Here is a 57,671-nt window from a genome sequence, read left to right on the forward strand (position 1 = left end):
TGATCGGGCACTTCGGCGTGCGCCTCCCCGTGCAGGCCGGCAAGGGATACAGCCTGACGATCGACGGGGCCGGTGAGCGCCTGCAGCGCCCGGTCTACTTCGGCGAGACGAAGATCGCTGCCACGCCGTTTGACGGTGCGCTGCGTTTTGCGGGAACCATGGAGCTCTCGGGGGTGAACGAGCGCATTGACCCGCGACGGATGGCGGGGATCCGGAAGGGGATCGCGCGCTTCGTCCGCGACGAGCTCCCGCCAGGCGGCGCGGAGTGGGTCGGGATGCGTCCGCTTACACCGGACGGGCTCCCGTTGTTAGGGCACGTCCCCGGGTTTGGCAACCTCTGGGTTGCAACCGGTCACGCGATGCTGGGCATCACCCTGGCACCGGTGACGGGCGACGTCATGGGGGCGCTGATGACCGGGGAGCCAGCATCACGCGCGCTTTCGGCGTTCGAGCCGGGGCGGTTTCGGTGGTGAACGGTCGGGGCGGCCCTACTTGCGCCCAAACTTCGCTCGCCCCGTCTCGATCGCACCGAACGCGAGGGAGTCGCGCCGTTGCATGATGTGCACGGTCCAACCCTCGTTCATCCGCTGCTCCATCTCGGCGGGCGTGTTCGTCGGGAACCCGCACGGCTTCTTGAACTCCTTGCACGCGGCAAGAATCGTCGCGGCGGCTGCTTCACGCCCCGCCGGATCGCCCCGGTAGACACCACCTAACGTCCCGTACCCGGCAAAGACCTGCGCAACGCCGGGCTCGGCGACGATCTCGCGCGCCTTCGCAATCCCTTCCTTGCTCTCGATAATCACGCTGATGAACAACTCACCGTTCGTGTTCAGCGGCCAGATGTCCGCCTTGTCCTTGTACTGCGCGACACTCAGACCCCAATACGCGGCAGCCGCAGAAAGCCCGGTGTCCGGGCGCGTCCCTCCCTTCGACGCAAACCGCATCGCCTTGATCACGTCGCGCACTTCCTGGGCAGACTCCACCGCTTCCATCGAGACACTCACATGGCCAGCATTCAGCTGGCTGATGATGGCGTTGGTGACCTTCGCGGGGTCCGCATGCCAGATGCCGATCTTGGCGGTGAAGGGATGGGTGCGCATGGATCCACCGGCCTTCCGGATCTCCTCCAGGTACCGAAGGAAGGTCTCCGAGGTGCCCGCGGTGAACAGGTAGTCCGCGCGGCGGAACGCGACGGTCTCGGTCGCGGCGTCCGCGAGGTTGATCTCGGGCTGCGGTGCCGCTTGGGCCGGAGCGGCTGGCGGCGTCGCGCCGGGGGCGCCCGGGGGACCACCGCGAAACGCCCGCCGAACGATGGCCGGGTGCGAGATGCCAAAGATCGGGAGCCCCTGTTCCTGGGCGGCGATGATCGGGTTCATGCGGTCGCGGCCCTGCGCCAGGCCACATGCGGCGATCCCAGGAGAACAAGGGTGGTGACGCCACACAGGGCAATGTTGCGCATCGGGACGACCTCAATGAACGGGAAGGGGGACCATCGAAAGCCGGGCCTCGCGACCGGTCGCATATCATGCCCCGCGTCGCACCGTTGCACAATCGGCGGCTGGCAACCCTTGGCCGGGGCCTTGGCGTTCGCCACCTTCCACGTGGCGACGTGTGAGGTCCCGGGAACTCCCAACGTGGGCAAAGTCCAGCATGCGGACATGGCAAGAGCGATGGCACGGGCGGGTCGCGACGGCGGGCTGCCGCCGCCGCATGCTCGTTAGGCTTTGCCTACTCGCCTCCCTCGTCGCGTGTTCGGGCGGCTCGACCGATCCGGCGCGGACGTTCACCCTTCAGGCGTTGACGGACACGACCCAGGCGGGACTTCCCGGTGGGCTGGCGCCCGTCACGCCGCGGGTGCAGGTGCTGAGCGATCGCGTCCCGGTAGTCGGTTATCGGGTGAACTTCGCCGCGACTGGGGGTGGCAGTCCTACCACACCCTCCGTCTTCACCGATGGAACCGGTATCGCGTCTCCCGGAGCGTGGACGTTGGGTACGACACCCGGTGAACAAACGCTGACCGCGTCGATCCCGAGCGCCCGTGTGGTGTTCCGCGCGACGGCCCGTCCATAACCGGTGGCCTAACGCGCGATGATCGCCGCTGCCACCCGGGAGGCCAGGGCGTAGATCGTCTCCTGTGGATTGACCCCCGGCGCGGTGGGCAACAGCGACCCGTCCGCCACGTAGAGCCCGCGCACACCGTATCGCTCCCTCCGGTGATACCGCCGCCAACCGGGAATCACTCCCCATCCGGCAGGTCCCGTTGACATGCGCGGAGAACAGGCCGAGCTGATTGGGCCCGGTGGGCGCGTCCGCGATGCGCGCGAGGTCGGCCTCCCGCCGCAACGCCAGCGGCTGCGCGTGCAGCGTCATGGCCTGCTCCGCGCCGTTGGCCAGGTGCATGCGCGCGGCGGCGGTCATGGACGCCTTCACGTGCCGCGCATCCGCCGAGCCGAGCGCATAACGAACGCGCGGCTGGCCCGTGCGATCCACCGTCACCGAACCGTTGGAGGTCTGCAGGTCCGCGCCGTCGCGCGTCAGGCAGATGAACGGCGCGGTGCGATGCAGGGCCAACATCCGCTCGGCATGGGCCGCACCAAACCCCGGCATCGAGACGGCGGCCAGGCCGGGGCCTAACGCGGGACACTCGATCCAGAACCCGTATCCGTTGGCGTCCTCCCGCGCGAACTGGTCCATCATGGCAGTCAACGGCATGCCCGCCAATGGGTTGGTCTCCTCGGCGTACACCCCCATCACGGCGGTGGTGGGATGCAGTCGCAACCACCGGCCCACGGCGCCACCGCCCATGCCGGAACGCTGGAGCAGTGCGGGAGTCTCCACGGCGCCCGCCGCCACGACGACGATCGGCGCCTCGACCGTGATGGTGCCCACGGCTTGGCCGGTCTGGGGGTCGTACGCGACGGCCTCGACTTCCTTGCGCGGCGTCACCCCCGACCCCACGTCGCGATCGATGACTCTCACGTGCTCGGCGCGGGTGTCGGCCAGCAGGCGCGCCCCATGGGCAAAGGCCATCGGCAGGTAGACCTGGGCCGCGCCGCGTCGGGCGTCGTAGCGGCAGCCGGACGAACAGGTCCCCGCGCGCTGGCACCCACGGGCGTTGACGTGCGCTGGAGCGGCGTGCCACCCCAGCCGACGAGCCCCGTCGAGCAAGAGCCGATCGGAAGGTGAGGGGGCGTCGTCCGGAACCTGGCCGACAGACAACTCGGCCTCGATGCGGGCGAACTCGGGGGCGAGTGCGGCCGATGTGAGGTCGCTGAGACCAAAGCGTCGCTGCCACTCCTCGAGCACATGGTCAGGCGTGCGGAGCATGATCATCCAGTTGACGCTCGTCCCACCGCCGACGGTCGTGCCCTGGAAGAGCGGGATCGAAAGGTCCGTGGTTGCCCGCGTCGCCGACTCGGCCATGAGGCGGGGCAACATCGTCGCCTCCCGCTCGGTGCGCTCAGCAGGCTCGAACCAGGAACCGGCTTCCAGGACGAGGACCTCGCCGCCGGCGGCTGCCAACCGCGCCGCAACGACCGCCCCGCCCGCGCCGCTCCCGATCACCACGGCGTCCGCGCGAAAGCGGAAGTTCCCGCGGAGTTCCGTCCCCGGGGTGATGGACCCGTGCCGGATGCCGCTCGGCGGTGGGGCGGGCGGCGGCACCGTGCGGTCGCCACGTGCGACGACCCCGCCCACTGGCCCTGGCATGGGTCCCTCCCAGGCGACGGCAGGGCGACGTTGGTGCAGTGGCGGGAGGACCTTCAGGGCGGCCAATCCTGCATCACTACTGTAGTACGTGGAGAGCACCAGGCGACGAACCGCCTGATGCAGGACGCGGGCGACGGGAAGCCGCGACGCGCCGAGCCGTGCGAAAAGCGCCGCACGCCGGTCCAGCGGAAGGGTGGCCCAAGGCCGGAATACGCCACACAGCGCGAGGCGCACCAGGGGCTGCCCCAGTGCGCCCAGCGCCTGGCGCAGCTCCTTCCGCGTGCGGAGCGGGAGGGCGGCGAATCGGGCGTCCAGCGCGGCGCCGAGCGACGCAGCGTCGGGGCCGCCCCCGGCCGTTCCCGGGGCAATCACCTCCGCCAGCGCCAGCAGCGTCTCGCGCTCGGGTGCTGGGAGACGGTCGGTCATGATGACGCCCAAGTCGGGCCGTGCCCGCCATCCCGCAACCCGACAGGGACGGTGTGCAAGTTCGTGCGGGCGGTGACGTCTCCCAACGTGATCCCGACTGGAGACCTGATGCGTATTCGCCTGCTTGCCATGGTCGCGGCCTTCGCGCCGCTGCCCCTCGTTGCCCAGGGAAGACTCGTCCCTCGCGACTGTGCCCCGCCACCGTCCTGTCGTCCCGATGCAGAGTGTGCACGGCCGATGGTCCTTCCCTGTGCCAACCCACTTTCCCGGACCCAAAGCACGGTGAAGGTGGCCCTCGGTGATCGTGTGTTAAGGTGGGAGGTCACCGAGACGTTCGTGAACCGCGGCCCGCGGGTGGCGGAAGCCGACTACATCTTCCCCTTGCCCGCTGGCGCGGCGTTCGAGGACCTCAAGCTCTCGATCAATGGGGAATTGGTCGCCGGGGAGACGATGAGCGCCGAGAAGGCGCGTGGCATCTACGAAGAGATCGTCCGCCGGCAGCGCGACCCCGCCCTCGTGGAATGGATGGGGAGTGGGATGCTGCGCACCCGCATCTTCCCCATCGCGCCAGGTGAGGAGAAGAAGGTGGTCGTGCGCTACCAGAGTGTCGCGACCCGCGAGGGTGATGCGCTGCGCATCGACTACCGCCGCGGCACAGATCCCAATGCGGGCACTGCCCGGCCGGTGGAGCCCACGACGCGTGGTGGTGAACGCGAGGACTGGACCTCCTTCACCCTCGTGTACCAACGCGAAGGGCGCTACGGCGAGCCGTATTCGCCGACGCACACCCTGCGCACACGCGACGAGGGACGCACCCGCGCCGTGGAGGCTCGCGGCAGCGCGAGTGAGGTGGCCGTGTTGCTCCCGCTTCGCCACGCGGACGCCGCGAGCATCAACGTGCTGACTCACGCCCCGAGCGACGACGCCCGCGGCTTTGCGCTCTTTACGGTATCGCCCCCATCCACCCCGCGCCGCACGCTGCCGCGCGACGTGACCTTCGTGGTGGACGTGTCGGGGTCGATGCAGGGGAGCAAGATCCAGCAGGCGCGCGAGGCGGGACGTGCCTTGCTCGCGTCGCTACGTCCCGAGGATCGCTTTCGCATCGTCGACTTCTCCACCGATGTGCGCAGCTTCCGTGACGGGTTCACGTCGGCGACGGCGGCCAACCTCCGCGAGGGACGACGTTACCTGGATGGGCTCCGCGCTGAGGGATCGACGAACATCTCGGGGGCGCTGGAAAGCGCCCTCTCGGAGCGCACCGATGGTGAGCGGCTCCCGCTGGTGGTGTTCGTGACGGATGGCGAACCGACCGTGGGTGAACGCAATGCGGATCGGATCGCGGCGCTCGCCGGCCGGCTCCGCGGGCAGGCGCGGGTGTTTGCGATCGGGGTGAGCGCCCAGGTCAATGCCGGGCTCATCGAGCAGCTGGCCGTGGAGGGTCGCGGCACGGCACACTTTGTCCGCAATGAGGAATCGGTCGAGCGCACGGTCGCACTGCTGGCCTCGCGCCTCAACGCGCCGGTGCTCACTGATGTGCGCCTCACCGTGGATGGCGTGCGCCTCGCGCAGGTGCTGCCGAGCGGGACCATGGACCTCTTTGCCGGGCAGGACCTGGTCGTGCTCGCGCGGTACAGCGGATCGGGCTCGGCGCGTGTGCGCGTGACCGGAACGTCGGTGGATGGGCCAGTGACCTGGTCCACCACGGCCCGCTTTGTGGAGGATGACCGGCGCAACCCGTTCGTGGCGCGCCTGTGGGCGGCGCAGCGCATTGGATGGCTCGCAGCAGACAAGCGGCGAAATGGCGGTAGCCGAGAGCTGGACCGGGAGATTCGGTCGTTAGGCGAACGGTATGGCATTCCCACCGAGTTCTCGTCGTACCTGGTCGTGGAGCCCGGCATGCAGGTGGCGAGTCGGGACTCGGCCAGTCCGGCCAACGTCCAGCCGATGGTACTGCGCGACGCGATGGTAGGGGCCAGCGCGGGTGGCCGCGGGACCGTGCAGTCGGCGGCCGCACCCCCGATGGCGAGCAACGAAGTCCGCTTTGAGGCGGCCCGCGCGGCCGCGAAGCAGCGCGAACTCAAGTCGGCGGCCGACATCGACGAAAGCGAGCGTCGGGCAGATCGCCGTCAGGTCGGCGGCCGGCTCTTTACCCAGGCCAATGGGGTATGGACGGATGTGCGCTGGACCCCGAAACTCCGCCTCGTGACCGTGAAACCGTATTCGGCCGCCTACTTTGAACTCGTGCAACGCCTTGACCAACTTGCCGAGCCATTTGCGCTCGGGGATCGCGTGATCGTCGCGGGGCGCGCGGTGGCCATCGAGCTATCGCCGACCGGTGCCGAGCGCCTGACGGCGGACGCCCTGGCGACCATCGTGCGGGACTGGTAATCGCGACCATGCGCGACGACGAGCTGGAACGCCTCTTTCACCTCTACCACACCCCCCTCGTGCGGTACCTCACGCGGCGGCTGGGCGATCGTGACTGGGCGGAGGAGGTCGCGCAGGAGACGTTCCTGCGCGCCCTCCGGCAGGACCAGCTCACCAGCGAACGGTCGTGGCTCTTTGCGGTCGCGACCAACCTGGTGCGGGACGAGGCGCGGAAGGACGAACGCCGGCGCCGTCACCTGCAGTTGCTCGCGGACGAACAGCGTGATGCGGTGGTGGAGCCAGTGGTCGCCGACGCCGAGCGGGCGCATGAACAGGCGTTGGCCCGTCGCGCGGTAGACGCGCTGGCGGAGAAGGACCGGCTGGCGTTGCTAATGAAGGAAGAGGGGTTGAACTACACCGAAATTGCAGAGGCGCTTGGTCTGTCGGTGGGCTCGATCGGGACGACGTTGTCCCGGGCGCGCCGCCGACTGGCGGAGAGCTACGAAGCCATGCAGGCGGACGAACGCCGTGCCGCGGGAGGGAACGATGCACGCTGACGAGGGAACGATCCACGCCTGGCTGGACGGCGAGTTGCCGCCGGCGGAGGCTGCGGCGCTCGAGGCGCATGTCGCGAGCTGTACGACCTGCGCGGCCGCGGTGGCCGAGGCACGTGGCTTGGTGGCGGCCTCGAGCCGGATCCTGGGAGCCCTGGACGATGTGCCGGCCGGGGTGACGCCGGCGATCGTGAAGGCCGCGACCGCCGGGACGGCGCGAGCGCGCCAGCGCGTGTGGCGATACCCCCAGTTTGCCGCCGCGGCGGCGGCCGTGATCCTGCTGGTGGGGAGCGCGGTGGTCTACCGGCAGTCGGCGGTTGGGGTCCCGGCGGCGGCTGACGCGGTCACCATGCAGGAGGCCAGCGTCCCCGCCGTTGCCAACGCGCCTATGCCGGCGCCGACCGCCTCGAGCGCAGCTCCCTCCGTCGAGGCGGCCAGGCGCGAGGATGCGGCGCCTGTGTTGCCGATGCGGATGGCCGTTGCCGCCGGGCCTAACGACTCGCTCGCCAGGGAGGCCAAGGCGGTCGCGACCGCAGCGGCTGACGCGGCGCGCGCACCCGAGACGGATTCGACCAGCCGACGGGTCCTCGCGGATGCGGTGGTGACGAGTGAACGGGAGCGACTCGCTGGGGAACAGCGCGTCCAGCTCGCCGAGGCTCGGACTCCCGCGGCGGCTCCCCCGCCAGCGGCGGCGAAGCAGGCAGCCGGTGCGCGCAACGAGGTGGGCGGCGCTGCGGCGGGTCGCGCGTCGTTCAGTCGGGACGAGGCGGCGGTTCCCGGAATTGCTGCCCCCAGGTGTTTCGACCTGCAGCGGAGCGCGGCCGCGGTTACGGCCGGGGTGCCCCCTTGGTGCAGCTCACCGAGATGCCAGGGCCGACGGTCGGGGGGAAGGCAATGCGGGCCGTAGTGTCTTCGGCCGGCGCGGGGTGGTTCTGGTATCGTCTGATGGACGGCGGGTTGTTTCTGACACGCGTGGTGGATGGGGCTCTGGCGTATGAGGCGCGTTTTTCGGGCCTTGAGCGACGGATGTCGTCGGCACCGAGCGCGCCTGCGTGTCGCGTTGATCTGGCCTCCAGAGGCAATGCCCCTTGGTGGTCGCGTCTGACCCGGGTATTCCTTGGGGGTGACAAGACTCCGGCGCGGGATCCTCAGGCTGGCCGCACTCGTCGGCAGCACGGCCTGCTACAGCATTGGGCCGGGCTTCGACCCTGCTCGGCACCTCATCTATGTCGACGGGGACGGCGGGATGCGTCGCGCCCTGGACACTGCGGAAACACGAGGGACGTGGCGGGTGACCGGCGAGGTGCTGGACGACAGTAGCGCGCGCCAGGTGGTGGGCACGCTCATGGAGAACTTGCGCGCGAGCGCCCATGACACGATCACGGTCTACTTCCATGGCGGGCTCGTCACCAACCACTCGGCCCGCGTGGACGCCGCGGCTCTTGGCGCCCAGCTCGAGCGGGAAGGGCACTTTCCCCTGTTTGTCGGATGGGACTCCGGATGGCTTCCAACGCTTGGCGACCATGTCACGAGCGTGCGGCAGGGGCAGGTGTGGTCGCCGCTGGCCGGCTGGTTGTCGGCACCGTTTATCATTGCGGCTGACCTGGGGCGAGCGGTGACGCGTGCCCCGTTAGGCATGTTGCAGCAGGCGGCGGACTATTGTGCCACGTGGCGCGGGGCTCTTTCGGACAGCGTGCGGCGCGCGCGTGGCGACCATGCGTGCCCGACCTTCTCCGACGAGGTGCGCGCCCGTCGCGTCAACGTGCGTCGCGCGCTGGACCGTGAGGAACGCGGCGAGTCGCTGGATTCACTGCGCCTGACACTCGGGGACTATCACTCCACCTTTCCGCGGACCCTGGGGCGCACGGTATCGGCGTACGCGACCGCGATCCCGAAGGCGCTGGTGACCGGTCCGCTGGTGGATGGGTTTGGTGCGGGGACCTACGAGAACATGCTGCGACGCACGCAGACCATGTTTCGGCGCCGGGAGGACATGGCGCGGCGCTCGACCGTGACCGGGTATCGTCCTCCTACCGGAGCGACCGCGATCCTGATGGATTCGCTCGCGGCCCACATGGCGTCGCGGTGTGCGGTGCCGACGAACTGCCGGGCGCAGCTGAACCTTGTCGGGCACTCGATGGGAGCGATCATCGCCGCGCGCGTACTGCAGGAGTGGCCGCAGCTGCACGTACACAAGTTGTACTTCCTTGGGGCCGCTGCCACGGTGGCCGACCTCGAGCGCACGGTGATCCCGTACATGCGCCGTCACGAGGAGACACGGTTCTACAACGGGATGCTGCATCCGCGGATCGAGGTGGGAGAGGCGCAGTGGCTGGCGCTGGATCTGGTGCCGCGCGGGTCGCTGCTGGAGTGGATCGACGACCATCTCACCTCGCCGGAGACGCCGCTGCAACGGACGGCGGGGAAGTGGGAGAACATGGCGGCGATGGAATACGTCTTCCCGCCGGATGTGCGGGGGCGCGTGATCCTGAAGGGGTTCGGTTTCCGTGACCCGAGGGATCGCGACCAGCCCTTCCTGTTCAAAGGACTGCATGGGCACGGTGCGTTCGACGACCGGGAGTTCCGGTGGTGGCGTGACCGGACGTGGTGCATCTACACGGGGCCGGCCTGCGTGAACCCCTGACCTTGCGCACCACGTGGTGAGGCGCGACGATGAGCGCCATGCGGTTCCTTTCCGCTCTCCTCCTCGCGACGGCGTCCGCCCTGGGCGCTCAACCCCTCGCCCGCGACACGACCTCCGTCACCATCCTGGCGAACTTTGCGCTCGACGGCACCGGGGGCACTCTCCGGAACCTTCAGCTGCGCGTGAGCGGCGGGCGCATCACGGCCCGCGCGCATGGCCGCAACGCCGAGGAATTGCTGGGTCGGGTGGAGCACTGCGGCCAGACGCCGATGCAGGCGCTGGTGTCCGCGCACGCACTCGCGGCAGACGCGTTAGGCATGGGCGATCGCATCGGACGGATCGCGCCGGGGTACGAGGCGGACCTGGTGGCCGTAGCGGGCGATCCGTTGCGCGACCTCACCGCCGTGCGGCGCGTGGTCTTCGTGATGCGCGGCGGGGTCATCTACAAGTGGGATGGGGCCCGCGGCGCCGCGCGTCGCTGATCCCGCTTGGCCTACTGCTCGGCCAACCGCTTGATCCCGGCGAGTCCCTTCTCGAAGTCCTTGCCGATCATCGCGTCCATGTTCATGAAGAGGCCGAATACGCGCATCATCAACGGACTCGCGCCGTTCATCACCCATTGCACGCGCGTGCCGGCGGCGGTCGGGGAGAGGGTGAGGTCGACCGTGTTGTTCGCCGGGAATGGCTTGATGAACTGGAGCGCAATGTTCAGGTGCGCGACGGGCGTCGACTCGACGATTTCCATGCGCCCTTCGCCGACCTTCTTGTTCCCGACCCATGCGTAGTGCGCCCCGGGTCCGGCGGCCGGGCCGCCATAGGTGCGCTGCAAGTTGGGGTCGAGCTCTTCCCAGGGGGACCACCCGCGCCATTGGTGGAAGTCGTTGAGCAGCGGGAAGATGCGGTCCGGGGGAGCCGCGACGTCGATCACGCGTTCGATGCGCATCGTGTTGGGGCGCGACGCCGCGACGACGAGTGCCGCGGCGACGAGGACCAGCAGGACGAGAATCGCGGTCATACGAGTCAGGGATGGGGGACGGGAACGTACGCCCTCAGCGCGCAGACGTCGAGCGATGCACTCAGTGGGGATCCGCCCCCAGCTGGTTGCGGTTGCGCCGGAGGGCCTGCATCACCGTCCGTCCGGCCGCGATCGCACCAATGAGTATGTAGATGTAGAACGAGTACACCCGCCACCAGATGAGCGACGCCGCCATGAGCCGGGGGGACAGGACCCCGCCTAACGCGGCGTTGAAAGCGAATTCCACCACGCCACCCCCACCTGGTGCGGGCGCAATCGCCGCCCCGTAGAGCAGGGCCATCGGCCAGAGCACCAGCGAGGAGAACGGCGCCTCCTCGCCGTACGCTGCCGTGACCAGGGGAAGGATCGCCAGGCGCCCCATGACATGGAGGATCGAGAAGCCGAGGGCGGCGAACATCAACCCGCGATGCGCAGTGCGCAGCGAGCCGGCGGAGGCCCGGAGCTGGCGCAAGGAAAGCTGGATTCGTCGCCAGGCCCCCGAACCGATCCCCATCCAGCGTACGAGCGGCGGGCGCGGCCCGTTGGCGCGACGCTTCGCCAGGATCAATCCCAAGAGCCCCGTCCCCAGGACGCCTGTCGAATAAATCCCCACGGTCAGCAGGATGCCGCGCACGATCCCCGACTGGTCGTGCCACCAGATCCCGAAGGCGATGGCAAGGATGGCCAACGAGACCATCTCAAGGAACAACTCGAGAAACAGCACGAGCAGGACACTCGCCACGGGAACCCGGGCCTCGGTCAACACGAGGAAGCGGGCGGGTTCTGCTCCAGATCGTGACGGCGTGATGGACGCGGCGAAGTCGCCGCCCAGGATGGTGCGGGCGGCCACCCCAAACGGGGTGTGGACGCCGATCGCCCTGGCGCTGAGGATGATCTTGAGAACGCGACAGACGATCTCGAACCCCACCGCCGCGAGCAGGAGCAGGTGCGACCCCCAGGGGAGCCCGAGTGGGGCGCCGCCCTCAGGCCAGCTGGACGAGACCACGTAAACAGACACCCCGACCGACGCGGCAAACGACAGGGCGGTGAGGAACCAGCGAAGAGGGGTCAAGTCCGACGGGAGAAGGGCTCGGGCCTTCCTACGGTGGGGCCCGCCACAAATCTTCGCGTTCTGCCGTGTGGTGCCAGTGGCAGGCCTTGCGGGCTCCGGATCAAAGTCCGAGCATGACGCGCTAAGCACGTGGTCCTCCGGCGGCATCGAACCAGGACCATGACGGTGCCCGCCCTCACCCTCCACCCGCGCGTGACGGCCCCGAACCTCGACCCTGCGGACGATCGCGAACTCGCCCAGCGTGCCCAGGCGGGTGACATGCGGTCATTCGAGGCCCTGTTCGGGCGGCATGTGGGACGCACCTTCGCCCTCTGCCTGCGGATGACGGGCGAGCGTCAGCGTGCGCGCGAGCTCGCGCATGACGCCTTCGTGCGGGCGTGGGAGAGACTGGGCTCGTTCAAGGGGGAGGCCGCATTCGGTACCTGGCTGCATCGCCTGACGGTGAACGTGATCCTGGAGGCCGCCCGCTCCCAGCGACGGCGTGAGGCGCGCGTGGCCCTCGCCGACGACACGGACGACGACGTTCAGGCGGCGCCGGAACTCACCCCGGCCGACGTGGGGGACCGCATCGACCTCGAGCGGGCCATCGCCAAGCTGCCACCGAACGCGCGCCAGGTCTTCGTGCTCCACGACGTCGAGGGCTTTCGCCACGACGAGATCGCCGATCGCATGTCTATTGCCCCGGGCACGGTGCGCGCGCACCTGCACCGGGCACGCAAACTCCTCATTGCCTGGCTGGATCGATGACACATCCCGAGGTATCGCACCTTAACGACTACGTGGACGCGCGGCTCGCCGCCGAGCCGCAGCGCGAGGTCGAGCGGCACCTGGCGGACTGCGCGCCGTGCCGGGAGGAAGTCGCCGACCTGCGACGCCTGCTGGCCGCGACGGCGGCCCTTCCGGAGGCGCTGCCGGCGCCCGAGGGGCTATGGGCGGCGGTCCGCGAGTCGATCGACGAGCGCCGGGTGGTCGCCTTCCCGGGATCGCGTGTGCGGCCGCGTTCCTGGTCCACGCGGAGGCTGGTGGCCGCGGCGACGGTCCTCGTGGTGCTGTCCTCCGGGACCACGGCGCTGCTCCTGCGCGACCGCGCACCGGCCGCGCCTCCCGAGGGGGCGACCCTCCTTCCCGCGGCGTGGCTGTCCACCGAGAGTGGCTACATCGAGAGTGCAGCCTCGCTCCAGTCGCAACTCGACGCGCAACGCGCGGTGCTTGATCCATCCACGGTTGCTGCAGTGGAGCGCGCGCTGGCCACGGTGGACGCGGCGATTGCCGAGGCGCGGGACGCGCTGTTGCGTGACCCGGCGAATGCAGCACTGCTGGATCTGCTGGCATCCAACCATCGACAGAAAGTTGACCTCTTGCGGCGGGCCACCCAGCTCGCATCCAGCACATGAACCCGTTGCGTGTCCTGTCGGCCCTGGTCGCGTGTGGTGTGGCGACCGCTGTGGCGGCCCAGCAGAAGGTCGAGCGCCGCCATCACGTGACGCGCGACGTGTACGTCCGCGTGAATGGGTCCTTCGCGTCGTTGCGGGTCACGGCGTGGGATCGCGACTCGCTGCTGCTCAGCGGCGACGTTCCCAAGGGAACACGCGTCGACGGTGGCGTGAGTGAGGCGCCGTCCAAGGGGGTGAAGTACTACCTGGAAGGACCCGCCGGCGCGGCGGCCACAGGCAAGCTGGAGCTGTTTGTGCCGTCCGGGGCCACGGTGTGGGCGAAGGCCGCGAATGCCACGATGGAAGTCGCCGGGGTGACCGGCGGCCTGGACCTGAACATCGTCGGCGGGCGCATCACGGTCAGCGGCACGCCGCGAGAACTCAACGTGGAATCCATGGACGGGGCGGTCACCATCACGGGGACGCCCGGGTGGATGCGCGTCAAGACGGCCAGTGGCGCCATCGTCGTCAACGGCGGGTCGCCCGACGCGGGTTTCACCACCGTGAGCGGCACCATCACGGCGCGTGGGGGAGAGTACGAACGTGCGCGCATCGAGTCCGTCACAGGCAACGTCGTGTTTGGCGGCACGATGCGGCGTGCGGGCTCCCTGACCATTGATTCCCACAGCGGCACCATCGACCTGGCGCTGCCGGCGAAGGCCTCACTGGACATCGAGGCCACGACCATCGCTGGCAGCATCCTCAACAACGTCACCTCACGCCGCCCGACGCCCGGGCGGGAGGGCCGCGGCGAAGAGCTGAGCCTCGGCCTTGGCATTGGCGATGCCCGGGCGACGTTGCGTTCCTTCAAGGGGAACATCCGGCTCGTTCGGTCCGACGCAGCACCGGCCAAGCCGGGTTAACCGGCGGCGATTGCCGGATTGCCTCGCACGGGGCGTGGGTGATTCGCACTCACGCACCCACCGGTACAGACCTCATCACACATCGAGACCACCATGACCAGGCTCCTTCTCGGCGCCCTCGCCGCCGCTTTGTCCACGACCCCGGCCATTCCCACCGCCGCGACCAGCGGGCCCCCGTGGATCAGCATCGAGTACCCCGTGAATCCGTACGACAGCTCCACGAAGGATGCGTTCCTTGTGGTTCACGCCTTCCATCACGGGAATCCCATGAATTTCCCGGTGAGCGGCACCGCCGAGGGGATCGTCAACGGCCAGCGGCGCACCGTGCCCCTGGAGTTTGCGCGGACGTCGCGCACGGGCGTGTTTGCCCTGAGGAAGCAATGGGCGAGCGAAGGCGCGTGGACCCTGGTGATCGGCGTGGCGCAGGGGCCGGAGGATCGCGTGTCCGCGATCGTTGAGTTGGACCGCGCGGGGCAGGTGGCAAAGGTCACGGTCCCGACGCGTCGCCAGGAGGGGCACACGTTGCCTGCCCCGGTCGTGATGCAGGAGGTCGAGTACGCGCTGCGCGCACGTGCGGGTTGAGCGTCAAAACCAAGCGCCCCGGCCGTTGCGGCCGGGGCGCTCATCGTACGATGATCACCAGGCGGTCACGTTGTAGCCCGAGCTCTGCGGTTCGGGGGCCGGGGTCTTCGTACCCTTCGTCGTGCCGGTGGGGGTCGTCGTGGTGCCGGTCGTGCTGGTGGCGCCAGTGGAGGTCGGCGCCGCCGTGACGGCCGATGAAGCCGTCAGGTAGCCGGAGCGACGGGCGGCGGAAGGGCCGGTGGCGTCCGAGCAGGCCGTCGTCGTGACAAGGAGAAGGGCGGCGGCGGCGGCGAAGAAGCGGCGGGTCGTGGACATAGGAAGTGTTCTGAGTGGCAGGAGGAGTGTGCGGCGTGTCACGGGATTGACTCTGCATTAAGCACCACCCATGCCGGACTCGTGATGCAGCGCACAACGGCGCGCTCTGCCGGGTCCGCGCGCGCAACCGATGCCGCAGTCGGTCAGGGTGGCTGCCTTTCCATGCGTCGAGACGCGCGTTCGGTCGGTTCGTCCGACGTGCGGATTCGCCGGGCCCTCCAGCGAAATGCGGCCGATGCCGCGGGATGCAAGGCGCGGCGGAAGGTGTGGCCACGCGGATACATCCCGACACTCCTGTTCGTCAATACAGGCCAACTCCCCTTGTCGCGCCTCCCCACTCCCCTGCGCGGCGCTCATCCGCGTTTCTGCTTGCATGTCGGACGCAGGACCCACTTCTCCCACCGCCGCAATCGACGCACACGAAGACCTCTGGGAGGCGCGTTTGGTGCGCGCCCGGGAGTTTGAACGGCTGGGGCAATGGGGGGAGGCGCGCGCTGAATACCTCACCGCGTTGTCGGAAGCGACGGCGCGCGAGGGCACGCGCCTCCAGGTTGACCTGCTGCGCTGGGTGGCACGCACGTACCAGGAGGCCGCAGAGTTCACTGAGGCCCTGGCCTTCCTGGCGCGCGCCGAGGGGGTCGCCAGGCACTACGGCGAACGGTCCGGGCTTGGGCATTGCCTGAACTTGCGGGCCATCATCAGTTGGCAGCGCGGCGACCTCGACGAGGCCAGCCACTTCTATGCGCAGGCGCTGGACCTGGCGCGAGAGACCAACGACCTGCACCTCGCGGCCCTTGCCGCACAGAATCTCGGGGTGGTCGCCAGTGTACGCGGCGCACACGAAGAGGCCCGCCAGTACTATGAAGTGAGCCTGGCGGCCTGTCGCGCGCGCGGGGCCCTTCGCGAGATCTGTACGACTCAGAACAACTTGGGCCGCCTCCACACGGAGACGCGCGACTGGGACGCGGCGGAGACGGCGTTCGCCGAGGCAGAGGACCTGGCGCTCCAGGTGGCCGACCATTCGGTTCATGCCATCATTGTCCTGAACCACGCGGAGATGTGCGTGCGCAAGGGGGATGTCGCCGCAGCGGAGGCGGCCTGCGCGCGCGTCATGATGGATGGTGGGTCCGTGACTGGCGCGACCGCGCACGGCTACCGCGTCCAGGGCCTCATCGCCCTCGCCGCGGGCGATGCCGTCCAGGCGGAGCGCTCGTTCGCCGATGCGGAACGTTATGCGGTGCAGCGAGGGGACCAGCTGCTGCGTGCCCAGCTCGCCCGCGACCGTGCGGAGCTGTACCGCGGCCAGGGCAGGACGCGCGACCTGCTGCTGGCGCTGAACACGGCACGTCGGCTGTACTCGGAGATCCGCGTGCCGCAGGCGATCACCGAAGTGCTTGGCATGACGGAACGCCTCGAGCGCGAGGTGCTCGAGGTGGTGCGCCGCTGGAGCGAGTCGATCGAAGAGAAGGATCAGTACACGCGGGGGCACTGTGATCGCGTGGCGGAGCTGGCCTGCGCTATCGCGCGGCGTGTAGGTGTCGAGGCGGACCAGATGTTCTGGTTCCGCGTGGGGGCCCTCCTCCACGACGTGGGAAAGGTCGTGATCTCCTCGGACATCCTCAACAAACGCGACAAACTCACGGCAGATGAGTGGGCCGTGATGAAGCTGCACGCGCGTGCTGGGGCGGACATCCTCGCCGAGCTGGACTTCCCGTACGACGTGGTACCGTGCGTCCGCTCCCACCACGAGAACTGGGACGGATCAGGGTACCCGGACGGGCTCCGGGCGGAGGAAATTCCGCTCTGGGCGCGCATCGTGACGTTGGCGGACGTCTACGATGCGTTGACCACCGAGCGGAGCTACAAGCAGCCCCTGTCGAGTGAGGCGGCCCTCGAGGTGATGCGGCGTGATGTGGGCCGACAGTTCGATCCTGCACTCTTCGATGCCTGCATCGCGGCAGTGGGGGAGGTGGTGACGCACACCCTATCGGCCCCAGCCCAGCGTCGATCGGCGTTGAACGTCGGGGCAGTTGAACGTGACGACCTGACCGGCCTGCTGCTCCGCAAGGCGGTGTTGGTGCAAGCCCAGGAGTGCCTCGCAGAGGCTCGGACGCGCGGGGAGGCGCTGTCGCTCCTGGTGATCGACGTGGACCACTTCAAGTTGGTTAACGACACCTTCGGACACCTGCAGGGTGACGACGTGTTGCGCGCCGTCGCGGCGGAGATGCGGGACGCGGTTGGTGAGCGCGGGATCCTCGGCCGCTACGCCGGGGATGAGTTCGTGTTGCTCCTTCCCGGGACGGAGCACGAAGTTGCGCGCGCGATCGCGGCCGACCTCTGTGCCTCGGTGGCCACGGTGCGCCTCGCGATCCGCGAGCGCCGCGAAGGCACTGTCGGCGTCACGCTGTCGATTGGCGTCGCCACGAGCGATGCGTCGACCGGCGAGATGGAGTCGCTCTTCGCCGCGGCGGACCGCGCGCTCTACGTCGCCAAGCGGCGCGGGCGCAACCAGGCGGCAAGCGCCACCGAGGCCGATGAGGAACGCCAGGTCGCCGCCCTGCACTTCGACCGGTTTGTCGGCCGCACACGGGAGATGCGCCTGCTCCTGCAGGAGCTGGAATCCGCCTGCGGCGGCAGCCCGCGCCTGGCGTGCGTGGTGGGGGAAGCGGGCATCGGCAAGACTTCACTGGTGCGACAGCTCCAGCCAGAGGTGCGCCTCCGCGGGGGCCTGATGGTGAGCGGGCGATGCCTCGCGACGGACGTGAAGCCTCCATATGGCCCGTGGGCGGAGATCGTGCAGGCCATCCACGCGGCGCACCTCGTCCCACCGGACGCCCGATGGCCCGAGCTCGCACGGCTGGTCCCCGCACTCGGCGCCGGACAGGAACCATCGCTCTCGCCCGGATCGAAGTACGCGCTGCTGGCCGAGTTGTCGGCGTACCTGCGTCAGGCCTGTCACCGCGTGCCGCTGACCCTGGTGGTCGACGACGTCCAGTGGGCCGATGCATCCACCTGGGATGCCCTCGAGTACGTGCGCCACCACCTCGAGGCCGAACGCCTGTTGATCTGCATGACGCTACGCGCCGAGGACGCGTCGCGGGTCACCGAGCGGCGGCGGCACCTCTCACGTGACGAACGCTTCCGCGATGTCACGCTGCACCGGCTGGCCGAGGACGACCTGCGCACCTGGCTGGAGACGATCCTCCACCAGGGCGAGATCGAGCCCAGCTTCCTGCGGTTTGTCCACCGGTACACGGAAGGCAACCCGCTCCTGGTGGTGCATGTGCTGCGGTCGTTGCAGGAGGCGGGGGCGCTCTGGTACGCCGGACGGCGCTGGCAGTGGCGCGATCGGCCGGACCTCGAGTTGCCGACCGCCGTGACGGACCTCATCGATGCACGGATCGAGCGCCTGGGCGAACGGGCTCGTGCTCACCTCACGGTAGCGGCCGTGGTGGGGCGGTCGTTCGACCTCGAAACGGTGCTCGTGGCCGGTGGCATGGACGAGGACGAGTTGCTCGATGCGCTGACCGAAGGGACGGTGGCGCACGTCGTCGAGGAGGTTGGCGATCCCGCGGAGGAGCACTATGCGTTCTCCCACGGGCTCATCGCCGATGCGATCAAGGCGCGCGTGCCGCGGCGCCGCTTGGCGCGTATGCATGGACAGGTGGCGACCGCCCTCGAGCGGCTGCGGCCCGACGCCATCGCCGTGATCGCGGCGCACTATGACGCCGCCGGGACGCGCGACAAGGCGCACGCGTTCGCCGTCCGCGCGGCAGAGCGGGCCGTTTCGGTGTACGCCCATGACGAAGCGGCGGCCTCATACGCGCTCGCCGAACGGAACGCCCCCGATGTCCAGGCCCTCAAGGCGTGCCGCTTTCAACGCCTCCACTCGCTCGAGCTCGCCGGCGCCTACGAGGCGGCCGAGTCCCTGTGCGACCTGCTCCTCGCAGAGGCCGCGACCGCCGGTGATAGTGACCCGCTGTTCTCGGTGCGCCGGGCGCGCGAGCGGATTCGGGGGTTGCGAGGGCAATCGCTCGCCCAGACAGCGGAGGCGGTGCACGTGCTGTTGGCACAGGTCACGGCCGCCGGCGTCTGGCATGAACAAGTGGAACTGCTCGGGATGCTCTCGCGCATCCTCCTCCGGCGCGGTGAACAACAGGAAGCGCGACGGCTCGGCAATGAAAGCGTCGCGGTGGCCGAGGCGCACGGGAGCCGGGCACTGCTCGCGACCACGCTGATGCACCTCGGGTCCGCCGTGATCGAGGTGGATTCGACGGAGGCCCTGCAGTGCTACGAACGCGCGCTGGCCACGTTCACCGAGATGGGGGACCTGGTCGGCCAGGCACGCGCAAGCATCAATTTGGGGATCGCGTTGTCGCGTCGCGGTGACGACGCCCGGTCACAACAGGTGTACGAGTCCGGGCTGGCGCTGAGTCGGCGCATCCACTCGCCAGACCTGACCGGGCTCGCGGCGCTCAACCTCGGCGTGCTCCAAATGAAGCGTGGGGCCTTTGCCGAGGCCGATGCCTCGCTGGGCGAGGCGATGGAAGGGTTCGCGGTGCTGCACAACGAACCGCATCGCCTCGCGGCGCTGTACAACCAGGCGAACCTTGCCCTGGAGACCAACAATGCGGAGCGTGCGGCGCGCCTGTATGGCGACGCGGCTGTCGCCGCCGCCGCGATGAACCAGCTCGATGTGGAGGTCGGTGCCCGGGCCGGACAGGGGCTGGCGTGGCTCGCCCTGGGCCGTGCGGACGATGCTCGGGGATGCCTGCAGGCGTGCCACCTGCACCTGCGGGCCCAGTCCGACTGGTGGTTTCAGGGTCGCCAACTGCTGGAGGCGCTCGCCGTGCGGCTCGCGGTGCTCCAGGGGGATCGGCACGCGGCCGCCGTGCGATTCCAGGAGGGGCTGCAGCGCGCCGAACTTTCGGACGCGTATGGCCTCGCCTGGTTGGTCGCCGATGTCACCGGTCCGTTGGACGACCTGGGGGTGCCCGATGGCTGGCCCCATGTCGCGCGCCTCGCCGCGTGGGTTGAGGCGTCCGACTATGCGTCCCTGACGGCGAGGTATCGCCAACTCAACGCTCGCGCGGCCGCCGGCGCCGAGCCGTAGCGGTCGCCCCCCGGCGCGTGCTGGGGGGCGACGGGGGAGGGTGCCGCCTAACGCCGTTCGAGGCCCTGCAGGGCCTGACGTTCCTTGACCCAGTAGGGGGTGGGGAATGCCCGCGTCGACGGCCAGACCTCGTTGAGGGTATTCCCCTCGAGCAGCCGCCCGGCCTTCATCACGTAGCGGATCGCCATCGAGTTGCGGATGTTGTCCATCGGGTTGGCGTCGAGCACGAGGAGGTCGGCGGCCTTGCCCGGCTCAATCGAACCCAGGTCCTTGCCGTAGCCGATGGACTCGGCGCCGAGGATGGTGGCGATGCGCAGCGCCTCGTGGTTGGTCATCCCGCCGGACTGCAACATCCAGAGCTCCCAGTGCGCGGCCGGGCCATCCTGCTGGCCGTGTGACCCCAACCCGGCAATGCCGCCGGCACGGATCACGTCGCGGACCCCCTGGGCAATGAGCGGGAAGTTGTAGTCCTCTTCGACGATCAGCGGACGGCGCCGGGCCTGGCGGGAGAGCAGCTCCGCGGGGGTGAAGTACGACGCCTTGGGGTCGGCGTGCAGGTCGGTGCGGGCCCGGAAGTAGCCGTCACCGGCCGGCGCGCCGTACGCCACGACCAGCGTTGGGGTGTACGCGATCTTCGCATCGGCCAGCACCGTCACCACATCCTTGTAGAGCGGCACCTGCCCGATGCTGTGCTCGAAGGCCGTGTAGCCGTCCATGGCCAGCTGGATGTCGAGCTTGAAGTCCGCGGCTCCTTCGTTGGTGGAGTTGATCTGTTCGGCATGCGCGGCCTGCAGGATCCACTGCCGCTGGATGCGCCGTGGTTGCAGGTATTGCTTGAGCGAGTTGACACCTTGTTGCTTGTAGCGACGCACGACCTTCAGGGCGTCGTCGTATGAACGGACGGGTACCTGGTTGAAGGTGAGTGGAGGCCCCGTGGCGAAGACTCGCGAGCCGATCATCTCGCCCGTCTCGATCAATTCGCCCCAGGCGATATTCTGCCGTGAGCCGGACGGGTTGCGCGTGGTGGTCACGCCGTAGGCGAGGTTGGCGGCGATGCTCCACTCCTGCTCCGGCGCATTCTCCGCGCCCGTCTTGGGATGCGCGTGGGCATCGACGATGCCGGGCATGATCGTCTTGCCACTCACGTCGATCACGCGGGTGCCGGCGGGGGCGCGGACGCTCCGCCCGACCTGCGCGATCCGGCCATTCTCCACCAGCACGTCACCGCGGGGAATCACCTCATCGCCCTTCATGGTGATGATCCGGGCGCCACGCAGTAGCACACGACCAGTGGCCACGGCCCGCGGCGCCTGGTGGGTGATCACCGCATGCGTGGCATTCCATCGCGAGGACTCGGCATAACGCAGGACCGTGTCCCGGCTGGCGCGGTAGTAATGATTGGCGAACGACCAGGCGACGCTTCGGCCACCGTCAGCCCAGGTGGCGTAGTTGGCTCCCTCACTCGTCAGCCGACGCAGCGGGACCGATGGGGCGTTGAAGTTCACGGCGATCCCCTCGGCGCCCCCGTCCGTCAGCGGCAGGACGTAGGCGTCGTCGCGCTCCACCACGATCATGGCGCGCTGGTCCGGCGCGACCCGGATGAGGGGCAGCCCAAAGTTGGATTGCGTGGTGAGGCGTGCGTGCGTGCGCTTGTCGGTCCCGTCCATCCGGAGCGAGACCAGCGCGGTGGTCTGCGTCTGCTGAAAGCCGGGCGGTCCGGGCACGGCTTCGGCGAAGTACACACGGGCCGGCCCGGCCGAGGTGGCCGTGACCAGCGACACGTACGATCCCGAGCGCGTGATGACGACCGGATCGCCCCCGTTCGCACTGACCGCCCGCAGCTCGGACATGGACGCCACGGGGCCGCCGCCGAGCGCGGCGCGCACCGGCTGCGACGTGTACACGATGCGATCGCCTTCGGGTGCCCACATCGGGCCGCTGACCGCCGCGGGGGTGCTCGTGAGTCGTTGTGGCATGCCGCTGCCATCGGCGCGCGCCTTCCACAGGAAACCGCCCAGCGAATCACTCCAGCTGGCCCAGGTGACCCACTGCCCATCGGGCGAGTACGCCGGCGAGTGCTCGCGGCCGGACGCGGTGGTCAGTCGCCGCGGCGTGCCGGCGGTGGTGCCCTGCAGGTCAACAGTGTACACCTTGCCTAACGCCGAGTATGCCAGCTGTCGGCCGTCCGGCCGCTCGGCGATCCCCTGGAGCTGGGTGACGGCCACGGGGCCATCAGCGAGGGTCAGCGGGTGGAACAACCGTTTCCCCATCCCCACCTCGACGCTGGCGGTGAAAGGGATAACGCTCACCTGCTTCGTCGCGAGGTCCACGCGCTTGATCTTGCCGCCGCCGGGAAAGACCACGGCCCTGGAGTCCGGTGTGAAGGCAAACGAAGGCAGAACATCGTTGGGAGCGTACCCCTCCTGGTCGTCGCGCTGCATCTCCGGCGCGAGCCACTGGTCGTCGTCGGTCTGCAGGTTGCGAATGCGGAGCGCCGTCTTCGTGCGCGCCCGTGTGGCGTACACGAGCCAGCGGCCATCCGGCGAGACGATGGGGCGCAGGGCGCCTCCTGCTCCGGCGGTGATCGGCCGTTCCTGGCCGGTGGTGCGGTCGAGCGCGATCACCTGGTAGGCGCCGAGGTTCTCGCCGCCGTACCCGCCGGGATGCGAGCCGAAGTAGACCATGCGACCGTCAGGCGACACGCTGGCCCCGGTGTTCGTGCTTTTCGCGTTTGGCTTTGCCGGGTACAGCTCCACGCCGCTGCCACCATCCCGGTGGTAGATCCACAGGGGCACGTTCGTCAGGTAGTTCTCGGCCGTGGGATACGGGCCGAAGCGCCGGACGATGAGGTATTGGCCATCCGGGGTCCACGTCGGCGAGGAGAGCGCGTTGTCCACCTCGCGAGTCAGGCGGCGGGCACCCGTTCCGTCGGCGTTGATGAGCCAGAGGTTGTCGCCGCCATCGCGGTCGGAGATGAAGGCGATGCTGCGCCCGTCCGGGGACCACTTCGGCATCCCGTCCCACGCCATCCCGTTCGTCAGGCGGGTGGCGGTGCCTCCGGCCATGGGCAAGGCATACAGGTCGCCGAGCAGGTCGAAGACGATGGTGCGTCCATCCGGGGAGACGTCCAGCGACATCCACGTTCCCTCGTCGGTGGTGAACCGGAGGGTGCGCTCCGCGGTGATCGGGAGCGCGACGCTGGTGTCGGCGGCTGACGGTGTCTGGGCCGCGAGGACGGAGGGGAGGAACGCGAGCGAGAACGCGAAGCGACGCAGGGGGGGCATGGCGGCGGGAGGTGGGGACCGACGTCGAACCTGTGGGAGGGGGGAGACGCTGGCAAGTCGGTCACGAACCATCAAGCGCACTGGCCCGCGTCGACCGGCGACTCCGTGGCGCTTTCGCGATGCCGAGTGCGCCTGTGGAGGCAAGGCATCCGTCCCGCGTCCCTCCGCCTGCCCTCGTGTTCGAGACACTGCTGAATCACCCGCTCATGGGAGGACGCGCCAGTAGCTGGCTTGCCCTCCTCGCCCGTCACCGCTTCGAGATTGATCCCCGGTACATCCCTCGTGCCCTCACGGTGTCGGCGGTCACGGCGCTCCTGGCCCCGCTCCGCCTGTTGCACCGCGTGCGCTTCGGAGGCGGATCCGCGATCGTGCCCTCTCGACCGCTGTTCATCATCGGACACTATCGCAGCGGGACCACGCACCTCAACAACCTGCTCGGCTGTGATCCGCAGTTTGCTACCATGGCCACGACGCAGGCTATCCTGCCAGAGCTCTTCCGTTTTGCGGCGATTCCGCGCGTCTTCCGCGCCGTGTTACCAGCGACCAGGCCGATGGACAACATGGCGATGGCGCCCGAGTTGCCCGAGGAGCCGGAGCATGCCCTCGGCGCGATGTCCCAGTCTTGCCTGTATCATGGCTTCTGCTTTCCGCGGGCTTTCCACGAGAACTACCGAAGCTGGGTGTCCTTCGAGTCCGGGGATCAGGACGGGGAGCGCGTGGCGCGCTGGCGCGACCAGTATCGTGTCCTCCTCGCGATGGCGTCGGGCGTTGGTGGCGGCCGGCCGGTGCTGGCGAAGAATCCGGCGGACACGGGGCGCGTGCCGCACCTGCTCCAGGCGTTTCCGGACGCGCGCCTGATCTTCCTGGTGCGTGATCCGGTCGTCACGTATGCGAGCACGCTCAAGTTCTATCGCGCGATGCTGGACGACTACGCCCTCCAGTCGATCGACCGCGCCGCGCTCAGGGAGATCGTTCTGGCCACGGGTGAGGCCATGCTTGGCGCCTATCTCCAGGCGCGGGACGCCGTCCCTGCGGGAGCGCTGGTCGAAGTGCGCTTTGAGGATCTGGAATCCAACCCTGAGGGGACGCTCGCCCGCGTCTATTCCTCCCTGGACCTCGACGGGTTCGAGAATGCGCGCCCATCCTTTGCGCGATACCTCCGTTCGCAGGAGGGTTATCGAAAGAACGCCTTCGACGTTCCGACTGACGAGGTGGCGGAGGTGCGGCGACGCTGGGGGCCGCTCTTTCACTTCTGGGGGTACGGGTCGCCGCCAGCCCGGCTTCTCGAACGCGTGCTGGTCCAAGGGGACGAATCGACCGGTTCGTGATCCGAGCCACATTGGATGACGTGAATTCGAGGATGCTCGCGCCATGAGGGGAAATCGAGCCCCAATCACATGTCATCCGATCGTCGCCGCATCGCCATCACGGGAATGGGTGCCGTTACCCCCATCGGGTGCGGCGTGGAAGAGTTCTGGCGTGCCCTGCACGCCGGGAAGAGCGGGGTGCGCCACGTCCGCAATCCGGCGCTGTTGCCGTTCGGGGTCTGCATAGGCGGCGAGGTCGACCTCCCGGCTGGTGCAAGCGGACTTCCTCCCAAGATGGAGCGCCGACTAGGGCGTCATATCATCCTCGGCGTCTCGGCAGCGAACGAAGCCATCACCCACGCGGGGTTCACCCCAGCGGAAATCACACGGGGTGGGCATCGGATCGGGGCCATCTTCGGGACGGGAGACGCCGGAGACGGTCTGCACTACCAGATGTCGCGGCGCATCGCCGAGGGGACCCTGGATTCGGTCGGAGCGTTCTATGCCGTTGGCGCGATTCCCGGGACGCCACCGGCCCTCTTCGCCAAGCAACATGGCCTGCGCGGGCCCAACTTCGCCGTCAGCTCCGCGTGCGCGAGCAGCAATCACGCGTTTGGGGTGGCCGCCGCCCTGATTCGTACCGGTCAGGCCGACGTGATTTTCGCCGGCGGAACGGAAGGCGTGGTGGACGTGCCGGCCATGGCCGGCTTTGGCGTGATCGGTGCCCTGTCGCGTCGCACCGGGGATCCCGCGGCGGCGAGCCGTCCCTTCGACACGGAGCGGGACGGGTTCGTCTTGGCGGAAGGCGCAGGGGTGTTGTGCCTGGAGGCGTGGGAACATGCCCGCGCGCGTGGGGCCACGATCTACGCCGAGTTGCGCGGGACGGCGTTTACCTGCGATGCGCACGACATGGTGAGGCCGCACCCTGACGGGGAGGGCGCCCAGCGGGCGATGGACGAGGCCTTGCGCGACGCCGGGCTCGCGCCCGCCGACATTCACCTGATCAACGCGCACGGGACCTCCACGCTCCTCGGTGATCTCGCCGAATCGCGGGCGCTGCACTCCATCTTTGGTCAGGGGAGCGGCGGCATCCCGGTGCACAGCACCAAGTCGATGACCGGGCACCTGATCGGCGCCGCCGGCGCGGTGGAGGCGATCGCGTCGATCCTCGCCATCACGCGCGGGGTGGTGCATCCGTCGATCAACGTCGACACCCCGGACCCCGCGCTGGACCTCAACGTGGTCCGCGAGGCGATGCAGGCACCCATCGCGCACGTCCTGTCCAACAACTTTGCGTTCGGCGGCCAGAACGCCACCATCATCCTGAGTCATCCCGATGCCTGACCTCCGCCAGCCGGGACGTCGCGTGGTGGTGACCGGGATGGCCACCATCAACCCGCTGGGTGACCAGCTCGACGCCTACCTCGAGGCGTTGCTCGCGGGGCGTTCCGGGATCGGTCCCTGGCGTACGCTGGACGCCCGGCACCTGGAGTGCCGGGTGGGCGGTGATCTCGGAGATTACGACACGGCTGCCGCATTGGCGCGGCTCCGTCCCCAACTCCCGGTTGCCATGGGACGCACGGCGCACCGCCTGATGCGCGCAACCAACTTTTCGGCGCGCCTGACCATGCTGACGGCACTCGACGCCTGGTGTCATGCGGGGTTGTCCGGGGCAGACGTTGATCGGTGGCGGGTGAGCGTCCCGGTGGGAGGCCACAACGTGAACTCGCGCTACATCGCCGAGAACGCCACGCGATATCGTGACGACCCCGACGCCATGGATGCACTCGCCGGGATTCACGGCCTGGACACCAACGTGGCCGGGTGCGTGGCGGAGGCGCTGCAGGCGCGTGGGCCGACGATGACCCTGGGCGGGGCGTGCGCGAGCGGGAACCTCGCCTTGCGGGCCGGCTGGCGGGACATCACGACAGGCGAGGCCGACATCGCGGTGGTGTGTGGGGCGCCGTTCGACATGACCGAGATGGACGTGCATGCGTCGGCGGTACTGAGCGCCGTGGTCGTCGATCCGACACTGCAGGAGGATCCGACGCGGGCGTCGCGACCGTTCGATGTCCGTCGCGCCGGGTTCGTGCCGTCGCATGGGGCCGCGACGATCGTGTTGGAATCGCTGGACCACGCCCGCGCCCGACACGCATCGATCCACGCGGAGCTCCTCGGCGTGCGGGCCAACGGCAACGCGTCGCACCTCCCCACCCCAAGCTGGGAGATGCAGGCCAAGCTCATTCGCGCGCTCCTGGATGGAACCGGAGTGGCCGCCGACCAGGTGGATTATGTGAACTGTCATGCCACAAGTACGCCGCTGGGCGACGGTGAGGAGTCGCGGGCTTTGCGCGAGGTCTTCGGGGCCCACGCCGCCCGGCTGCGAGTCAATGCGCCCAAGTCGATGCTGGGGCACACCTGCTGGGCGGCGCCGCTGGTCGAGACCATTGGCGGCATCCTCCAGATGCGGGCCGGTCGCCTGCACCCGTCGATCAACGTGGACACGCAGGATCCGGCGATCGAGCTGGACGTCTGTCGCGAGGGAGCCGTGGACTGCGACGCGCAGGTGATGCTGAAGAACGCCTTCGGTTTTGGCGGGATCAACTGCAGCAGCCTGTTTGCGCGGGAGGCCGCATGAGCCGCCCCGGGGTGCTGGTGACCGGTGGCTCCCGCGGAATCGGGCGGGCCATCGTCGGGGAACTCGTCGCGGCCGGATACCCCTGCTGTTTCACCTGGGTGCAGGACCAGGCGGCCGCCGAGGCGACACTCGCGGGGGTGCGGGAGCGACATCCCGGGGCCATGGTCGAGTGCCTGCAGCTCGACGTGCGTGATCCCGCGGCGGTCGACGCCGCGGTGGACCAGGCGACCGAACGACTGGGGACCATCGGCGGGTTGGTCAACAACGCGGCGATCGTGCGGAACAACGCGGCCGTGATGATGAGCAATGAGGAATGGGACGACGTCCTGCGTACCGACCTCTTCGGACCGTTTTATGTGGCGCGGGCGCTGCTCATGCACTTCCTGTCGCGCCGCGATGGGCGGATCGTGAACATCAGCTCGGTGGCGGCCGGTGGGTGCAGCGGTGGGGTGAACTACGCGGCGGCGAAGTCGGGGTTGGAGGGTATGACCCGCACCCTCGCCCGCGAGTATGGGAGCCGCGGGGTGCGCTGCAATGCGGTCAGTGTCGGGTACGTGCCGACCGACCTGACGGCGGCGAGTCTCTCGCCGCAGTTGGAGCGCTACTGGACGGAGTATTGCCCGCTCCGCCGTGTGGCCACGGGTGAAGAGGTGGCACGGGTCGTCCGCTTTCTCCTGTCGGACGACGCCTCGTTCGTGAACGGCGAAGTGCTCTCGGTCGCCGGCGGCCTGACGTACTCGCCATGACCACGCGCCCGGTAGGCATCGATGCCCTGAACCTGTACGGCGGGTCGATGGCGCTCGCCCTCGCCGACCTCGCACGCGCGCGTGGGGTAGACCCCGGTCGCACCCTCGGCGGCTTGATGGTCGAGCAGCGAGCGGTGTTCCCACCGTGGGAGGACGTCGTGACGATGGCGGCGACGGCAGCCCGTCCCCTGGTCGAGGAAATGGACCGGGCCGAGATCGGCCTCCTGGTCGTCGGGACCGAAAGCGGCATCGACTACGGCAAGCCGATCTCCACGCAACTGCTGAATCTGCTTGGGCTCGGCAGCCACATCCGCAATTATGAGGTGAAACACGCCTGCTACAGCGGCGTGGCCGCGCTGACGATCGCGCTCGACTGGATTCGCGCGGGACACCATCGGGGCCGCAAGGCGCTGGTGATTGCGAGCGATGCCAGTCGGGAGCACCTCGGCGAGTTGCACGAGTATGTCCTTGGCGGCTGCGCGACGGCGATGGTGGTCAGCGATGCGCCGCGAGTGCTGGAGTGTGACCCCGCCCGCGGTACTTGGTCGTGCCATCGCTACGACACGTTCCGGCCCACGGCCATTCGCGAGGTGGGGAACGGCGACCTCAGCCTGCTCACGTACCTCGAGGCGCTGGAGGAGTCCTGGACCGACTACTGCAGCGTGGTCCCGGACACGCGCTTCACCGACGACTTCGATCGCCTGGTCTTTCACACTCCGTTCGCCGGCATGGCGAGCCAGGCCCATCGCACCCTGTGCGGGGTCGTCGGGTACCGCGGGCGCGCGGCCATCGCCGAGGACTTCGCACGGCGCGTGCGGCCGTCGCTGGCCTTTGCCCAGGCGTTAGGCAGCCCGTACGCGTCGTCAAACTTTGCCGCGCTCGCCAGCCTCGTCGGCACGGATCCGGAGCTGCCCGAGGGAGCCCGGGTGGGATGCTTTAGCTATGGGTCGGGAGCCATAGGGGAGTGGTATCGCGTGCGCGTGATGCCGGGCGCCCGCGCGGTCGTTGCGCGACGTGGCATCCCATCGGCCCTCGCCGAACGGCGCACCGTGACGGTGGCTGAGTATGAGGCCAACGAACGCGCCCGCACCGTGATCGTCGACGCACCGGGGGCGACGCCGGCACGCGACGTGGTGCCGGGGCTGATGGCAACTCACTACGACGGGCGACCGCGGCTCGTCCTCGAGGAAGTCCGCGACTACCAGCGCATCTATCGTTGGGGGGACCAGTGATATTGGCGCGCGACACCGCCCCCATCATCACCATCACGCTGGGCACGCCGGAACAGCCGTGCTGGCTCGACCACGCAACGCTCGACGTGATCGAGGCGGGCCTCACCACGGCACGTGGCGACGCGCGGGCCATCGTGCTGCGCGGCAGCAGGAACGCCTTCTGCCTGGGTATGGCGTCGCCGGAGCATCCCGAGCCGGGCGCACTCCAGGCAGGCATCAATCGCTTTGTCGAGGTGCTCGAGGGCCTTCGCAACGGCCCCCTGCCCGTCATCGCCGTGGTCGAGGGGCCCGTGCGTGGTGGGGGACTCGCGTTGCTCGCGGTGGCGGATGTGGTCATCGCCACCCCCGCCGCGAGCTGCCAGCTCCCCGAGTTGTTCCTCGGCCTCGTGCCCGGCGTGGTGGGAGCGTACCTCGTCCCCGCTCGACTTTCGGAAGGGCGTATGCGGTACCTCGCCCAGTCCGGTGCAACGCGCACCGCTGAGGACGCGTGCCAGGATGGCCTCTTCGACGAGGTGGTGGCCGCCGACGCGCTGGAGCGTCGACTGCGAGAGCTGCTGCGCCAGGTTGGCCGTGCCTCTCAGCGTGCCCTGCAACGCGGACGACGTCTCCTTGCATCGGGACCCGCCACCGGCCGCGCTCGACGTGTTCGCCAGGGCGCGGCCGAGTTGGTGTCCCTGGCATGCGGGAGTACCACCACCGAACACCAGCTCGACGCCCCCGTGGGCCATGCGTCCGACCGCCCCACGCCGCCGGTGACGTGGTCCGTCATCGAACCTGGAATTGCACAAGTCACCATGTGCGATGCAGCGAGTGGGAACGCACTGTCTGCGCCGATGTTGGCCGGCCTGCGCGCAGCCCTCGCCGAGGTCAGTCGCTGCGAGAGCCTCTCGGTGTGCATTCTCGCGGGAACACCGTCGGTGTTCAGCAGTGGGGCGACCGCCGAGACGCTGCACCATGCCGCCGCGGGTCGCGTGGACCTGGCGGAGGTCGAACTGGCTGGTGTGGTGCTCGATGCGGATGTACCGGTGGTGGCCGCCGTCGAAGGACACGCCGTGGGTGGCGGCCTGGTCCTCGCGGCCGCGTGCGACGTGACGATCCTGGCGAGCGAGTCACGGTATGGCGCGACCTTCACCCGGCTCGGCATCACCCCGGGGATGGGATGCACGGCACTGTTGGAAGAGCTGGTGGGTCCCGGGCTCGCCCGTGAGATGATGTATACGGGCCGAACCTGGCGCGGCGCCGACCTCCTGCGCCGCGGCGTGCCGGGCGTGCGGGTGCTCCCCCGGGCCGACGTATTGACGGCTGCCCTGGACCTGGCCCGCGACATGTGTGGCTCGACCCCACGGGTGTCCCGCCTCCTCAAGCAGACGTTGGCCGTCTCCCGACGCGAACGCGTGGACGCGGCACTGGCGCTCGAGCGAGCGGCGCACCGGGACATCCTCGAACATCCGGAGACGGCCCAGGTCATCCTGGCGCGTGTCCCCGTCGCGGAGCCGCTCGCATGATCGACCTGTCTGGGCGCTGGGCGCTGGTCACCGGTGGCACGCGGGGCATCGGTCGCGCGGCCGGGCTCGAGCTGGCGCGGGCCGGTGCGCGGTGTGTGCTGACGCACCGCTGGGGATCGGTAGACCCCGACGCGCTCGTCGCGGACTACGCGGCAATTGGTGCCCAAACGCCACTCATTGTCGAGGCGGACGTGTCGCGCGATGCGGATACGGTCGCCCTCCTCGACGCGATCCGCCAGCATACCGATCATCTCGACATCTTCGTCAGCAATGCGGGCCTCTCAGCCCGCGTGAACTCGCTGGAAGACTATCAATGGCCAGCGCTCCAGCGCACGCTCTCCTACGGCGCGTGGCCCCTTGCACGCTATCTGCAACTCATGCAGGAACGACTCGGCCGCTACCCACGGCACGTCATCGCCGTGTCGAGCGACGGCCCTGACCACTTCTACCCGGGCTACGACTTCGTCGCGACATCCAAGGCCGTGCTCGAGCAACTCGCGAAGGCCCTCGCGATGCACCTGGCTCCCCATGACGTCCAGGTGAATGCCGTGCGGTTCGGCCTCGTGGATACCGAGGCCACTCGGGCCTTCTTTGGAGATCTCCCGTCGTGGTTGCAGCAACTGGGCATCGACGGCGCCATGGTGCTGTCCCCGGAAGCCTGCGGTCGCGCGATCGTCGCCCTCTGCTCCGGGTACCTCGACGCCCTGACCGGACAGGTCATCACCGTGGACGGCGGCAGCGGCTACCGCAACAACCTCATCGTGCTACACCAGGCGGCGCAACGTCGCCCTGCTGTTCCTTCCACCCCCTGATTGGAGCCCCTCATGAACAAGGACGACATCGTGCAGGTCATTGTGAAGAACATTCGCGAGAACGTCGAGGATGTGGGCAGCGCCGAGATTGACCCCACGCGCTCCATGGAAGCGTACGGGGCCAACTCACTGGACGTGATCGAGATCGTGTCCTGCTCCATGCGCGACCTCAAGATCAAGGTGCCGCGCACCGAACTCGCGCAGATCCGCACGGTGGACGAACTGGCAGACAAGTTCCTGCAGCACATGCAGGCGGCGTAGGCCCAACCATGGACGCCTACCGCTATAGCCTCGCGGACTTCTACGCGAGCGACAGCCCGTCGGTGGTCGAACCGCCGACCGATTGGAGCGCGTGGCTCGCCGAGCCCGAGACGCAGGCGTGCATGGCGTTCTTCGAGCAGCCGCTGCTCGCGGCACCGCGTGCGGCCACGCGTATCGCCTCCCGGTTTGACGGCACGGCACGCGACGTCATCAATCTCACGTCGTACAACTACCTCGGCCTTGCCACCCATCCGGAGGTCATCGGGGCGGCCCGTGACGCCCTCGAGACCTACGGTCTCGGGGCATCCGGCGCGGCGATGTTGTCGGGAACGTATGACCTGCACGTGCGTCTCGCCGAGCAGCTCGCCGCCTTCAAGGGCCGGGAAGCCTGCGCCCTGTTCTCCGGCGGCCTGATGGCCAACTACGGGGCGCTGCAGGGCATGCTGCGCCGCGGGGACGTGCTGGTGATGGACGAGAAGTGCCACCAGAGCATCATCGACGGTGGCACACTCGCCCGCGCCCGGAACGTCTTCTTTCGGCACAATGATCCCGACGCCTTGGCTGCCGTCCTGGAAGCCCATCGCGGCAAGCGCGTCCTGGTGGCCGTCGAGGGGGTCTACTCCATGGACGGTGACCTCGGCGACCTCACGCGACTGGCCCCGGTGTGCGCCGCCTATGGCGCGCCGCTGTATGTGGACGAGGCACACAGCAGCCTCCTGTTCGGTCGCACGGGACGGGGCATCGCCGAACTGCAGGGGGTCGAGGACCAGGTGGCGGTCACCTTTGGTACCCTCAGCAAGGCCTTTGGCGGGGTGGGTGGCTTTATCTGCAGCACCAGCGCCATCGTGCGCTACATCAAGTCATACGCGTCGGCGTATGCATTCTCCTGTGCGCCGTCGCCGGTCGTCGTGGCCGGCTGCCTCAAGGCGCTCGAGGTTGCGACCCGCGACCACCAGTTGCAGGATCGCCTGTGGCACAACGTGGCGCGCGTGCGCGCCAACCTCGAGGCCATGCAGCTGAACCTCGGGGACTCTGCCTCGCAGGTCATCCCGATCATCATCGGCGAGTCAGCGGAGCTCCTGTTTGACATGGCGCGACGCGTCCAGGAGCGCGGCGTGTTCCTCCAGCCGGTGGACTACCCGGCCGTCCCCGCCGACCAACGGCGGTTTCGGCTCTCGGTGACTGCCATGCTCACCGACGCACAAATCGATGAGGCGTGCAACGTGATCGAGGACGAGATTGCCCAGGGGGTGCGGCGATGACGTCGGTGGCCGAGCCCGAACGGCCGGACGTGCGACGCGCGCGGCGCGTGCCCATCGCTGACCTCGCGTCCGTGACCCCCACCTCCGTGGACCGCGAGGGGATCGAGCGGCTCATCCCCCATCGCGCCCCGTTCCTGCTGATCGATCGGCTCACGCACTGCGAGCCCGCGCGTGGACTGATCGCCGGTGAACGAGCAGTCGCTGTCGATGATCCTGTCTTCCGCGGCCATTTCCCTGGTGAACCGGTGTATCCCGGGTCACTGCAGATCGAGGCGGCCGGGCAGTTGGCCCTGTGCCTGGAGGGCCTGCTGGCCTCCACGACCACGGACGGCGGTCCCCGCCAGGTCCGCGCGATCGGCGTGCGTGAGGCACGGTTCGTCTTCCCCGTGCGTCCTGGCGATACGCTCACGCTGATCGCCCAGCGGCTCGGGCACGACGACTTGATGGCGTCCGCGTTGGTGCAGACCCTCGTTGGGACTCGGGTGTGCGCGGTGGCGCTGATCGAGTGCGTGTTCATTCCCAAGCCTGCAGCGGGGTCCGCTGCGTGAGTCGCCTGAGCTTTGACGGACGAGCGGTCGTGCTCACCGGTGCGTCACGCGGTATCGGCCTGTCGATCGCCCGCGAGTTGGCGCGGCGTGGCGCACACCTCGCCCTGGTGGCCCGGCAGTCCGAGGGGTTGGAACTCTGCGCACGCCTGGTGCGGGAGGAGGTGCCTGGGTGCCACACCCTCGTGCTTCCGGCGGATGTCAGCAACCCGGCCGCCATTCATGAGGTCGTCCAGCGGGCCGCGCAGCATTTCGGCGGGCTCGGGGGCGTCGTGTGCAATGCCGGGCTCGCCCACCCCGGGTACTTCGAGCAATTGCCGGCGGATGTTTTTGAGCGTTTGTGCGCCGTGAACTACCTGGGTGCGGTCCACACCGTGCGTGCAGCACTCCCCCATATCCAGCGCGAAGGGTTCATTGCCCTGACATCTTCCGTCCTTGGGTACATGGGGGCCTTCGGCCATACAGCGTATGCCGGCACCAAGTTCGCGCTGGTTGGTTTTGCCGAGTGCCTGCGACAGGAACTGCTGCAGCGTGAGATCCACGTGGCCGTCCTGTGTCCTCCCGACACTGATACGCCCGGCTTTGCGGTGGAGCGCGCGATGACACCGCCGGAGACCGCCGCGTTGTCGGCAAACGCCGGGCTGATGCGCGCGGACGATGTGGCGCGCCGGTTCGTGCGGGCGCTCGAGCGCCGGTCATTCTTGATCAACGTGAACCTCAGTACCGCGGTGTTCCACCGCGCCCATCGCTGGTTTCCCTCCCTCACCAGGGCGGTCATGGATCGGATGGTCCTCGCCGCCCAGCAACGCTCCTCGCGAGGTCGCGCATGAACCTCCAGTCGCGCATCGATCGCTTTCTGGCCACGCACCAGGTCGCCGAGATCTACGCCCGGCGCGTGAACCACTTCTATACGAAGTACCTCACGAGCCTCGGGCTGGCCGATGTGGTCTTCACCGATCACGACACCCACCATTTGGTGGACCGGGACGGCAACCGCTACCTCGACCTCGTCGCCGGATACGGGGCGTGCTACTGGGGCCGCGCGGAGTTCGTACGCGATGCGGCACGCCAGGCACTGGAACTGCGCATGCCATCCCTGGTGCAGTTCAGCCATTCGGTCCTGGGCGCGATGCTCGCGGAGGCGCTGGTTTCCTACGCGGGTGGGGACTTTGACCGCGTGTTCTTCACCAACGGGGGCGCAGAGAGCACCGACTACGCCCTCAAGATGGCGCGCATGGTGACGGGTCGGTCGCGCATGGTCTGCTTTACCATGGGCTACCATGGACTCACGCTGGGCGCGCTCGGGGTGAATGGGTCCGTCAAACACCAGAAGATGTTTGGCGTGGACGGCCCCGCGCTTGTGTTGCCCTTGAACGACGCGGAGGCGCTGACCGAAGCCTTTCGCCGCCACGGGCGCGAAATCGCTGGCGTCATCGTGGAGCCCGTCGTGGCTCGCACAGGCGAGGTGGCCTCCGCCGAGTTCATGCGATTGGCCCGGGCGCTCTGCGACCAGTATGGGAGCCTGTTGATCTGCGACGAGATCAAGACGGGGTTCGGGCGGACGGGGAAGCCGTTCTGCTACCAGTGGTCTGGCGTCGTGCCGGACATCATCACCGTCGCCAAGGGCCTGAGCGGTGGCGTGAGCGCCGTCGGGGCCGTGCTCTCCAGGGAACACGTCTACCGCAAGGTGTTCGACTCCATCGAGAAGATCGCGGTGTACTCCTCGACCTTCAAGGAAAACCACGTTGCCATGGCCGTCGGCCTCGCCGTGCTCGACGCCTTCGACCGCCAGCCGGGGATCTACGAACACGTCAAGGGCGCGGAGTCGCTGGTGCGGCAGCAACTGGCGACGGCCGAGGGATCGCCGGTGAGCTACACGATCGGTGGCCGCGGGCTCGTGCTCACCATCGGGGCGTCCAGCGCTGTGCGCACGAACCTGGTCCGCGCCCTGGTGGACAAGGTCGAGGGCGATGCGATCCCAGGGATCCTCTGCCGTCGGTTGTTTGCCGAGCATCGTATTCTGGTCTCTCTGCCCAATCGCTTTGGGGCGAGCGTGGCCCTGATCCCGGCGCTCGATCTTCCCCATGCGGAGCTGGGGCACTTCACCACGGCGTTACGGGTGGTGGCCGGGGAGATGGCGACGGAGTCGAACTGGCGCACGTTGCGGGAAGTGGTCGCTGACGCACGGGCCGTGTTGTGAACACAACGGCCGACGTGGTGGTGGTGGGGTCGGGGGCCGGGGGGGGGCGCGTCGCGTTGGATCTCACCCGTGCGGGGGCGCGCGTGGTGGTCCTCGAGGCCGGGCCGCGCTGGGATGCACACCAGCTGCCGCTGCCCGAGGTGGAGATGCTGGCGCGCATGTACTGGAACGCTGGACTGGAGCTGAGCACGGATGCCTCGATCATCTTCACCCGGGGCAGGGGGGTCGGTGGCAGCACGATCGTGAATCAGGCCCTGCTCGACCAGTTTGATGAGGCGGTGTTCGCGCGATGGCGCGCCGCCTCGGGTGTCCCGCTGTTCACGGAAGACCAGATGGCGCCCTGGTACGCGCATGCCTTGCGCGACCTCCAGGTCGCCACGATCGGTCCGGCGCGCTTCAACGCTAACTCGGCGCAGGTGGCGCGCGCGTTCAGCCAGCATGGCATCGCCTGGCACGGACTGCAGCGCGGTGAGGGACCGGAATGCCACACGGCAGACTGCATGCGCTGCCTCGGCGGATGTCCACACGAGTCCAAGCAGTCCAGCGCCGTGACCACCCTGCGTGAGGCGAGCCGACGCGGGGCGGTGGTGCACGCCGGGTGGACGGTGCGGCGGCTGGTGGAACGCGCGTCACGCGTCGAGATCGAGGCGGTCGGACCGGAAGGGCCCCAGACCTGGCAGGCGGGCCTCGTGGTCTTGGCGGCTGGATCGTTAGGCACGCCGCAGGTCCTGTTGCGGTCCGGCTGGAAGCGCGACCTGCCGCGGTTGGGCGAGGGGTTCACCTGCCATCCGCAGTTCCTCAGCGGGGCCGTCCTCCCCGTCCGTGTGGATGCCCACCGGGGAGCGTTCCAGGGCGTGGCGTCGTCCGATCCCCGCTACCTCGCGCGCGGCTACAAGTTCGAGTCCAACTTCGTCCCGCCCATCGTCTTTCACACCCTGTTCCAACAGCGGCCCGGACACGACCTCTCCGAGCGCTATCGCCGAATGGTGGGAGTGGAGATCTGCCTGCGTGACCTGGCCCCGGGGCGCCTGCGCCTCGATCGGGGTGGCCGACTGCGGGTGGAGCGCACGCTGTCCGCGGAGGAGCGTGGGCGCTGGCAGGAGGCGACCGGCGTTCTGCGGGAATGCTACAAACAGTTGGGCGCGACCGAGATGATGTTCAGCCCCAAGGCCTTTTCCGTGCACCCCATGGGCGGCTGCGCCATGGGGGTCGATCCGGGGCGCGGGGTGGTCGACCCGGGCTTCCGCGTCTTTGGCCATCCGCGCGTGGCGGTGTGTGACGGGAGCCTCTTCCCTGAAGCGCCGGGGCGCAACCCGTCCCTGACGATCATGGCGCTGGCCGGGGCGGCAGCTGACCAACTACGGAAGGCTGCATGACGCGATGGGAGCGCCGCGCCCTCGAACGCGCGGGCGAGTGCTGGTATCCCGGTAACGGACAATACCCGTCCTTTCGCACGCTGGGATGTGCCGAGGCCGCTGACGCAGTCCTGTCGCACGCCAGCGCATCGGACCGTCGGGCGCTCGGGTGGTTGCTCGCCACGTTAGGCCTGGTCCCGATGCCGCTCCTGCGGTCCCTGATGACCGCCGCGGCGACCAGTGCTACGCACCGGGGACCGCTCGGCGGCGTGCTGCGCGAGCTGGACTACGGCCTTAACGGACTGGTCACCACCCTCTACTTCTCCGGCTACCACGGGGCGACCTACGTCGGCCGCACCCCGGTCCAGGTCATGCTCGGGGATGGGCCCACGGAGCCGTGGCAGGTACCGAAGCTGCACCGAGTCTCCGAGTGATGCGAGCGCGCCGACATACCCGGTCGGCGTGCGCAGTGTGCGAATGACGACCTCCCCTCCCGGGGTGACGTCGGCCTCGACCCCCGCCGCTGCAGGCGTCCAGACCACGCGCCCGCCACGGATCATGCAGGCCTCGGCGAAGGTGGCCACGCTCCCACCGTGCAGCTTCACCACGGCTTCGCGTCGGGTCCACAATCGCGCGAAGTGTGTCGCGCGCGCGGAAGGATCGAGGGCAAGCAGCCGGTCACGCTCCGCCGGCGCGAGGAAGGTGGCGAGTGCCTCGGCGCCGGGAAGTCGTGGCTCACGGACCTCGACGTCGACACCCACGGGACGACCATCGGCGATCGCGATGACCCCGCATCCCAGGGTGTGCGAGACGCTGAACGCGGGGGCGTGCGCGTGCCCGGTAATGTAGGGCTTGCCAAGGCGGCCATGGCAAAAGTGCAACGCCTCCGGCGGTACCCCCATGCGGTGACCCAGTGCGTGGCGAAGGACATGGCGCATGATGAGGTGCGCCTGGCGTGCGCGCACGGAGGGCATGGCGGTCGCCCGTGCGGCTTCGTCCTCGGACCAGACCGGGTGGAGCGGAAGCTCCCCCAGCTCAACGAAGAGGACGTCGATCGTCACGCGTCGATCGGGTCGCGCAGTGGCCGGCCGGAGGTCAGTCGGTCCAGGTAGTCGTTGCTGAATACCCCGGCAGGATCCAGCACGGAGCGGACCTGTGCCCATCGGGCGCGCTCGGGATAGAGCGCCCACGGGTTCCCGTAGGAGAGCTTTCCCCAGTGGGGACGTCCACCGAGGGACAGCAGCAGTGCCTCCACGCGGGGTAGCACCTGGTCCCGTCCCGGCATGCGGCAGTGCCACGGGACCTCCACGAAGACCGTGTCGCGGCCCTCCGCCATGCTGAGCATCGTTCCCCGGTCCGCACCGACCCAGCGAATGTTGACTGGCAGGTGGAATGGCGTGGACGCGCGCACCTCCTCCGCGAGGGTTGCGAGGCCGGACAGAGCGCCGCGCAGCGCGGCGGCGGGGAGCCCGAACTCCATCGTGGGGGCGCGAAGCCAGCGGGGACCGACGGTGGCGAAGTCCCAGCGGAGGATGGCCGTGGCTGGGCGAGTGGGCGCAGACGCTCGCGTGATCCAGCGCGCAAACGATGCGCCGAGTCCAGGGCGCCGAGCCACCACACGAAGCGCCGCTGCCAGGGGGAGGTCTTCACCAAGGATGCGATGCAGCGCGACCGCCGCCGCGCTTCCCCCCGGCGCCGATGGCCACTCCGGCAGGAGGGTACGGCGTACCACCAGCGCGTCCGAGGTGTAGGGCATCCACCACGCTTCCACGTGGTCGTCGCCCAGGTGGAGCGACGCATCCGATAGCTCACCAACCGCGCGCCGTTCGCGTGTGACGCGCATCGTGCTACCGCGTTCCACGCGCAGGGTTACGTCGAGCACCACGCCGAGTGCGCCGAGGTGGGTCCGGGCCGCCGCGAGGAACTCCTGATCGGCGGGGCGATCACCAGCGAGGGGTAACATCTCGCCCGAGGCGAGGAGCAGCGTGAGGCCGGTGACACTCGCCTCGCTACTGACTGATCCCCACCGGCGTCCCGAGCCATGTACGGCCGTGGCGAGCGCGCCGCCCACGGTCGGGTAACTGGACGAACCGATGTGACGCAGGCACCAGCCGCGCTTGGCGAGCCAGCGCGCGACCTGTCCCATGCGCGCCCCGGCCTCGACGCGCGCCGTGCCCGCATCCACATCAAGCGCAAGAACGCGATCCATCCCCCGCAGCTGAACGATGGTGTCGCGGGAGGGCACCAGGGCCGAACAACTGTGACCGGCGCCCGCGATGCGCAGGGAGCGACCACGGCGCACGAGGGCGCGGAGCGAAGCGAGGTCGTGCGCCACGGCCACAGGGACCCCCGCCGCCACCACGTCGCCTGCCCACGAGCGCCACGTCATGGGGCGATGGGTTCCTCACCGGTGCGCGATGCCGTGAGGAGGGGCGCCAGGGCTGCGGCCGCCCACAACCACGCACCGGCCGCGAGGTAGGGTGCCTCAGGTGCAACGTTGGTGTAGAGGGCGCCCGCAATCACCGGCGCGACGGCTCGGCCGAGCGCCGCGACCGATTGCGCGGCACCGAGCGCCTCGCCCTGGACGTCATCGGCCGTCCGTCGTGAGATCAGTCCGGTCAGCGAGGGGTTGGCCAGCCCCTGACCCACCGCAGCCAGCGCCAGGGCGCCCACAAACGGCCATCCGCCGGGAACGATTGCCATCAGCAGGAGGCTGAGTCCAAAGGTCGCGAGCCCCCAGACGATCACGCGTCCCTCCCCGTACGCGCGCACCGCGCGCCCCAGCAGCCCCGCCTGGACCACGACGCTCACGGTCCCTACGGCCACCAGCAGCCAGCCAATATCTCGAGGCCCATACCCGTGGCGCGCGGCGGCCAGCAAGGCGAGGCAGCTCTCCATTGCCGCAAACGCCATGACCTGCATCCCCAAGGTGGCCACGACGCCACCAACGGTTGGATGCATCAACGTGTGCCACAGCACGCCGGGGGCGATCGTCCGGGTGCTGCGCACGCTCGTGGAATGCCGCGTTTCCGGTAACACCAGGAACGCCACGCCGAGGTTGAGCACGCTCAGGCCAGCGGCCACCAGCAAGGGAACCGACAATCCGAACGAGGACAACACACCCCCCAGGGCCGGCCCCAGGGTGAATCCGACGCCGTAGCCGGCGCCGACCAACCCCATCCCGCGCGCGCGTGTCTCCGGTGTGGTGAGGTCCGCCACGCAGGCCTGCGCAATGCCGATGTTCGCGGCGGCAAAGCCATGCAGGCTCCGATAGACGAACAACAGCAGCAGGCTCGGAGCCGTCGCGAACAGCGCGAGGGCAATCGCCGTCGCCGTGATCGACACCAGCATCACGGGGCGACGACCGACGCGGTCGCTGAGGCGGCCCCACCACGGGGCACCGAGGAATTGGGCGAGCGAATAGCACCCCATCAGGAGCGTCACTTCCAGCGGGGACGCCCCGAACTCCTGCGCGTAGAACGGCAGGAGTGGGATGACGATCCCCCACCCCACCAGGTCCAGAGTGACCGTCAGGAACACCACGAAGAGCGGCCGCATGTCCTTCGTGGCGCGCCCGACGGGCGAATCCCGTCACGGCACGCGCCTACTCCCGGCCCGGCGGGGCGACTTCACGCGCCCAATCGGTCACGGGTCGCCAAGCCAGGGCGTTCGCGCGGTACGCCGGACACGCCGCACCCAGCTGAGTCTGGGCCTCGGCACTTCGTCCGAGGCGTGCAAGGGCAACACCGCGACCGCAGGCGAGCGCCAACACCCGGCGGTGAGTCTCGGGGAACAGGGTGCGTGCTCGAGCCAGCCCCGCGTCAAAATGCGCGAGGGCCTCGCTCGCCTGGCCCAGCTCCATCGCTGAGCCGCCGAGCCAGAGCGCCAGGTACGCGGCGGCTTCCACGCTTTCCTTCGTCAACGCGCGGTACCGACCCTCGATCCTGTCCAGCACTGCGCGTGCGTCTCGCCATCGTCCCATGCTCATCAAGGCCTGCGCCCGAAACCCTTCGTAGATCACCTGCTGCATTGGGGAACGGCCGGCGGGCCGGGCGCCGATGACGCTGTCGAGTGTGGCGAGGGCCGCAGGGTACCGCCGTCTCGCCTCATGGATCTGTGCCCGGTTGAATTGTGCCGTGTGGAGCGTGTGTGAGCCCGCCGAGAGGCCGCCGCGGGTCAGGTTGATCGAGACCTGGAGAAGGGAGTCGGCCTCGTCCAGGAACCCGCGTTCCGCGAGCGTCGACGCGAGATTCTGGATCTGGTTGCCGAGGTGCAGCGAGTCGACTTGCGTCGCCTTCAACTGGATCGCGACGATTTCCCGCTGGGCGGCTTCAGCCGTCGTGAGTTCCCCGAGTTGCGTCAGGGTTGCCGCCAGGTTTCCGGCAACCGCGAGTCGATTCACGTGATCGCGGGGGAGCAGCGAATCCAGGATGCGGAGTACCTCGCCGAAGGCCGCGTGTGCCGCCCGGTATCCGCCGCGCCCGAATTCGTTCACCGCGATCTGGTTGAGGGCGGCGGCGCGCTGCATCGGGGCCTGCACGGAGTCCGCCTGCTGGATGAGTCGCTGCAAGTCGGCACGCTGCGTACTGTCCGCGGTGCGCCGGGTTGCGGTTTCCACCTCCGCTTCCAGGAGCGCCGCAGAGCCCGCGGGGGCGTGACGCCGCATCATCGCTAGCCCCGCCTCCATCAGGGGAACTGCGGCCGCGTTTCCCTCGAGGTAGCCGACCTCCATACCCAGGTTGAGCATGGCCTTCGCGAGGACCTGCGAATCGATGCTGGCGGACGTTTGCAGGCGGGCGAGGGCGCGCTCATGGTAGCGACGTGCCTGGTCGTGGCGCCCGCGAGCCGAGTGGATCTGGCCGAGCGTCTGCCACATCTCCGCCTGCACCAGCGGTTGGCCCGCGAGGGTGTCGATCGCCGGATCGACTTCCGCCAGGAGTTGTTCCACACGCAGCGTGTCCCCACCGGGGACACGCCCCGGGTTTGCCTTCTCGAAGAGTCCCAGCAACAGACCAACGACGGAATGCGTCGTCGCCTGTTGTATGGCGAGGGCGTTACGTTCGCGCTCGAGCCGTGACGCCTGGATGGCGCTCGTCACCGCAAAGGCCGCGAGCAGCATGGCCACGAGGGACCCGGCGGCCACGAGGGTCCGGTTGCGCACCAGGAACTTGCGGGCCCGATACCCGAACGAGTCCACTTCGGCGCGCACCGGCAGCCCGGTCATCCACCGCTCGAGGTCCTCCGCGAAGGCGGCGGCCGACGGATACCGGCGGTCCGGCTCCTTGCGCAATGCCATCTGGATGATGCGATCCAGGTCTCCCCGCAGCCGGCGTCCCCAGGGCTGGTGCTTCCCGGCTACGCTCGGCGCCGCCGGCTCCACCTCAAGCACCTCTCGCTCGAAGGTCACCATCGGGCGATCCCCCGCCACGTGGGGACGCGTGCCCGTGAGGACCTGGTAGAGCAACACGCCGAGCGCGTATACGTCGGTCGTCGTTGTCACCGGGTCACCGCGGACCTGTTCCGGCGCCGCATGTTCCGGCGTGAGGAGGCGGATCTCCGAGTGCAGCTCCGCATCGGTAGGGGTGTCGGGGTCGGCCGCCAGCAACTTCGCGATCCCGAAATCGAGCAGACGTATGCTCCCGTCGGCGGTCACCAGGATGTTCGAGGGCTTCAGGTCCCGGTGCACGACCAGCCGGGAATGGGCGAACTGCACCGTCTGCGCGACCTCAACAATCATCCGCACGCGCGCCTCCAGCCCCAGCGCCTGGCGCTCGCAATAGGTGGTGATCGACTCACCCTCGACGAGCGGCATCACCAGGAAGGGTCGTCCGTCCGCCAGTGTTCCGGCGTCGAGGATGCCGACGATGTTCTCGTGCGTCAGCCGTGCCAGGATCTCGCGCTCGATGCGCGACCGCCGCAGGAAGGTCGGTGACACGAGACCGGGTCGCACGACCTTGAGTGCCACCAGCTGGGTAAACTCCCCGTCCGTCCGGGCCGCCCGGTACACTTCTCCCATCCCTCCGCGGGCCACGAGATCCTGTATGCGCCAATGCCCGATGGTGGTCCCGAGAGCGACCGAGGGTCCCGTCGCGTCCGGCGTCGGCTCCAGCGACAGGCGGCGTCCGCGCTCCACTTCAGCAAGCAATGATGCGAGCTCGTCTCGCAGGTGCGTCCGGCTGCCGCAGGCGTCCCGGAGATATCGCGCGCGCGCGTCACCGACGAGCTCGAGTGCGGCCTCGAGGATAGCGCCGACGTCATCCCACTCTGCCGGCGTCAGGCCACCGGTCGATGTATGAGGGATGGGGTCACGCGTCATGCGGCATCGGACTCGCGAAGGGCCTGCACTCTCAAGCGCGGGAGCACCCGGAAAGACGTCAGGGAATCACACAGGGGGTAGCGTGGTCTCCGCGAACCCCAGGTCGCGCGCGACTTCGCGGCGCAGCCAGGCGCGCGCCGTCAACCAATCCCGCTGCACCGTGCGGAGCGAGATCTGCAGAGCGTCGGCCGCCTCCTGTTCCGAAAGGCCGCCGAAGAAGCGTGCAACCACGACCTGAGCTGCCCGCGGACTGATCTGCTCCAGGCGCTCCAGTGCGTCGTCGAGCGCCACCACCTCATCGGCGTCACTCTCGCTGAGGAACTCACCCACCTCGTCCACGGACACGGGAGTGCCGCCGCTTCCGCGCTTTATGCTCTTGATCTTGCGCGCGTGGTCCACGAGGACGCGTCGCATGGTATTGCTGGCCACGCCAAAAAAGCGGGCGGCGTCATCGGGCGAGAGATCCTGCGACTTGGACAGCCGCAACCACGCCTCGTGCACCAGGGCCGTGGTGCTGAGGGTGTGTCCAACATTCTCGCGCCGGAGGTGCGAGCGTGCCAGCACCTTGAGCTCCCGGTAGAGATCAGGGGTGAGGCGTTCCAGCCACTGCTGGGCGGCGGCAACCGAGTGATGGGGCATCGTGCGCCAGAGGGGGGGCAATTCCTCGGCCAAGCTCACTCCGGAGGTTGGGTGGCGTCAACCTGGCCCGCTGAGCCGTCAGGGAGGCGGTTTCCCGGGTCACACTGTCCGTGGTGGGGCCGCGCCAGATGCCGACGATGTCGACTCGGCGCCACAGGTGCCGCAGGGTGCCCCCCACCCGCCGCACGCCGCGGTTCAACGCACGATGCGTAGGCCCAGGGTCGTCGTTCGTCCTGCGCCGATCTGCAGGTCGTCGCGCTCGTTGCGCTGGATGTTCGTGAGGTTGTCCACGCGCACGTACCACTCCGCGTGCCGCGACATCGTGAAGGCCAGCCCCACGAACGGCTTGGTCAGCGAGGGATAGTTCACCCAGTAGTTCCGCAGGAGCGGCTTGGCCGTGGCGGCGTCGAGTTCGCCGGCGTAGTAGTCGAGCCAGTCGTAGCCCGTCCACGAGCCGATGTAACTCGCCCCAACCGTGGCCTGCAGGCGCGCGCCCTCCAGCGTAAGCGATCCCGAGCCCGACGCGGTCGGCACCTCGGGCACCCGGTCGCCGACGGTGAGGTCCCCGGTGTAGGTCGGGGCCAGCGCGCGGACGCGCGAGTTGGTGCGCGAGTACACGAGATCCGTCCGTACGCGTCCCGTCCGCAGTGTGCCCTCCAGCTCAATCCCGCGGTTCTCGATGCGGCCGACGTTCTGGTACTGGATGGTCCGCACGCGCTCCCGCGGGTTTGCGATCACCTGCTGGATGAGTCCATCGGCATCCTGGGAGTAGCCGGTGAGGGACACCGTGGCCCGGTCGCCGAGGTACAGCTCCATCCCGCCTTCCGTCCCCGACTGCACCTCGGGCTCCAGCTCCTGGTTCTCCAACTGGCGAAAGCTGATCGTCCGGATCGCCCGGCGCATGGAGGGGGCCGGCGGACGAATCCCCTTGCCGTAGGCAGTGCGCAGCTTCACGGTGGCCCCGCCGACGTCGCGGGTGACGGCGGCGCCCAGCATGGGGGACCAGGCCGTGCCGACGTTCGCGCCGAAGTTGGAGTTGCGCTCGCGGCGCAGCCCCGCGCTCAGGAAGACGGTGTTCGCGACGTCCACCTTCAGCTGGCCGAAGGCGCCGGTGTTGTCGACGGTCTCCGAGTACAGGGAGGTCAACCCGGACCCCGCCCCGATCAACTCCTGCTGGAGCCCAAGCCGGTCGCGGACGAAGTGCGTGCGTTCCGCGCCAAAGGTCGCCGTCATCGAGGCGTCGCTGGTGGACAGCATCCGCACCGCCATGCTGTAGCGCAGCGAACTCTTGCTCGCCGCTTCCTGCGTGGCGCCCAGCAACGCGTCGGCAACGGTCGCTGGCTCACGCTGCGGAGGAATGGCGCCATTGTGCCGGTCAAGGCCGATCACCAGAGTCTGTCGCCACCACTCCCGTGGTTGGAAGTCCGCGGTCAGGCCATACGTCTCGTTCTCGATCCGTTGCGAGGCGAGCAGTGGTCGCACGGTAGCCAGCGCCCGATCGGCCACGGCGGCAAAGAGCGGATTGTCCGGCGCGGTGAACCGGATGTCGGCATATCGAAAGGTCGCATCCAGCCGCAACGGACCCGCCAGGGTGCGGACTCCCCCGAACGTTCCGCGCGTACCGGACGACCCACCTGCCACGGCGGCCGCGACATCCTCCCACGTCCCCCCGATACCAAACGACGTCGTGCCACCCCCGGTGAACGCCATCGCCGAGTGGCGCTGTGTGGCATTGGGGCCGTCGCTGAACTGGCTCTCCTGGCGACCCACCGTGGCCATCGCGTCCAGTTCCGGCCGCCAGTTGGCGGTGGGCGAACCCTTGCGCGTCACCACCTGCACGACGCCGCTGATCGCGTCCGAACCATACATCGCGGATCCCTGCGGCCCGCGAATCACCTCCACTCGCTCGATGCTGAACGGATCAATTGCGAACAGCAGGTACGGACTCGCCAGCTCCACGCCGTCCACGTACGTCTTGAGGTAGTTGGACGAGAACGAGCTGGAGCCGCGGACCGAGCCCACCTGGGCGAGCGGTCCGGCAATGCCCAGGTCCCAGGCGACGATCCCCGGAATGCCGGTGCGGAACACCTGGCTCATGTTCATGAGGCCGAGGGAGTTCAGCTGTCCCTGCGTACGCACCGATACGGCGCTGGCCAGCGCGCGCTCCGGCGCGCCACTCGCTGGTGTACCCATCACGAGGACGCGGTCCATGATCTGCGGGCGCGTCGTGCGAAGTGGCGGTCGCGCAACCGCCGGCAGCGAATCGAAGGTCGGACGCACCTTGGGCCACGGCGACCGGACGACCACGACGTAGCCCGATGGCGTGACGACGATGTCGAGATCTGTGTCCCGCAGGACTTCCCTGAACGCGTCGCCCAGGGCAATGCGCTCACGCGAAACGGTCACCCGAACGTCTCCAGGGAGCAGATCGCCGGCGTAGGCGAGACGAGCGCCACCGAGTCCGGCCACCGTGCGCAGTGCCGCCTCGACCGTGACGCCATTGAGCCGCAGGGAAATCAGGCGCGACAGGACGTCGCGACCGGCCACCCGGACGCCGCTATCGGCGAAGGCGATCTGGTGCGTCTGCGCGGCCAGAGGCACGGCGTACGCCGCAACCATGGCCGTACCCCAGAGGACACGCGCCACTGCTCGCGCGCACCCCCGCGGCGCGCGTATCACACACCGCTCCCGACCTGTGCGTTCGGCGCCACCCGCAGCCCGGTGCGAGTGGGGGCCGCGACGGTGATCACGCGGCCGCGACGTTCAAAGGTCACGTCGAGCATCTGGCCAAGAGTCTCCAGCACCTCGTCGATCGAGTTGCGCTCAAACTCCACGTTCAACGGACGGGCGAGCAGCGTGGAGTCGGTCACTTGGAACTCCACGTCGAACCAGCGCCCCATGTCGCTGAACACCTCGCCGGCGGGGGTGTTCCGGTAGTCGCTGCGGCCGCGGGTCCACGCCTGGTAGTGCTCGACATCGACCCCCCGCGTGACCACGGGGTCCCCCGTGTCGGCGAGGACGACCACGTCCCGTGGCTGCAGGACCACCGCCGCGCGATCCTCGGCGCCGCTGCGACGCACCCGCACCGACCCCTCGGAGACAGAAACGCGAACCGGCTCCTGAGGCACCGCGCGAACCGTGAACACGGTGCCGAGGTCCTCGATGAGCGCCGTGGCCGTCCGAATGCGGAATGGTCGGGCTTCGTCGTGGACGACGGTGAACTGCGCCTCACCGGTCAGCTCGACGTCCCGAGCACCCGCCGTGAAGTCGCCAATGGTGCGGATCTCGGAGGCAGGTCCGAGTACAACGCGCGATCCGTCCGGGAGATCGATCGTGCGCTGCTGCGCCGCCGGCGTTGCGGCGACGACAGCCTGCGGAGGAGCATCCGGGGCGCGTCGCGCCCAGATGGTGCCCCCCACGACAGCCAGTACGGCTGCGGCTGCATATCGCAGTATCGCGACACTACCATACCACGAACGAGCCTTTCGGCCGATCGGGATGACAGTTGAGTCGCTCGACCGGATTCGTGCCTGAAAAGCGATCCATGCGGCATCGAGGTTCACCGCTGCCGGAATGCTCGCCGCCGACCAGTCTGCTCGGGCATCCGCGGTTGCCGCGGCCAGGGCCGCGTCCCCACCCAGGGAGGCCTCAAACAGGCGACGTTCCGACGCGGTCATTTCGTCCGCCAGGTAGCGGGCGATCCGGTCGAAGTCGGTGTCTGTGGGGTTCTCGTGGGTCATTGCGGTTATGGAACGCCTCCGAGGGAATGACACAGCCATCGCCAATCCCCCTTACTCGTCATTTCCGGAGGATGTTAACCTCAGCGCAGTTGAAGCGGCCCCCCGGGGCCGATTGCACCTCATTCCGCCAAGCCCACTGAGCACCGACCGCGAGCCACAGGGAGCTGAGTCCGACCGCAGCGAATCCGCTCGGGGACGGGACGCGGAGCTGATCCGGCGGCTTCGGGTCGGCGACGAGCGTGCGCTCGAGCAGCTCTTCCGGGAGCACTACGCGACCATGGTGACCGTGGTCCGGCGGATCGTCTTCGCGCCCGATGTGGCTGAGGAGCTCGTGCAGGATGTCTTCTTCAAGGTCTGGAGAAAACGCGAAGAGCTTGCCGAGATCGACACCTTCCGGACCTACCTCATCCGGGCGGCCCGGAACACCGCACTCAATCACCTGAGGCGGCAGAAGCTGGAGCATGCTCACGAAGAACGTGAGGCGGTAAAGGGCGAGCCAATGACGGTGGAAGCGACGGACGATGGCGCGGCGGCGGGAGAGCTTGGCGAGGCGGTCTCCCGAGCGATTGATCGGCTTCCGCCCCGATGTCGGGAGGTGTTCCTCCTGAGCCGCGACACCGGGCTTACCTACGGCGAGATCGCCACCGAACTGGGGATCTCCATCAAGACGGTCGAGACCCAGATGGGGCGCGCCCTCAAGACGCTGCGGATCCTGCTGGCGCCATTCCGGCGGGTGGGGTCGTGAGCCACTGTCTCGCGCGTCAGGGTGGCGTGGGGCCCTGGCGTGTCACTGACGTACGATGAAACGGCGCGTTCTCCTCCTGACGGCCCTGACAGCGGCGGCCTGTGTCGATCCTCCGACGGCGGCGAGTCCGACCGCGGCCGAGTCGACCGATCCGCTGGCGCTCACCTTCGAGCAGCTCGCGGAGCAGGCACGAGGGGTTGGCGACGTGGCGCGGGTGGAGGGGTTCACGTTCGCCGCCCTGGCCGCGCGAACCGGGATCACGCCATCGATCCTCAACGTCCGCATCGGGACGGTGAACGAAGCCTACGAAGCGTTTGTCAGCACCGTGGACTTCAACCTGGGAGCGCAGGTGGCAGTCCGGGTGCCGGCGCATCGGACCCTGACTGCCTGGCGGCGCGGGACCGATGGGGTCACCCGGATCCTGAGCCTGACCACGCCGAGTGATTCGTCGCCGATCCTGTCCCCGTTGTCGCTGAGCCCCCTGGGGCCGGCCGCCGCGCCATTTGCGGGGGCGAGTGCGCTCTATCAGGAGACGACGCGCATTACGTCGTTGGGCACCAATGCGGCGAATGCCCCGGTGACGGACGAGTTCTGGATGGCGCAGTCCGGGTATGTGAAGGTGCGCGAGGCGTCCTCCGGGGCGGCGTGTCCCGTGGATCCACTGAAGCTGGGCATGACCGGTGTGGCCTGTCGCCAGGCGCGGTTCACCGTGCGCTTTGACGTCGCCATGCAGCGGCTCAGCGTGCGTCCCTACACGTTCGCAGCTTCCGCGGTGACCCGCCGGGTCAGCCTGAACGCGGAGCAGGCGGTGACGGGCTTCAAGCTGGTGTTGAGTTGCGCGGTGGCCACGTCGTCGCGGGGGTGTGGCTGAAGGCGGGGGTCAACCGCCGGATGCCAACGAGGGGGGAGCGATGAATCGCTCCCCCCTCGTGGTGTCCAGCCATCGCGTACCGACGGGCGCTAGCGCGCCGGGTCGAGGACCCGCTTGATCAAGGCGCGCGCATCCGCGATGTGTGCGCGGGTCGTGGCGTCGCGGGCGCGTCCGGCGGCGCTCGCGAGATCCCGGTCGAGGGCCGCGAGTTCAGCGCGGAAGACGGCGCGCACGTCGCTGGTCGCCCGGGCCGGTCCCACTTGCTGGGCAAAACCTGGTGGGAGGCCGGCCGGCAGGTTCACCGGTGGCGGGTTGACCTTGGCGGCGGCGAGGGTGATGAACGATCGCTGCAGCTCACGACGGTAGGTATCGGACGCCGGGTTGGACGCGCGTAGTTCCGCGAAGATCCCGGTGCGCACATCACTGACAAACTCGGCGAGGGAGTACGCATCCGCCTTGTTCGACGCGAGGGCCTCGAACTCGACCAGGCGTTCCATGCGACGGTCATTCAGCAGGCCGCCCAGGATGCCGGCCTGCTGCTGGTTGATCCGGCGCAGCGCACCCTCGACCTCGATGCGGCGGAGGATCTCCGGCACGAGGAAGTAGGTGGGCGTGGCGAACGCGTTGTCGTTGAGGAACTTGACGGCCTCCTTCTGCCGGGCGCGCGACAACGGGACGTAGCGTGGGCCGTCCTGTCCGACGTACTTCTCCTGTGCGTCGGTGCCGCCAACGACCCAGGTCACGTGGCGCAGTTCGGTGCCCCACTGACCGATCACCCGATCGTACACCAGGGTCATGTCGTCGAAGTCCGTGCCCGGCTGGCTCGTGGCCGGGACGATGAGCGGGACGATCTGCTTGATCGACTTGATCCCCCAGCCGGTGGCCTTTACCGGGTCGGCGTCGCCGACGGCCTCGCTGTGCGACGACTGGTCGGCGCCGCGGGAATCCTGGACGTCAAAGCGGAGCCATGGAGTGGCATCCTGCTCCTTCGACCAACGATCCAGCGTGGCCCATTCGTCATCCGTGGTGCGGGCGGACGGGATCGGGGTGTAGCCCCAGCGGGTGATGTACTTGTCCCAGGGGCCAATGCGGGGGATGAGGTCCTCCAGCGCGATGTTGTCCTCGGGTTGGGCCGTGTAGTTGAAGCGCGAGTAGTCCATGATCGACGGCGCGTGGCCCATCTTTGCGACCCAGGTGCGCGAGCGCACCGAGTCCACCGGGTACAGCGAGCTGCCCTTCTGGTCGTGCTGGTAGCCGAGGGTGTGCCCGACCTCGTGCGCGACAACGAACTCGACGAGCCGACCCATGAGGTCGTTGGGGAACGGCCACATGCGCGCGCGCGGGTCCAAGTGCGCCACCTGGCTGAAATACCAGGTGCGCTGTAGCGTCATGATGTTGTGGTACATGTAAATGTCCGACTCGAGGATCTCGCCGGTGCGCGGGTCGTTGATGTTCGGACCCTGGGCGTTCTCGATCGTGGACGGAAGCCAGCGGACCACGGAGTAGCGGGCGTCCTCGGGCGACCAATCCGGGTCGTTGGCCGGGGGGTCGGCGGCCACGATGCCCTTGATGAACCCGGCTTCTTCAAAGGCGGGCTGCCAGGCTTCGATGCCCTTCTTCACGTACGGCTTGAGCCAGTCCGGCGTGGCCGGGTCCACATAATACGTGATCGGCTTGATCGGCTCCGACTTGGCGGCGTTGGGGTCCTTCTTTTCCAGGCGCCAGCGCACGATGTACCGGCGATCCTGGGCTCGTTGCTCGGGACGCCCGTAGTCGATCTGGTTCAGCGAGAAGAAGCCGATGCGCTTGTCGTGCAGGCGCGGCATCATCGGCTTCTCCGGGAGCTTGACCATCGACCAGTGCAGGACGATGGACGACGTACCTGCGGCCGCCTGCTGGAAGCCACCACCACCGCCGGGCGCGGCCCCGGGCGCGGCCGGGATCGTGAGGAGTGCCTCCACCTCAACGTTCGTCGGGAAGGACAGCGCCTTTTCGATGAAGGACCGGTTCGGGTCCGGGTTGCCGCGGAACTGGTTCCCCGGGCCGATTTCCGTTGGGGGGGCCGTGTAGAGGCGCGTCACGTCGATGACGGCCGCGCTGTCCGGGCCGTACGCGTCGACATTGAAGGCCCCCAGCACGAGGTCGTTGTTGGAGGCGCTGACCGCCTGCGCGATCGGCTGCCCCGGGTCCGACACCGTCTCGTAGGAGATGTTACGAAGCAGGACGCGGTTGTCGCGCCGTTCCCACTTCACCACACGGCGGGCCCCCAGTTGTTGGCCGCCGTAGCCGGCATTCACGGGCACGCGGGCGCCGCGCACCACGAGCAGCAGTTCCTTGTTCATGGCCGCGCGCGGGATCTCGAAGAGCAGGCGGCTGCCCACGCGATGAACCTTGAAGAGCCCGTCGCGTGTCTTCGCGTTAGGCGTGACCACCCGGTTGTAGGGCCGTGGCGTCGGCTCACCCGGGGCTCCTGCGGCCGGGGGTTGTCCTCCGGCACCTGGGGGTCGTGTGGTGTCCTGTCCCGCCGGGGCCTGCGGGGCACCGGCATTGGGCCGGGCCGCATTGCCCGGCGCGACGGCCGGGCGTGGGGCGGGGGCAGGGGCGGGCTGCTGCGTGCTCTGGCAAGCAGCAATGGCCAGGGTGCCCAAGGCACCAAAAGCCAGCCGAATCCTGAGGGTCATGTGTCGCCTGAAGGGGGTGAACGGTCCCGACGAGTGCCGGACTCGGGGAATCTACGGGCGGTGCTGGATATACGCTGTGGGTGTACGGACCATGCTGAGTGGCAACGGCAACTGCCAGGGCGCAGTACGGGCAGCACGAGGAGCACGGGCGGCACGGGTGGTACGGCCCGGGGGCACGAGGCAAAGGGCAACTGCCAGGGCGCCGTACGGGCAGCACGAGGAGCACGGGCGGCACGGCCAAGGGGCAGGTGCAAAAGGGCAACTGCCACGGCGCAGTACGGGCAGCACGAGGAGCACGAGGAGCACGAGCAGCACGGAGAGCACGGGAATGGGGTGGCCCGCGAGGACTGGCCGCTCGACCATCCCCACCCTATCCTCGTGCCACGCGTGCCACGCGTGCCGCCCGTGCTGCTCGTACCGCCCGTGCTTCACCAGTCCTCTCTTTAGTCCTTCTCGTCCTCCGTATGCCCCGCACATATCCCCGCATCGTCACTCCCCCGCCCGGCCCCCGCGCCCGCGCCATCGTCGACCGCGACCGCGAGTGGACGGCGCAGTGCTACATCAAGGAGTACCCGCTGGCCATCGCCCGGGGGCAGGGGGTCATGGTGGAGGACGTGGACGGGAACCGATACCTCGACTTCATGGCCGGCATCGCCGTCGCCTCGACCGGGTACGGCCATCCGGAAGTGGTGACGGCCATCCAGGACGCGGCGGCGAAGTTCCTCCACATCTGCGGGAGCGACTTCTACTACGAGGGGATGGCGGCGCTGTGCGAGAAACTCGCGGCGATTGCCCCCGGTCCCACGCGGAAGCGGGTCTTCCTGACCAACTCGGGGACGGAGGCAACCGAAGGGGCCATCAAGCTGGCGCGATTCTCCACCCGACGGACCGCGATCATCGCCTTCAAGGGCGCGTTTCACGGACGCTCGACGGGAGCCGTATCGCTCACGTCGAGCAAGGCACGCCAGCACGCGGGCTTTGGGCCCTTGCTGCCCGACGTGCACCACGTCGACTACGCCTACCGCTATCGCTGTCGCCACTGCGCCCACAAGTCGCAGTGCCACCTGGGGTGCGTGACGTCCATCGAGGAGGAGTTGTTCACCCGGCACCTCGCGCCTACCGATGTCGCGGCGATCTTTGTCGAGCCGATTCAAGGCGAGGGAGGTTACGTGATTCCCCCGCCAGGATTCCTCGCCGGGTTGCGCGAGCTGTGCGACACGCACGGGATCCTGCTCGTGTGCGACGAGGTGCAGAGCGGAATCGGGCGCACGGGGAAGATGTGGGCCTGCGATCACGAAGGGGTCGAGCCCGACATCCTCCTTACGGCCAAAGGCCTGGGTTCGGGGATGCCGATCGGCGCGATGATCGTGCGGGAGAGTGTGGACAAGTGGAAGAACGGCTCCCACGGCTCAACGTTCGGCGGAAATCCCGTGTGCTGTGCGGCGGCGCTCGCCACCATCGGCCTCGTCGAGAAGGAACTCATGGCCAACGCCGCGGTGCAGGGCGAGCGTCTGTTGGCCGGCGCGCGCGCGTTGATGGAGCGCCACGAATGCATCGGCGACGTCCGTGGACGCGGCCTGATGGTCGGGATCGAGTTCGTGCGCGACCGGGTCACGCGGGATCCCCATCCGGAGCTGGTGGACCGGATCGTGAACCTGGCGTTCACCCGAGGGTTGCTGTTGTTAGGCGCCGGGAAGAGCGCCCTGCGCCTGGCCCCGCCGTTGGTGATCGACGCAGAAGACGTGGATCGTGGCTTGGCCATGCTGGATCACTGCATCGCCGAGGTCTCTGCGCCGTAGACGGCGCGCGGCCGGGCTGATCCTTGCCCCGGCCCGTGGGGGGCGCTCGCCTGCGCCTGCGCCCCCACGGCCAAACCGTTCGCCGGTTTACTGGTTGGGGACCGGTCCGGCGGTAAAGCGCGCAGCGATTTCAGCCGGGGTGAGCGCTCGTTGGTAAATGCGAACCTCGTCATACCGCGCATTCGCCGTCTCGTCGTCGGCATACTGCGAACGTCCGAGCCACATGTTGGCGTCCTGCAGCTGGGCGAGGGTCAGCGGTGTCTCAAATGCACCCTTGAACTGTCCGTCGCGGAACCACTGCACGCGGGTTGCCCCGCCCGTTCCGACACCGGGCTCAATGGTCATGACGATCTGATAGTCTGTATTCACTGCGTAGGGCGCCACGGTATTGTCGACGGTGTGGAGCAGGCCTTAGGCGTGAAGGTTCCACTCCACGCGGTCCAGTGTGAGCCGTGCGTCCTGGGTCCATGACATGAAGAGGTAGTTCGTCGGCCCCGAGCCAAAGTCGAAAATGCGCGCCCAGATCCTGGGTGAGATCTGGCGGCCCCAGATCTCGATGGTCGCGCTGCTGTGACGGGAGAGGAGCCCCCCAGGCAGTGCCACATAGTCCGAGGCATTGCGGGCGCCACCGGCCATGGTAACGCCGCCCCCCTGCGCGACGGCGTCGCTTGCGCCTACCTCCACGATGGTCGCGTGAGCACCGCCAACATCGTCGAGGAGCGCGGTCCCGGCGCCTCCTGATTGCGCAAACGTCCAGCGGTGCGCCAGTCCAGCGGGAAACGACGTCGGTCCGGTAACCGTGATCGTCGCCGTTCCACTCCGACTCGGTGCGGCCGTCGCGGTCGCGATGACGCTTGCCGTACCAGGGCCCACGGCGGTCACGAGGCCCGACGCGTTGACGGTGGCGACGGCGGAGTTGCTGCTCCGCCAGGTCACCTGCTTGTTCACGGCGCCGAGGACGAAGGCGGTGAGTGGTAGCGCCTCGCCGACACCCATGGTGGCCTCGGCCGGGGACGCCGCCACACTGACGGCAACGGTGAGCGTGGTCGCCGCCGCTTTCGCGGGAACGGCGACGGACCGGGCGGTGACGATTGCCACGCCGATGCCGAGTGCGCTGGCCACTCCAGTGGCCGACACGGCCACGACGTCGGGTGCGCTCGACGTCCATTGGACGGCGGGGTTCGACGCGCCAGAGACGATCGCCGTGAGTTGGCGCGCCGCTCCGAGATCGATCGTGGGCGAGGTGACCGGGATCGCGACCAGGACCGGGACGGTGACGGTCACGGTCACCAACGCCACGCCCGTCGTCCCATAGGTCTCGTCGCGCTCCGTCACGGTGATGGTCGCGGTCCCGGCGCCGACCCCTGTGATCATCCCTTCGCCGGAGACGGCGGCGACGGCCGTGTTGCTGCTTTGCCAGAAGCGCTGTTGTGAGGTGCAGGTTCCCGTGGGGACGCTCGTCGCATTGACCTGCGCCGTCTGCCCGCGTTCGAGCGGGACGCTGGCGACGGAGGTCGACACCGTGAGCACGCACGGGTCACGGACGACAATCTTCTCACACCCCGTGGCCACCAGGGCCATCGACGCCACGAGGAGGGTGATCGCCGGCCGTCGGTCCGCTATCCGCGGCTGCGTGAGTCGCTGTGTCATTGGACGCGCACGGTCAGGGTGAGTGGGGTGCCATCGCCGTAGCCTGCCAACCGCGCGGGTCCAACCTTCATGGTGTAGTCCCTCGGTGGCGTACCCGCTGGCACCGGAATCGCCAATCGCGAGAGGCACCCCGGTGTTCCCGCCGGCACGACGTGATTGGACGGAGCGCCCGTGAAGGGGTTCTCGATGGTGAGCGACGCCCCGCACAACGCCGTCGAGTTGAAGTCCGCCCCAAACCAGAGGTAGAAGGTCTGTCCTGCCGTGCCGGTCGGTGTGCCCGACGGACAATGGACGGCGGGGTTGAAGGTCGTGCCTGCATCCTTCGACAAACACGCGCCAACCGCCAGGTGCCCGAGAATGACGTCCAGGGGCACGTTGATCGGGGCCGAGCTGGCGAAGCCGGTCTTGGTCGCCGGCCCGACCACGACCGTGTGTCTCCCCAGGGCCGCGCCCGATGGGACGGCGAACTCGAAGACCGCGAACGTCCCGACCAGGCCGAGGGGACTGACCACCGCGTTGGTGAAGGGATTGCGCGCGGTTACCGTTGCCCCGGTTTCGACCGCCCCGGACGACTGGCGCACCTGTACCCAGAGGTAGGTCGTCGTGGCACCCCTGACAAACTGTGGTGTGGTTCCAGGCACAGGGCATCGGCCTCCCGGCGGCTGTTGCGTGCTGGTCACGCCACGATAGAAGCAGGCTTCCACCGACAGCGCCCGTGGGGTGACCGACACGGTGACCTCATCCGAAATCGTCGTGCCCTTGATCGTGGCCCTGACCTTCGCGAGCCCCGGGGCGATGGCCGTGACCACGCCCGTCGCACTGACGGTCGCCACGCTGGACGGTGTCGCGGTCCAGTCGAGCTGGTCCGGCGTGATCCCGATGTCGATGCCGCCGAGCACCGTCCGCGCCGTGGCGACGACGGTCCCGGTGGCCTGTTCCGCAAGCGAAAGCACAAAGGGCGATAGGGAGAGGGTCACGAGGCTCCCGTTCGCCCCCGCCAACTGCGTGTCCCAGAGGCGCAGGCGCGTCTCGTACGATGCCTTGATGCCGAGCACGTCGACCGACGCCCGTGCGAAGGCATCGACCAGCGCGTCCACCCTGGCATTCCAGTCATAGTTTGCCCCAGCGCCAATGGACGTCCCGATCGTCGCCTGCAGCGCGGCGTCGACACCAGCGGAGAGTTCGCCGCGACCAAACACGGTGAGGAGCAGCTTGGGCTCCAGGCCGAAGCGGATCCCCGCTTGTCCGCCGATCGAATAAACGGGGCTGGACTGCGTCCACTGGCTGATCGGGGTGAAGGTCCCCTTGAACCCGGTCGAGGGCGTGAACCGGAAGCCGGCATCGACCCCCGACGTCATGCTGAGCGACCGCGTGATGGTGAGTTGCGCATTGGCCTCCACCTCGGCGTAGGCTTCGAGCACGACAAACAACCCGTAGCAGAACAACTTGCCGGCCAGGCACTGGCCGCGGATCGGGATGTTGAGGAGCTTCTTGCGTGCCACGGGAATCTTCACGAGGGGAAGCCCCCCTCGCGCCGAGATCGCGCCCCCGATGGACGTCTCCAGGGTTCCGTTCAGCACGGCCCCGACCACGGTCCCGAATCGCATGTTGTCCACGCAGACCAGCACGGGGAAGCACGGCTTGATCGCCACGTCGAAGACGAACGAATTCGTGCCCGGCTTGATGTCCTTTCCCGTCTTGATGTCCAGCGATCCGTTCAGCCGGACACTCGCCGTGATGGCCCCGACCTGGCCGGCCATGGTGAAGTCGAGCGCTGCATTCTGGAAGACGACATGTCCTTCGGCGTCGATCGACACGCCGCGCGGCAACGCGAACGCCGCACTTTCGCCACGCGCGCGTGCCTCGGCGAGTGCGGCTCCCACGTCGATGTCCTCAGCGATGGAGATGGTTCCTTCCTGGATGGCGTCGGTCAGGGCGGCCGGGACGGTGGTCAGGACGATGTCCTGCCCCGACGTCCGCACGGCCATGAC

General features: G+C 68.7%; 44 protein-coding genes (2 of these 44 only partly in view). 27 read left to right on the top strand and 17 right to left on the bottom strand.

Annotated features, from left to right (window positions below; genetic code table 11):
- Nucleotides 1-473 carry the final stretch of an FAD-dependent oxidoreductase gene (locus IPK85_21845; GenBank protein MBK8250008.1) on the top strand. It extends 766 nt beyond the left edge of the window, so only the last 473 of its 1,239 coding nucleotides appear in the window; its start codon lies beyond the left edge, outside the window; it ends in the stop codon at nt 471-473.
- 15 nt (nt 474-488) lie between these two features.
- On the opposite strand, the gene IPK85_21850 is transcribed toward IPK85_21845, so the two are convergent.
- Together IPK85_21850 and IPK85_21855 are read right to left on the bottom strand one after the other, a co-directional pair.
- Nucleotides 489-1,376, bottom strand: coding sequence for a hypothetical protein (locus IPK85_21850; protein MBK8250009.1), 888 nt, complete (start codon nt 1,374-1,376; stop codon nt 489-491).
- Nucleotides 1,377-2,078: 702 nt separating this feature from the next.
- The gene (locus tag IPK85_21855; protein MBK8250010.1) at nt 2,079-2,267 is read right to left on the bottom strand and encodes a hypothetical protein; all 189 of its coding nucleotides are present in this window, start codon (nt 2,265-2,267) and stop codon (nt 2,079-2,081) included.
- Nucleotides 2,268-4,371: 2,104 nt separating this feature from the next.
- Between IPK85_21855 and IPK85_21860 the strand changes: the two genes are divergently transcribed.
- The 5 genes from IPK85_21860 to IPK85_21880 all read left to right on the top strand — a co-directional run bounded on the left by IPK85_21860 (nt 4,372) and on the right by IPK85_21880 (nt 10,181).
- A complete protein-coding gene (locus tag IPK85_21860; protein MBK8250011.1) occupies nt 4,372-6,522 on the top strand; it encodes a VWA domain-containing protein in 2,151 nt (716 codons plus the stop codon).
- An 8-nt stretch (nt 6,523-6,530) separates the two neighbouring features.
- Nucleotides 6,531-7,058, top strand: coding sequence for a sigma-70 family RNA polymerase sigma factor (locus IPK85_21865; GenBank protein MBK8250012.1), 528 nt, complete (start codon nt 6,531-6,533; stop codon nt 7,056-7,058).
- Nucleotides 7,048-7,962, top strand: coding sequence for a zf-HC2 domain-containing protein (locus IPK85_21870; protein MBK8250013.1), 915 nt, complete (start codon nt 7,048-7,050; stop codon nt 7,960-7,962). Before IPK85_21865 ends, IPK85_21870 begins: the two co-directional genes overlap by 11 nt.
- Nucleotides 7,963-8,178: 216 nt before the next feature.
- A complete protein-coding gene (locus tag IPK85_21875; GenBank protein MBK8250014.1) occupies nt 8,179-9,699 on the top strand; it encodes a hypothetical protein in 1,521 nt (506 codons plus the stop codon).
- Nucleotides 9,700-9,728: 29 nt separating this feature from the next.
- Nucleotides 9,729-10,181 carry an amidohydrolase family protein gene (locus IPK85_21880; protein ID MBK8250015.1) on the top strand — a complete coding sequence of 151 codons (453 nt, stop codon included), beginning with the start codon at nt 9,729-9,731 and terminating at the stop codon, nt 10,179-10,181.
- Between the two features lie 11 nt (nt 10,182-10,192).
- Here IPK85_21880 and IPK85_21885 read toward each other — a convergent pair whose 3' ends face one another.
- Both IPK85_21885 and IPK85_21890 read right to left on the bottom strand, forming a co-directional pair.
- Entirely contained in the window at nt 10,193-10,714 is a 522-nt protein-coding gene (locus tag IPK85_21885; protein MBK8250016.1) for an SRPBCC family protein, read from the bottom strand.
- 61 nt (nt 10,715-10,775) lie between these two features.
- Nucleotides 10,776-11,786: a flippase-like domain-containing protein gene (locus IPK85_21890; GenBank protein MBK8250017.1), complete on the bottom strand. Its 1,011-nt coding sequence runs from the start codon at nt 11,784-11,786 to the stop codon at nt 10,776-10,778.
- Between the two features lie 159 nt (nt 11,787-11,945).
- On the opposite strand from IPK85_21890, the gene IPK85_21895 reads away from it, so the two are divergent.
- From IPK85_21895 to IPK85_21910, 4 genes are all read left to right on the top strand, one after another.
- Complete coding sequence (locus tag IPK85_21895) at nt 11,946-12,533, top strand: RNA polymerase sigma factor (protein ID MBK8250018.1); 588 nt, start codon at nt 11,946-11,948, stop codon at nt 12,531-12,533.
- Nucleotides 12,530-13,180 carry a zf-HC2 domain-containing protein gene (locus tag IPK85_21900; GenBank protein ID MBK8250019.1) on the top strand — a complete coding sequence of 217 codons (651 nt, stop codon included), beginning with the start codon at nt 12,530-12,532 and terminating at the stop codon, nt 13,178-13,180. Before IPK85_21895 ends, IPK85_21900 begins: the two co-directional genes overlap by 4 nt.
- Nucleotides 13,177-14,082, top strand: a complete 906-nt coding sequence (locus IPK85_21905) for a hypothetical protein (protein MBK8250020.1) — start codon at nt 13,177-13,179, stop codon at nt 14,080-14,082. The genes IPK85_21900 and IPK85_21905 overlap by 4 nt, the downstream gene beginning before the upstream one ends.
- A gap of 93 nt (nt 14,083-14,175) precedes the next feature.
- Nucleotides 14,176-14,664, top strand: a complete 489-nt coding sequence (locus IPK85_21910) for a hypothetical protein (GenBank protein MBK8250021.1) — start codon at nt 14,176-14,178, stop codon at nt 14,662-14,664.
- A 54-nt stretch (nt 14,665-14,718) separates the two neighbouring features.
- On the opposite strand, the gene IPK85_21915 is transcribed toward IPK85_21910, so the two are convergent.
- Entirely contained in the window at nt 14,719-14,979 is a 261-nt protein-coding gene (locus tag IPK85_21915) for a hypothetical protein (protein ID MBK8250022.1), read from the bottom strand.
- A gap of 373 nt (nt 14,980-15,352) precedes the next feature.
- Here IPK85_21915 and IPK85_21920 point away from each other — a divergent pair, with 373 nt between their 5' ends.
- Nucleotides 15,353-20,092 (top strand): diguanylate cyclase, encoded by a 4,740-nt coding sequence (locus tag IPK85_21920; protein MBK8250023.1) that lies wholly within the window; start codon nt 15,353-15,355, stop codon nt 20,090-20,092.
- 47 nt (nt 20,093-20,139) lie between these two features.
- On the opposite strand, the gene IPK85_21925 is transcribed toward IPK85_21920, so the two are convergent.
- Nucleotides 20,140-23,376, bottom strand: a complete 3,237-nt coding sequence (locus IPK85_21925) for a PD40 domain-containing protein (protein MBK8250024.1) — start codon at nt 23,374-23,376, stop codon at nt 20,140-20,142.
- Nucleotides 23,377-23,552: 176 nt separating this feature from the next.
- On the opposite strand from IPK85_21925, the gene IPK85_21930 reads away from it, so the two are divergent.
- The 13 genes from IPK85_21930 (at nt 23,553) to IPK85_21990 (ending at nt 37,260) form a co-directional block, all read left to right on the top strand.
- A complete protein-coding gene (locus IPK85_21930; GenBank protein MBK8250025.1) occupies nt 23,553-24,704 on the top strand; it encodes a sulfotransferase in 1,152 nt (383 codons plus the stop codon).
- Nucleotides 24,705-24,773: 69 nt separating this feature from the next.
- On the top strand, nt 24,774-26,027 hold the full coding sequence (locus tag IPK85_21935) for a beta-ketoacyl-[acyl-carrier-protein] synthase family protein (protein ID MBK8250026.1): 1,254 nt from the start codon (nt 24,774-24,776) through the stop codon (nt 26,025-26,027).
- Nucleotides 26,020-27,321, top strand: a complete 1,302-nt coding sequence (locus IPK85_21940; protein ID MBK8250027.1) for a beta-ketoacyl-[acyl-carrier-protein] synthase family protein — start codon at nt 26,020-26,022, stop codon at nt 27,319-27,321. The genes IPK85_21935 and IPK85_21940 overlap by 8 nt, the downstream gene beginning before the upstream one ends.
- Nucleotides 27,318-28,067, top strand: a complete 750-nt coding sequence (locus IPK85_21945) for an SDR family oxidoreductase (protein MBK8250028.1) — start codon at nt 27,318-27,320, stop codon at nt 28,065-28,067. The genes IPK85_21940 and IPK85_21945 overlap by 4 nt, the downstream gene beginning before the upstream one ends.
- On the top strand, nt 28,064-29,299 hold the full coding sequence (locus IPK85_21950; protein ID MBK8250029.1) for a hydroxymethylglutaryl-CoA synthase family protein: 1,236 nt from the start codon (nt 28,064-28,066) through the stop codon (nt 29,297-29,299). Before IPK85_21945 ends, IPK85_21950 begins: the two co-directional genes overlap by 4 nt.
- 2 nt (nt 29,300-29,301) lie before the next feature.
- Nucleotides 29,302-30,804, top strand: coding sequence for an enoyl-CoA hydratase/isomerase family protein (locus IPK85_21955; GenBank protein ID MBK8250030.1), 1,503 nt, complete (start codon nt 29,302-29,304; stop codon nt 30,802-30,804).
- Nucleotides 30,801-31,616 carry an SDR family oxidoreductase gene (locus tag IPK85_21960; GenBank protein ID MBK8250031.1) on the top strand — a complete coding sequence of 272 codons (816 nt, stop codon included), beginning with the start codon at nt 30,801-30,803 and terminating at the stop codon, nt 31,614-31,616. The genes IPK85_21955 and IPK85_21960 overlap by 4 nt, the downstream gene beginning before the upstream one ends.
- A 12-nt stretch (nt 31,617-31,628) precedes the next feature.
- Complete coding sequence (locus tag IPK85_21965; protein MBK8250032.1) at nt 31,629-31,877, top strand: acyl carrier protein; 249 nt, start codon at nt 31,629-31,631, stop codon at nt 31,875-31,877.
- 8 nt (nt 31,878-31,885) lie between these two features.
- On the top strand, nt 31,886-33,139 hold the full coding sequence (locus IPK85_21970; GenBank protein ID MBK8250033.1) for an aminotransferase class I/II-fold pyridoxal phosphate-dependent enzyme: 1,254 nt from the start codon (nt 31,886-31,888) through the stop codon (nt 33,137-33,139).
- A complete protein-coding gene (locus tag IPK85_21975; protein MBK8250034.1) occupies nt 33,136-33,687 on the top strand; it encodes a beta-hydroxyacyl-ACP dehydratase in 552 nt (183 codons plus the stop codon). Before IPK85_21970 ends, IPK85_21975 begins: the two co-directional genes overlap by 4 nt.
- Entirely contained in the window at nt 33,684-34,514 is an 831-nt protein-coding gene (locus tag IPK85_21980; GenBank protein ID MBK8250035.1) for an SDR family NAD(P)-dependent oxidoreductase, read from the top strand. Before IPK85_21975 ends, IPK85_21980 begins: the two co-directional genes overlap by 4 nt.
- Nucleotides 34,511-35,884, top strand: coding sequence for an aspartate aminotransferase family protein (locus tag IPK85_21985; protein MBK8250036.1), 1,374 nt, complete (start codon nt 34,511-34,513; stop codon nt 35,882-35,884). Before IPK85_21980 ends, IPK85_21985 begins: the two co-directional genes overlap by 4 nt.
- Nucleotides 35,881-37,260, top strand: a complete 1,380-nt coding sequence (locus IPK85_21990; GenBank protein ID MBK8250037.1) for a GMC family oxidoreductase — start codon at nt 35,881-35,883, stop codon at nt 37,258-37,260. Before IPK85_21985 ends, IPK85_21990 begins: the two co-directional genes overlap by 4 nt.
- Nucleotides 37,261-37,424: 164 nt before the next feature.
- Here IPK85_21990 and IPK85_21995 read toward each other — a convergent pair whose 3' ends face one another.
- The 7 genes from IPK85_21995 to IPK85_22025 all read right to left on the bottom strand — a co-directional run bounded on the left by IPK85_21995 (nt 37,425) and on the right by IPK85_22025 (nt 47,934).
- A complete protein-coding gene (locus IPK85_21995) occupies nt 37,425-38,300 on the bottom strand; it encodes a 4'-phosphopantetheinyl transferase superfamily protein (GenBank protein ID MBK8250038.1) in 876 nt (291 codons plus the stop codon).
- The gene (locus tag IPK85_22000) at nt 38,297-39,628 is read right to left on the bottom strand and encodes an FAD-binding protein (GenBank protein MBK8250039.1); all 1,332 of its coding nucleotides are present in this window, start codon (nt 39,626-39,628) and stop codon (nt 38,297-38,299) included. The genes IPK85_21995 and IPK85_22000 overlap by 4 nt, the downstream gene beginning before the upstream one ends.
- Nucleotides 39,625-40,797 carry an MFS transporter gene (locus IPK85_22005; protein MBK8250040.1) on the bottom strand — a complete coding sequence of 391 codons (1,173 nt, stop codon included), beginning with the start codon at nt 40,795-40,797 and terminating at the stop codon, nt 39,625-39,627. The genes IPK85_22000 and IPK85_22005 overlap by 4 nt, the downstream gene beginning before the upstream one ends.
- Before the next feature lie 46 nt (nt 40,798-40,843).
- Nucleotides 40,844-43,555 carry a serine/threonine protein kinase gene (locus IPK85_22010; protein MBK8250041.1) on the bottom strand — a complete coding sequence of 904 codons (2,712 nt, stop codon included), beginning with the start codon at nt 43,553-43,555 and terminating at the stop codon, nt 40,844-40,846.
- A gap of 66 nt (nt 43,556-43,621) precedes the next feature.
- Complete coding sequence (locus IPK85_22015; protein MBK8250042.1) at nt 43,622-44,194, bottom strand: sigma-70 family RNA polymerase sigma factor; 573 nt, start codon at nt 44,192-44,194, stop codon at nt 43,622-43,624.
- 195 nt (nt 44,195-44,389) lie between these two features.
- Nucleotides 44,390-46,813, bottom strand: a complete 2,424-nt coding sequence (locus tag IPK85_22020) for a TonB-dependent receptor (protein ID MBK8250043.1) — start codon at nt 46,811-46,813, stop codon at nt 44,390-44,392.
- 56 nt (nt 46,814-46,869) lie between these two features.
- Nucleotides 46,870-47,934 carry a FecR domain-containing protein gene (locus IPK85_22025; GenBank protein ID MBK8250044.1) on the bottom strand — a complete coding sequence of 355 codons (1,065 nt, stop codon included), beginning with the start codon at nt 47,932-47,934 and terminating at the stop codon, nt 46,870-46,872.
- Nucleotides 47,935-47,941: 7 nt separating this feature from the next.
- On the opposite strand from IPK85_22025, the gene IPK85_22030 reads away from it, so the two are divergent.
- Nucleotides 47,942-48,679 carry an RNA polymerase sigma-70 factor gene (locus IPK85_22030; GenBank protein ID MBK8250045.1) on the top strand — a complete coding sequence of 246 codons (738 nt, stop codon included), beginning with the start codon at nt 47,942-47,944 and terminating at the stop codon, nt 48,677-48,679.
- A gap of 55 nt (nt 48,680-48,734) precedes the next feature.
- Nucleotides 48,735-49,550 (top strand): hypothetical protein, encoded by an 816-nt coding sequence (locus IPK85_22035; GenBank protein MBK8250046.1) that lies wholly within the window; start codon nt 48,735-48,737, stop codon nt 49,548-49,550.
- 89 nt (nt 49,551-49,639) lie between these two features.
- Here the strand turns inward: IPK85_22035 and IPK85_22040 are convergent, their stop codons facing one another.
- On the bottom strand, nt 49,640-52,231 hold the full coding sequence (locus tag IPK85_22040) for a zinc-dependent metalloprotease (protein MBK8250047.1): 2,592 nt from the start codon (nt 52,229-52,231) through the stop codon (nt 49,640-49,642).
- A 464-nt stretch (nt 52,232-52,695) separates the two neighbouring features.
- Between IPK85_22040 and IPK85_22045 the strand changes: the two genes are divergently transcribed.
- Nucleotides 52,696-54,030: an acetyl ornithine aminotransferase family protein gene (locus IPK85_22045; GenBank protein ID MBK8250048.1), complete on the top strand. Its 1,335-nt coding sequence runs from the start codon at nt 52,696-52,698 to the stop codon at nt 54,028-54,030.
- Nucleotides 54,031-54,117: 87 nt separating this feature from the next.
- On the opposite strand, the gene IPK85_22050 is transcribed toward IPK85_22045, so the two are convergent.
- The 3 genes from IPK85_22050 to IPK85_22060 form a co-directional block, all read right to left on the bottom strand.
- Nucleotides 54,118-54,375: a hypothetical protein gene (locus IPK85_22050; GenBank protein ID MBK8250049.1), complete on the bottom strand. Its 258-nt coding sequence runs from the start codon at nt 54,373-54,375 to the stop codon at nt 54,118-54,120.
- 66 nt (nt 54,376-54,441) lie between these two features.
- Entirely contained in the window at nt 54,442-55,680 is a 1,239-nt protein-coding gene (locus IPK85_22055; GenBank protein MBK8250050.1) for an Ig-like domain-containing protein, read from the bottom strand.
- On the bottom strand, nt 55,677-57,671 hold the 3' portion of the coding sequence (locus IPK85_22060) for a hypothetical protein (GenBank protein ID MBK8250051.1). The gene runs 549 nt beyond the window's last position; the window shows 1,995 of its 2,544 coding nt (coding positions 550-2,544); the start codon falls outside the window, past its right edge; its stop codon occupies nt 55,677-55,679. Before IPK85_22060 ends, IPK85_22055 begins: the two co-directional genes overlap by 4 nt.

Source organism: Gemmatimonadota bacterium (genome assembly GCA_016712265.1).
Taxonomy (GTDB): domain Bacteria; phylum Gemmatimonadota; class Gemmatimonadetes; order Gemmatimonadales; family Gemmatimonadaceae; genus RBC101.

Bases quoted from the DNA above. Each gene is read 5' to 3' on its own strand.
- IPK85_21850 (MBK8250009.1), bottom strand. From the start codon at position 1,376: ATGAACCCGATCATCGCCGCCCAGGAACAGGGGCTCCCGATCTTTGGC.
- IPK85_21855 (MBK8250010.1), bottom strand. From the start codon at position 2,267: ATGTCAACGGGACCTGCCGGATGGGGAGTGATTCCCGGTTGGCGGCGG.
- IPK85_21860 (MBK8250011.1), top strand. From the start codon at position 4,372: ATGGTCCTTCCCTGTGCCAACCCACTTTCCCGGACCCAAAGCACGGTG.
- IPK85_21865 (MBK8250012.1), top strand. From the start codon at position 6,531: ATGCGCGACGACGAGCTGGAACGCCTCTTTCACCTCTACCACACCCCC.
- IPK85_21870 (MBK8250013.1), top strand. From the start codon at position 7,048: ATGCACGCTGACGAGGGAACGATCCACGCCTGGCTGGACGGCGAGTTG.
- IPK85_21880 (MBK8250015.1), top strand. From the start codon at position 9,729: ATGAGCGCCATGCGGTTCCTTTCCGCTCTCCTCCTCGCGACGGCGTCC.
- IPK85_21885 (MBK8250016.1), bottom strand. From the start codon at position 10,714: ATGACCGCGATTCTCGTCCTGCTGGTCCTCGTCGCCGCGGCACTCGTC.
- IPK85_21895 (MBK8250018.1), top strand. From the start codon at position 11,946: ATGACGGTGCCCGCCCTCACCCTCCACCCGCGCGTGACGGCCCCGAAC.
- IPK85_21900 (MBK8250019.1), top strand. From the start codon at position 12,530: ATGACACATCCCGAGGTATCGCACCTTAACGACTACGTGGACGCGCGG.
- IPK85_21905 (MBK8250020.1), top strand. From the start codon at position 13,177: ATGAACCCGTTGCGTGTCCTGTCGGCCCTGGTCGCGTGTGGTGTGGCG.
- IPK85_21910 (MBK8250021.1), top strand. From the start codon at position 14,176: ATGACCAGGCTCCTTCTCGGCGCCCTCGCCGCCGCTTTGTCCACGACC.
- IPK85_21915 (MBK8250022.1), bottom strand. From the start codon at position 14,979: ATGTCCACGACCCGCCGCTTCTTCGCCGCCGCCGCCGCCCTTCTCCTT.
- IPK85_21920 (MBK8250023.1), top strand. From the start codon at position 15,353: ATGTCGGACGCAGGACCCACTTCTCCCACCGCCGCAATCGACGCACAC.
- IPK85_21925 (MBK8250024.1), bottom strand. From the start codon at position 23,376: ATGCCCCCCCTGCGTCGCTTCGCGTTCTCGCTCGCGTTCCTCCCCTCC.
- IPK85_21935 (MBK8250026.1), top strand. From the start codon at position 24,774: ATGTCATCCGATCGTCGCCGCATCGCCATCACGGGAATGGGTGCCGTT.
- IPK85_21940 (MBK8250027.1), top strand. From the start codon at position 26,020: ATGCCTGACCTCCGCCAGCCGGGACGTCGCGTGGTGGTGACCGGGATG.
- IPK85_21945 (MBK8250028.1), top strand. From the start codon at position 27,318: ATGAGCCGCCCCGGGGTGCTGGTGACCGGTGGCTCCCGCGGAATCGGG.
- IPK85_21950 (MBK8250029.1), top strand. From the start codon at position 28,064: ATGACCACGCGCCCGGTAGGCATCGATGCCCTGAACCTGTACGGCGGG.
- IPK85_21960 (MBK8250031.1), top strand. From the start codon at position 30,801: ATGATCGACCTGTCTGGGCGCTGGGCGCTGGTCACCGGTGGCACGCGG.
- IPK85_21965 (MBK8250032.1), top strand. From the start codon at position 31,629: ATGAACAAGGACGACATCGTGCAGGTCATTGTGAAGAACATTCGCGAG.
- IPK85_21970 (MBK8250033.1), top strand. From the start codon at position 31,886: ATGGACGCCTACCGCTATAGCCTCGCGGACTTCTACGCGAGCGACAGC.
- IPK85_21975 (MBK8250034.1), top strand. From the start codon at position 33,136: ATGACGTCGGTGGCCGAGCCCGAACGGCCGGACGTGCGACGCGCGCGG.
- IPK85_21985 (MBK8250036.1), top strand. From the start codon at position 34,511: ATGAACCTCCAGTCGCGCATCGATCGCTTTCTGGCCACGCACCAGGTC.
- IPK85_22000 (MBK8250039.1), bottom strand. From the start codon at position 39,628: ATGACGTGGCGCTCGTGGGCAGGCGACGTGGTGGCGGCGGGGGTCCCT.
- IPK85_22005 (MBK8250040.1), bottom strand. From the start codon at position 40,797: ATGCGGCCGCTCTTCGTGGTGTTCCTGACGGTCACTCTGGACCTGGTG.
- IPK85_22010 (MBK8250041.1), bottom strand. From the start codon at position 43,555: ATGACGCGTGACCCCATCCCTCATACATCGACCGGTGGCCTGACGCCG.
- IPK85_22015 (MBK8250042.1), bottom strand. From the start codon at position 44,194: ATGCCCCATCACTCGGTTGCCGCCGCCCAGCAGTGGCTGGAACGCCTC.
- IPK85_22020 (MBK8250043.1), bottom strand. From the start codon at position 46,813: ATGGTTGCGGCGTACGCCGTGCCTCTGGCCGCGCAGACGCACCAGATC.
- IPK85_22025 (MBK8250044.1), bottom strand. From the start codon at position 47,934: ATGACCCACGAGAACCCCACAGACACCGACTTCGACCGGATCGCCCGC.
- IPK85_22030 (MBK8250045.1), top strand. From the start codon at position 47,942: ATGGAACGCCTCCGAGGGAATGACACAGCCATCGCCAATCCCCCTTAC.
- IPK85_22035 (MBK8250046.1), top strand. From the start codon at position 48,735: ATGAAACGGCGCGTTCTCCTCCTGACGGCCCTGACAGCGGCGGCCTGT.
- IPK85_22040 (MBK8250047.1), bottom strand. From the start codon at position 52,231: ATGACCCTCAGGATTCGGCTGGCTTTTGGTGCCTTGGGCACCCTGGCC.
- IPK85_22045 (MBK8250048.1), top strand. From the start codon at position 52,696: ATGCCCCGCACATATCCCCGCATCGTCACTCCCCCGCCCGGCCCCCGC.
- IPK85_22050 (MBK8250049.1), bottom strand. From the start codon at position 54,375: ATGACCATTGAGCCCGGTGTCGGAACGGGCGGGGCAACCCGCGTGCAG.
- IPK85_22055 (MBK8250050.1), bottom strand. From the start codon at position 55,680: ATGACACAGCGACTCACGCAGCCGCGGATAGCGGACCGACGGCCGGCG.